At 69.2% G+C, this 57671-nt stretch carries 47 protein-coding genes and 1 pseudogene (2 of these 48 only partly in view); 23 read left to right on the top strand and 25 right to left on the bottom strand.

Features of this window, described 5'->3' with window-relative positions; translation table 11 throughout:
* From HUA78_RS19125 to HUA78_RS19115, 3 genes are all read right to left on the bottom strand, one after another.
* A protein-coding gene (locus HUA78_RS19125) for an MFS transporter (protein ID WP_174476857.1) crosses the window boundary here: on the bottom strand, positions 1-630 show its beginning. 1026 nt of this gene lie to the left of the window's left edge; 630 of the gene's 1656 nt are visible here — the first part of the coding sequence; it begins with the start codon at positions 628-630; its stop codon lies beyond the left edge, outside the window.
* Positions 620-2476, bottom strand: a complete 1857-nt coding sequence (locus HUA78_RS19120) for an amidohydrolase (RefSeq protein WP_174476856.1) — start codon at positions 2474-2476, stop codon at positions 620-622. The genes HUA78_RS19125 and HUA78_RS19120 overlap by 11 nt, the downstream gene beginning before the upstream one ends.
* A gap of 111 nt (positions 2477-2587) precedes the next feature.
* Positions 2588-3247 (bottom strand): hydrolase, encoded by a 660-nt coding sequence (locus tag HUA78_RS19115; RefSeq protein ID WP_174461755.1) that lies wholly within the window; start codon positions 3245-3247, stop codon positions 2588-2590.
* Positions 3248-3672: 425 nt separating this feature from the next.
* Here HUA78_RS19115 and HUA78_RS19110 point away from each other — a divergent pair, with 425 nt between their 5' ends.
* Together HUA78_RS19110 and HUA78_RS19105 are read left to right on the top strand one after the other, a co-directional pair.
* Complete coding sequence (locus tag HUA78_RS19110) at positions 3673-4305, top strand: response regulator transcription factor (RefSeq protein ID WP_141648899.1); 633 nt, start codon at positions 3673-3675, stop codon at positions 4303-4305.
* Positions 4306-4572: 267 nt separating this feature from the next.
* A complete protein-coding gene (locus HUA78_RS19105) occupies positions 4573-7023 on the top strand; it encodes a lectin-like protein (protein ID WP_174476855.1) in 2451 nt (816 codons plus the stop codon).
* Positions 7024-7082: 59 nt separating this feature from the next.
* On the opposite strand, the gene HUA78_RS19100 is transcribed toward HUA78_RS19105, so the two are convergent.
* Positions 7083-7577: a GNAT family N-acetyltransferase gene (locus HUA78_RS19100; RefSeq protein ID WP_174476854.1), complete on the bottom strand. Its 495-nt coding sequence runs from the start codon at positions 7575-7577 to the stop codon at positions 7083-7085.
* 379 nt (positions 7578-7956) lie between these two features.
* On the opposite strand from HUA78_RS19100, the gene HUA78_RS19095 reads away from it, so the two are divergent.
* The gene (locus HUA78_RS19095; protein WP_174476853.1) at positions 7957-9066 is read left to right on the top strand and encodes a hypothetical protein; all 1110 of its coding nucleotides are present in this window, start codon (positions 7957-7959) and stop codon (positions 9064-9066) included.
* Between the two features lie 27 nt (positions 9067-9093).
* Here the strand turns inward: HUA78_RS19095 and HUA78_RS19090 are convergent, their stop codons facing one another.
* Positions 9094-9591 (bottom strand): DUF3592 domain-containing protein, encoded by a 498-nt coding sequence (locus tag HUA78_RS19090; RefSeq protein ID WP_174457256.1) that lies wholly within the window; start codon positions 9589-9591, stop codon positions 9094-9096.
* Between the two features lie 226 nt (positions 9592-9817).
* Here HUA78_RS19090 and HUA78_RS19085 point away from each other — a divergent pair, with 226 nt between their 5' ends.
* Positions 9818-10651, top strand: a complete 834-nt coding sequence (locus HUA78_RS19085) for a 3'(2'),5'-bisphosphate nucleotidase CysQ (protein ID WP_141648904.1) — start codon at positions 9818-9820, stop codon at positions 10649-10651.
* Between the two features lie 7 nt (positions 10652-10658).
* Here the strand turns inward: HUA78_RS19085 and mug are convergent, their stop codons facing one another.
* Positions 10659-11216, bottom strand: coding sequence for a G/U mismatch-specific DNA glycosylase (gene mug / locus HUA78_RS19080; RefSeq protein ID WP_305794242.1), 558 nt, complete (start codon positions 11214-11216; stop codon positions 10659-10661).
* A 130-nt stretch (positions 11217-11346) separates the two neighbouring features.
* Here mug and HUA78_RS19075 point away from each other — a divergent pair, with 130 nt between their 5' ends.
* Both HUA78_RS19075 and HUA78_RS19070 read left to right on the top strand, forming a co-directional pair.
* Entirely contained in the window at positions 11347-12297 is a 951-nt protein-coding gene (locus HUA78_RS19075) for a 1-phosphofructokinase family hexose kinase (protein WP_174476852.1), read from the top strand.
* A 112-nt stretch (positions 12298-12409) separates the two neighbouring features.
* Positions 12410-13732, top strand: coding sequence for a glycosyltransferase family 87 protein (locus tag HUA78_RS19070; protein ID WP_174464700.1), 1323 nt, complete (start codon positions 12410-12412; stop codon positions 13730-13732).
* Here HUA78_RS19070 and HUA78_RS19065 read toward each other — a convergent pair.
* Complete coding sequence (locus HUA78_RS19065) at positions 13720-15000, bottom strand: amidohydrolase family protein (RefSeq protein WP_141646877.1); 1281 nt, start codon at positions 14998-15000, stop codon at positions 13720-13722. The two genes, HUA78_RS19070 and HUA78_RS19065, sit on opposite strands and share 13 nt — an antisense overlap.
* Positions 15001-15167: 167 nt before the next feature.
* Here HUA78_RS19065 and HUA78_RS19060 point away from each other — a divergent pair, with 167 nt between their 5' ends.
* Positions 15168-15476, top strand: coding sequence for a hypothetical protein (locus HUA78_RS19060; RefSeq protein WP_174476851.1), 309 nt, complete (start codon positions 15168-15170; stop codon positions 15474-15476).
* Between the two features lie 28 nt (positions 15477-15504).
* Here the strand turns inward: HUA78_RS19060 and HUA78_RS19055 are convergent, their stop codons facing one another.
* Complete coding sequence (locus tag HUA78_RS19055; RefSeq protein ID WP_174461765.1) at positions 15505-15879, bottom strand: DUF423 domain-containing protein; 375 nt, start codon at positions 15877-15879, stop codon at positions 15505-15507.
* Positions 15880-15973: 94 nt separating this feature from the next.
* On the opposite strand from HUA78_RS19055, the gene HUA78_RS19050 reads away from it, so the two are divergent.
* On the top strand, positions 15974-16582 hold the full coding sequence (locus tag HUA78_RS19050) for an SET domain-containing protein (RefSeq protein ID WP_174476850.1): 609 nt from the start codon (positions 15974-15976) through the stop codon (positions 16580-16582).
* Between the two features lie 512 nt (positions 16583-17094).
* On the top strand, positions 17095-18036 hold the full coding sequence (locus tag HUA78_RS19045) for an acyl-CoA dehydrogenase family protein (protein WP_174476849.1): 942 nt from the start codon (positions 17095-17097) through the stop codon (positions 18034-18036).
* Positions 18037-18224: 188 nt separating this feature from the next.
* On the opposite strand, the gene HUA78_RS19040 is transcribed toward HUA78_RS19045, so the two are convergent.
* Positions 18225-18950, bottom strand: coding sequence for a hypothetical protein (locus HUA78_RS19040; protein ID WP_174476848.1), 726 nt, complete (start codon positions 18948-18950; stop codon positions 18225-18227).
* A gap of 518 nt (positions 18951-19468) precedes the next feature.
* On the opposite strand from HUA78_RS19040, the gene HUA78_RS19035 reads away from it, so the two are divergent.
* The 3 genes from HUA78_RS19035 to HUA78_RS46525 are packed head-to-tail and all read left to right on the top strand — an operon-like array spanning position 19469 to position 22649.
* A complete protein-coding gene (locus HUA78_RS19035; protein WP_174461768.1) occupies positions 19469-20272 on the top strand; it encodes a hypothetical protein in 804 nt (267 codons plus the stop codon).
* Between the two features lie 45 nt (positions 20273-20317).
* Complete coding sequence (locus HUA78_RS19030) at positions 20318-21628, top strand: M18 family aminopeptidase (protein ID WP_174476847.1); 1311 nt, start codon at positions 20318-20320, stop codon at positions 21626-21628.
* Positions 21629-21674: 46 nt separating this feature from the next.
* A complete protein-coding gene (locus tag HUA78_RS46525; protein WP_174461770.1) occupies positions 21675-22649 on the top strand; it encodes a fused MFS/spermidine synthase in 975 nt (324 codons plus the stop codon).
* Between the two features lie 13 nt (positions 22650-22662).
* Here the strand turns inward: HUA78_RS46525 and mdoH are convergent, their stop codons facing one another.
* The 4 genes from mdoH to HUA78_RS19005 form a co-directional block, all read right to left on the bottom strand.
* Positions 22663-24687, bottom strand: a complete 2025-nt coding sequence (gene mdoH / locus HUA78_RS19020) for a glucans biosynthesis glucosyltransferase MdoH (RefSeq protein WP_174476846.1) — start codon at positions 24685-24687, stop codon at positions 22663-22665.
* Between the two features lie 25 nt (positions 24688-24712).
* Positions 24713-25207 carry a hypothetical protein gene (locus tag HUA78_RS19015; protein WP_254623789.1) on the bottom strand — a complete coding sequence of 165 codons (495 nt, stop codon included), beginning with the start codon at positions 25205-25207 and terminating at the stop codon, positions 24713-24715.
* Positions 25204-26796, bottom strand: a complete 1593-nt coding sequence (locus tag HUA78_RS19010) for a glucan biosynthesis protein (RefSeq protein ID WP_371745610.1) — start codon at positions 26794-26796, stop codon at positions 25204-25206. Before HUA78_RS19010 ends, HUA78_RS19015 begins: the two co-directional genes overlap by 4 nt.
* 330 nt (positions 26797-27126) lie before the next feature.
* The gene (locus tag HUA78_RS19005; protein WP_174464706.1) at positions 27127-29418 is read right to left on the bottom strand and encodes a PAS domain S-box protein; all 2292 of its coding nucleotides are present in this window, start codon (positions 29416-29418) and stop codon (positions 27127-27129) included.
* Positions 29419-29578: 160 nt separating this feature from the next.
* On the opposite strand from HUA78_RS19005, the gene HUA78_RS19000 reads away from it, so the two are divergent.
* Positions 29579-30172, top strand: a complete 594-nt coding sequence (locus HUA78_RS19000) for a DUF2378 family protein (RefSeq protein ID WP_174464707.1) — start codon at positions 29579-29581, stop codon at positions 30170-30172.
* Positions 30173-30181: 9 nt separating this feature from the next.
* Here the strand turns inward: HUA78_RS19000 and HUA78_RS18995 are convergent, their stop codons facing one another.
* Positions 30182-31192, bottom strand: coding sequence for a serine protease (locus HUA78_RS18995; RefSeq protein ID WP_174461774.1), 1011 nt, complete (start codon positions 31190-31192; stop codon positions 30182-30184).
* A 182-nt stretch (positions 31193-31374) separates the two neighbouring features.
* Between HUA78_RS18995 and uvrA the strand changes: the two genes are divergently transcribed.
* The 3 genes from uvrA (at position 31375) to HUA78_RS18980 (ending at position 38558) form a co-directional block, all read left to right on the top strand.
* The gene (gene uvrA / locus HUA78_RS18990; RefSeq protein WP_174476844.1) at positions 31375-36681 is read left to right on the top strand and encodes an excinuclease ABC subunit UvrA; all 5307 of its coding nucleotides are present in this window, start codon (positions 31375-31377) and stop codon (positions 36679-36681) included.
* 70 nt (positions 36682-36751) lie between these two features.
* Entirely contained in the window at positions 36752-37348 is a 597-nt protein-coding gene (locus tag HUA78_RS18985; RefSeq protein ID WP_174464709.1) for a glutathione peroxidase, read from the top strand.
* A gap of 199 nt (positions 37349-37547) precedes the next feature.
* Positions 37548-38558, top strand: coding sequence for a DUF5996 family protein (locus HUA78_RS18980; protein WP_141642570.1), 1011 nt, complete (start codon positions 37548-37550; stop codon positions 38556-38558).
* Positions 38559-38624: 66 nt separating this feature from the next.
* Here the strand turns inward: HUA78_RS18980 and HUA78_RS18975 are convergent, their stop codons facing one another.
* From HUA78_RS18975 to HUA78_RS18950, 6 genes are all read right to left on the bottom strand, one after another.
* Complete coding sequence (locus HUA78_RS18975) at positions 38625-39710, bottom strand: ADP-ribosylglycohydrolase family protein (RefSeq protein WP_174476843.1); 1086 nt, start codon at positions 39708-39710, stop codon at positions 38625-38627.
* 242 nt (positions 39711-39952) lie between these two features.
* Positions 39953-41095 (bottom strand): chemotaxis protein, encoded by a 1143-nt coding sequence (locus HUA78_RS18970; RefSeq protein WP_174476842.1) that lies wholly within the window; start codon positions 41093-41095, stop codon positions 39953-39955.
* A 115-nt stretch (positions 41096-41210) separates the two neighbouring features.
* Positions 41211-41801: a DUF4136 domain-containing protein gene (locus HUA78_RS18965; RefSeq protein ID WP_141642572.1), complete on the bottom strand. Its 591-nt coding sequence runs from the start codon at positions 41799-41801 to the stop codon at positions 41211-41213.
* 127 nt (positions 41802-41928) lie between these two features.
* Positions 41929-42444 carry a hypothetical protein gene (locus HUA78_RS18960; RefSeq protein ID WP_174457299.1) on the bottom strand — a complete coding sequence of 172 codons (516 nt, stop codon included), beginning with the start codon at positions 42442-42444 and terminating at the stop codon, positions 41929-41931.
* A 5-nt stretch (positions 42445-42449) separates the two neighbouring features.
* Positions 42450-42977, bottom strand: a complete 528-nt coding sequence (locus HUA78_RS18955; RefSeq protein ID WP_174457237.1) for a zf-HC2 domain-containing protein — start codon at positions 42975-42977, stop codon at positions 42450-42452.
* A complete protein-coding gene (locus HUA78_RS18950; protein WP_141642574.1) occupies positions 42977-43612 on the bottom strand; it encodes an RNA polymerase sigma factor in 636 nt (211 codons plus the stop codon). Before HUA78_RS18950 ends, HUA78_RS18955 begins: the two co-directional genes overlap by 1 nt.
* A 180-nt stretch (positions 43613-43792) precedes the next feature.
* On the opposite strand from HUA78_RS18950, the gene HUA78_RS18945 reads away from it, so the two are divergent.
* A complete protein-coding gene (locus HUA78_RS18945) occupies positions 43793-44371 on the top strand; it encodes a TIGR02265 family protein (protein ID WP_141642575.1) in 579 nt (192 codons plus the stop codon).
* A gap of 10 nt (positions 44372-44381) precedes the next feature.
* Here the strand turns inward: HUA78_RS18945 and HUA78_RS18940 are convergent, their stop codons facing one another.
* Positions 44382-44858: a peroxiredoxin gene (locus tag HUA78_RS18940; RefSeq protein ID WP_141642576.1), complete on the bottom strand. Its 477-nt coding sequence runs from the start codon at positions 44856-44858 to the stop codon at positions 44382-44384.
* A gap of 295 nt (positions 44859-45153) precedes the next feature.
* Complete coding sequence (locus HUA78_RS18935; protein WP_174476841.1) at positions 45154-46443, bottom strand: hypothetical protein; 1290 nt, start codon at positions 46441-46443, stop codon at positions 45154-45156.
* A gap of 402 nt (positions 46444-46845) precedes the next feature.
* Between HUA78_RS18935 and HUA78_RS18930 the strand changes: the two genes are divergently transcribed.
* From HUA78_RS18930 to HUA78_RS18915, 4 genes are all read left to right on the top strand, one after another.
* Positions 46846-47016: a hypothetical protein gene (locus tag HUA78_RS18930; RefSeq protein WP_174457234.1), complete on the top strand. Its 171-nt coding sequence runs from the start codon at positions 46846-46848 to the stop codon at positions 47014-47016.
* A gap of 166 nt (positions 47017-47182) precedes the next feature.
* Positions 47183-48349: an aminopeptidase gene (locus tag HUA78_RS18925; protein ID WP_174476840.1), complete on the top strand. Its 1167-nt coding sequence runs from the start codon at positions 47183-47185 to the stop codon at positions 48347-48349.
* On the top strand, positions 48346-49611 hold the full coding sequence (locus HUA78_RS18920; protein ID WP_141648383.1) for an MFS transporter: 1266 nt from the start codon (positions 48346-48348) through the stop codon (positions 49609-49611). Before HUA78_RS18925 ends, HUA78_RS18920 begins: the two co-directional genes overlap by 4 nt.
* Positions 49612-49615: 4 nt before the next feature.
* A complete protein-coding gene (locus tag HUA78_RS18915; protein ID WP_174476881.1) occupies positions 49616-52222 on the top strand; it encodes a pitrilysin family protein in 2607 nt (868 codons plus the stop codon).
* 30 nt (positions 52223-52252) lie between these two features.
* On the opposite strand, the gene HUA78_RS18910 is transcribed toward HUA78_RS18915, so the two are convergent.
* Entirely contained in the window at positions 52253-53464 is a 1212-nt protein-coding gene (locus tag HUA78_RS18910) for a hypothetical protein (protein ID WP_174476839.1), read from the bottom strand.
* A 326-nt stretch (positions 53465-53790) separates the two neighbouring features.
* Here HUA78_RS18910 and HUA78_RS18905 point away from each other — a divergent pair, with 326 nt between their 5' ends.
* Positions 53791-54255 carry a DoxX family membrane protein gene (locus HUA78_RS18905; RefSeq protein WP_174476838.1) on the top strand — a complete coding sequence of 155 codons (465 nt, stop codon included), beginning with the start codon at positions 53791-53793 and terminating at the stop codon, positions 54253-54255.
* Between the two features lie 122 nt (positions 54256-54377).
* On the opposite strand, the pseudogene HUA78_RS47720 reads toward HUA78_RS18905, so the two are convergent.
* Positions 54378-54545, bottom strand: a pseudogene (locus HUA78_RS47720) (SDR family oxidoreductase); the annotation flags it as partial.
* Between the two features lie 229 nt (positions 54546-54774).
* Entirely contained in the window at positions 54775-57012 is a 2238-nt protein-coding gene (locus HUA78_RS18895) for a M9 family metallopeptidase (RefSeq protein ID WP_174476837.1), read from the bottom strand.
* Positions 57013-57317: 305 nt separating this feature from the next.
* On the opposite strand from HUA78_RS18895, the gene HUA78_RS18890 reads away from it, so the two are divergent.
* Positions 57318-57671, top strand: partial view of an AHH domain-containing protein gene (locus HUA78_RS18890; protein ID WP_174461785.1) — the 5' portion only. Its footprint extends 414 nt past the window's final position; the window shows 354 of its 768 coding nt (coding positions 1-354); it begins with the start codon at positions 57318-57320; its stop codon lies off the right edge, out of view.

The following is a 57671-nucleotide window of genomic DNA, read 5'->3' as shown; positions in this document are numbered from 1 at the left end:
CTCCTCCCTCCGCCAGAGGAGCAGGGCCAGCAGCACGCCCAGGTAGGAGACCGCGTCCAGCGACAAGGCCCAGCCGACGCCGAAGCGCGCGACAATCAGCCCGCCCAGGGCTGGCCCCACCGAGCGCGCGATGTTCATCCCGATGGAGCTGAGCGCCACGGCGGGCGCCAGCAGGGGCCGTGGCACGAGCTCCGCGGTCGTCGCCGCCTGGGCAGGCATCGCCATGGCCGCGCCCGTCCCGAGCGCGAACGTCAGCCCCAGCAGCACCCACTCATTCATCCTGCCGGAGAGGGCGAACCAGGCGAGCGTCGTCGCCATGACCAGCATCCACACCTGCACGGCGATGAGGTAGCGCCGCCGGTCGACGATGTCCGCCAGCGTGCCCGCGACGAGGGCGAACACCACGACGGGCATCGTCGTCGCGGACTGCACCGCGGCGACCATCAACGGGGAGCCCGTCCGCTCGGACATGAACCACGCGGCGGCGACGTCATGGACCCACGTCCCGATGTGGCTGGCCAGGACCGCGAACCACATCGTCCGGAACGAGGAGTGGCGCAGCGGCGCCCACGGGCCGACCTCCGGCGCGGGCACCGCCGGGGCCGCCGCGACGTTCGCCTCAGAAGGCATAGCAGAGGCACCCGAGCGCGCCCCAGAACCCGGTGTCGTCGCTCGTGGGGACCTGGTGGCGCGAAGCGTGAGTCCTGCCATGGCCGTGCATGGCGCAGGAGTCTCCATGCGCGTGCGAGGCCCCCTGGAAGGCGGCCCGGGCCTGGGCGACGGTGCCGCCCTGGTAGCCGCCGAAGCGATTCACCGGAGACCAGTCCGGCATCGGCCGGGGCAGTTGGGGCGCGAGCGGACCGAAGTCGCCATCGCCATGCACCACCTTGCCGCCCACCACCGTGAGCACGCTGGTGATGTCCAGGATGGACGCCTCCGGCACCTGGAAGAAGTCCGACGACAACACGGTGAAGTCCGCGAAGTAGCCGGGCTTGAGCAGTCCCTTGCGCTCCTGCTCGTGGGAGAACCACGCGCTGCCGTGCGTCCACAGGCGGAGGGCCTCCTCGCGCTCCAGGACGTTGTCCTCGCCGTACATCGCCAGCCCGCCCAGCGTGCGGCCGGTGACGAGCCAGTACATCGCCACCCAGGGGTTGTAGCTGGCCACGCGCGTGGCATCCGTGCCGGCACCCACGGGCACGCCCAGCTCCAGCATCTTGCGCACCGGGGGCGTGCGGCGGACGGCGTCACGGCCGTAGCGCTCCGCGAAGTACTCGCCCTGGTAGGCCATGCGGTGCTGGATGGCGATGCCACCGCTGAGCGCGCGCACGCGCTCGATGTTGCGCTCGGAGATGGTCTCCGCGTGGTCGATGAGCCAGTGCAGACCGTCCAGCGGCACGTCCCGGTTCACCTTCTCGTACACGTCCAGCACCCGGCTGATGCTCTCGTCGTACGTGGCGTGGATGCGGAACGGCCAGCGCTTCTGGGCCAGGAGGCGCACCACCGACTCCAGCTCGCCTTCCATGCCCGCGGGCAGCTCCGGCCGGGGCATGCGGAAGTCCTCGAAGTCCGCGGCGGAGAACACGAGCATCTCGCCCGCGCCGTTGTGGCGCATCATGTCGTCGCCCTGGCGGGGGGTGAGCATGCCCGTCCAGCGCTCGAAGTCCGCCACCTCCGCGCCCTTCTTCTGGGTGAAGAGGTTGTAGGCGATGCGCACCGTCAGCTCGCCGTCGGCGTGCAGCTTCTGGATGATGTCGTAGTCCTCCGGGTAGTTCTGGAAGCCGCCGCCCGCGTCGATGACGGACGTGACACCCAGCCGGTTCAGCTCGCGCATGAAGTGGCGCGTGGAGTTGAGCTGGTACTCCGGGGGCAGCCGGGGCCCCATGGCGAGCGTCGCGTACAGGATGAGCGCGTTGGGGCTGGCCAGCAGCAGGCCCGTGGGATTGCCGCGCGCGTCGCGCTCGATGCGTCCGCCCGGCGGGTCCGGCGTCTCCTTGCCGTAGCCCACCGCGCGCAGGGCGGCGCGATTGAGCAGCGCCCTGTCGTACAGGTGGAGGATGAAGACGGGCGTCTCCGGCGCGGCCTCGTTGAGCTCCTCCAGCGTGGGCAGGCGCTTCTCGACGAACTGGTGCTCGCTGAAGCCTCCCACCACGCGGACCCACTGCGGCGCCGGAGTGCGAGCCACCTGCTCGCGCAAGAGCGCCATCGCGTCCGCCAGCGAGCGTACGCCGTCCCAGCGCAGCTCCAGGTTGTAGTTGAGCCCTCCGCGAATCAGGTGGATGTGGCTGTCATTGAGGCCGGGAACCAGCCGCCGCCCGCCCGCGTCGATGACCCGCGTCCCCGGTGTGGCGAGCGCCATGAGGGTGGCCTCGTCTCCCACGGCCTCCACGAGGCCTCCGGAGATGGCCAGGGCCTGGGCCTCCGGATGGTCCCGGTCCAGGGTGGTGATGCGGGCGTTGCGGACAATCAGGTCGGCCATGGGGGTGCTCGTGCGCGGAGGAGGGGGCGGACAACGACACGACGACGGACGCGGCCCGGGGGCTGGGGGGCGCGTGTCCATCGCCGGGGTGTGACGGAAAGCGGGACGGCGTCAGTGCTGGCCGCCCTCGGAGGCGTTGAACATGGACTTGGCGTACTGGACGCCCAGGCCGTAGCCCCCGCCGTTGCTGGTGGCGATGCCCGTGGTCAACGCGTAGGTGGCGCCGCGCGCCCAGTCCCGCTGGAGCTCCAGCAGGTACTGGAGGCTGGTCATCGGCATGGCGCCGGCCTGAACCATGCGCTGCACCGCGCGCTCGTGGGCCTCCTCGGAGATGTCCCCGCTGGCGTCGGTGATGACGTAGACCTTGAAGCCCTGGTCGATGGCGGACAGCACCGGCCCGACGATGCAGACGCCCGTCCACAGGCCGGCAATCACCAGCCGCTCCTTGTCGAAGCGGTTGACCTGCTCGGTGACCTGCGGGTCCTCCCAGGCGTTCATCGTGGTGCGGTCCACGACCCTGGCCTCGGGGAAGACCTCCTTGATTTCAGGGAACAGGGGCCCCGAGAAGCTCTTCTCCGCGACAGTGGTCAGGAGCGTGGGGACGCGAAAGCCCGCGGCTGCCTTGGCGATGAGCGCGGTGTTGTTGCGCAGCAGCGAGATGTCGATGGAACGCGTCGCGAAGGCCATCTGCGACTGATGGTCCACGAGGATGAGCGCGTGGTTGTCGGGGGTGAGCAGGTTCTTGCCGGGGGTGGGACTGGCGTTGGGCATGGGGCTCCTCGGGGGTGTTTGCACTTCATGGGGACGTGACTGCCGTCGACCTGGGTTTTACATAAAACACCCGGAAGTCCCGCGAGAGCATCCCCCGTTCGGGTGACGGCTCAGTCCCCGGTGGCGTTGAAGGGCAAGGCCCCCGTCACGGGCAATCGCAGCCACAGTCAGGCCATTCCCGGCGTCCCCTCGGGGATCATCGAGATGAGTCGTTGCACGACGAGAGGATAGCGATGCCAGACGTCTGGATGAAACCCCATGCCAGGGAGGATGTCCTCCCCATTTCGGGGGAGGGTGGGGGACTCGGCCTGTGTAGAGAGCGGCACGGGGCGTGAGGAATCCGCTGGCGTTGAGGGTGTATCAGTCCCGTTGTCGCGGTGATGGCCAGATTCCGGCATCCCTCCTGGAGTGGTATCCTTGACGTCATGAACGCGATGGACTCGAACATCCGAATCCTGGTGGCCGACGACCATCCGCTGTTGCGTGAAGGGCTCAGCGGGATGATTGCCGGACAGCCGGACATGAAGCTGGTCGCCGAGGCGGAGAACGGCGAGCAGGCGCTCCAGGCCTACCGGACCCACCAGCCCGACATCACCTTGATGGACGTGCAGATGCCCAAGATGAATGGCATCGACGCCATCACCGCGATTCGCTCGGAGTTCCCGGCGGCGCGCATCGTCGTGCTGACGACCTACAAGGGCGACGCGCAGGCCGTGCGGGCCATCAAGGCGGGCGCGTCCGGCTATCTGCTCAAGAGCATGCTGCGCAAGGACCTGGTGGAGACCATCCGCAGCGTGCATGCGGGGCGCCGCCGCATCTCCGCGGACATCGCGTCGGAGATGGCCGAGCACATGGCGGACGACGAGCTGACGACGCGCGAGCGGGACGTCCTGAGCCGGGTCGCCGCGGGAAACGCGAACAAGGAGGTCGCCGCGCAGATGGGAATCTCCGAGGAGACCGTCAAGACGCACATGAAGAACGTGCTGACGAAGCTCTCTGCCAGGGACCGCACGCACGCGGTGGTGGTGGCCGTACGGCGGGGCATCATCGACCTCTGAGCGGAATTCCCCGCGCTCCCTGCCCAGCTCCGCGATACAAGAATTGTTCAACAGGCCGATGTTCCGTGCTTGTCCCGCAACGTAGGTGGATGTAGAAGGCGCGCCCCCTTGGCCGAACCGGGCCTGGGGGACATCCAAGGACAGCACAATATGAAGTTGGCCAATGCTTGCCTGCTCATGGGCATGCTTGCTTGCGTTTCTTGCAACACCCCTCCGACTGAAGCTGAACCCACTCCTCCCCAGGAGTCAGGGGCTGTCTCCCAGGCGATGGAGCCTGGTGATTACTGGGCGGCGCACGCCGCCAGATTCCAGCAGACCGAGCTCCAGCGAGACATTCCGGTCCAGCGCTTCCAGCGACTTGGCGCGCACAATGCCCACGTCAGCAATGCCTATTCCCACGGCGGGCGTTGGTACATGCGCGTCAATCAGCACCGCTATGTCTACAACCAGCTCGCCATGGGCATGCGCGCGCTCTATGTGGACGTCTGGGACCATGGCTGTTTCTACAGCAAGGACGAGCCGAACGACCCCTACGGCAACGCACAGGCGCCGGGGTTGTGTTTCAGCCATGCCGTGGAGCCCTTCTCGACGCCGATCAATGGCATCCTGGGGGAAATCTCGACCTGGCTCCGTGAGCCCCAGAACCAGAATGAAGTCCTTCTGATTGGCATCGAGGACCTGGAGGTCAACTCGGCGGATTCCCGGACGCGAATGGTCAACCTGTTGCGCCATTTCTTCGACAAGTCCTATCCGAACGTCCCGGGGGATACACGGGGCAGTCTCATCTTCACCCCGCGGGACCTGCGAACCTACTTCTCGAACCCGTGGGCCATGGGGTCGGGCTCCCAGGCGCCCGGCGAGTATCGTCCCCAGCGCTGGCCGACGAACGAGGAGCTGGCCAGGATGGGCAAGCGGGTCATCATCTCCGTGAAGGACCGATTCGACTATTCATCCCTGCCCGATGGAAACGGCGGCTCGCTCAAGGACTGGGTCTTCTCCGAGAGTTCGGGGCACCATGAGGGCGGCTCGGCCGAGCCGGATCTGTGGGTCAACGCGCCCGGTTACCCCGCGAACGAGGCGCAGAAGTTCACCGGATATCCCTCCTGTCGCTCGCAGGACCTGCCCGGGGCGCTGGGCCTGTATTGGACGGAGTTCTCCGAGCTGCGCATCTGTGACCAGACTCTCCACTGTGGGCTGCCGTACTCCGGGTTCTCCCACTACCTGGACTACTGGGCTGCCACGCGCTGTGGCTTCAGCATCTCAATGGACCAGGTGGAGTCGAACCTCTCGTATTCACCGTATGGTGTCAGTATGGATGCGATGAAGGAGGCGCTCTGGTCCTTTGGCGAGGATGAGCCGAATGACGGGGATGACAATGAAGACTGTGCGGAGTTCCAGTCGGATACCGGTCAGTGGAACGACGTGGACTGTGCTTCGAGTCTGCGGCGCGCCTGTCAGAAGGTGGGCGCGACCTGTGACGCCTCCTACTGTCCGTCTGATTACTGGAAGTTGTCGACGGGGGCCTACGAGTGGGCGCCCCAGTACAACTTCTGCCCGGACGGATATGCATTCATTCCCCCCCAGAACGGCTACGAGAACCAGAAGCTGCAGGAACTCGTCGATGGCGGAGACAACGTCTGGGTCAACTTCTCCGACCGCCTGCTCGAGGGCAAATGGCAGTACGAGGGTTTCCAGTGGTGGGCTGACGGCGAGCCCAACAACTACGATGGTGTCGAGCATTGCGCTGAGTGGAAGGGGCTGTATGGCTACAACGACGCCCCCTGCGCCACGAACAAGGCCTATGCCTGCCTCCGGATTGCAACCGGCTCCTCCTCCGGCAATCCCTGGTTCATTACGGACGCCACGGGCCCCTGGAACCGGCCGCAGTGCCCCGCGGGCTATGAGTTCGTCCCGCCCAGGAACGCCTCGATGGGTTATCAGCTCCAGGAGCTTTCGTACCTCTCGGGCAAGAACGCCTGGGTCAACCTGACGGACCAGTTCGAGGCAGGTCGCTGGGAGGAGGTCCCCTTCCAGCCCTGGGGGACGGGCGAGCCGAACAACGCGGGAGGCGCCGAGAACTGCACGCTGGCCAACGTGACGGGCACCTGGAATGACGCGCCCTGCGATACCGCGGTGAAGCACGCCTGCCGGTGTACGAGCCAGGGCTGTGTGCTGAATGACTGGAAGCTGTCGGCCACGGCTGGCGCCTGGAGCGCGAGTGTCTGTGGCGATGGCTGGACGTTCTCGGCACCCAGAAACTCCATCGAGAACACGGCGCTCCAGCAGAAGCAGCAGGGAGCCATTGTCTGGGTCAACCTCACGGACCAGACGAAGGAGGGGCGGTGGGTTCACTGGGGCGGTGCCCCGGTGCCGTTTACGCAGTGGGCCGCGACCGAGCCGAACAACTACAATGGCAACGAGCACTGCGCCATGATTCTGGCCAATGGGACCTGGTACGACGCGAATTGCGCCGAAAGCCATCCGCATGCATGCCGGAAGTACGGGACAAGTTGCACTGCGACCGCGTGCCCGTCTGACTATTGGGCAATGGGTGGGACGGGGTCTTTCGACAACTTCCAGTGTCCCTCGGGGTATGGGGCGGGTGTCCCCAAGACCGCCGTCGAGAACGCCGCGCTGCTGACCAAGACGAACGGTCAGAACGCGTGGCTGAAGCTGACGGACCGAGGCCACGAAGCAGACTGGACCACCTGGGACTGAGCTGTGCCCGGTGACACGCCAGCCGCCATTCCGGGCGGCGTGTCGGAAGCCCTGAGTCCTCAGGGCTTCTTGGGCGTGTCGGGCGCCTCGCGGGTCATCTCCACCATGGTGGGGCGCCACCCGCGGCGCGCGAACATCCGCTGTGCGGGCTCGTTCTTGGCGGCGGCGTGCAGGACGACGCGCGGCACGCCCAGGGCCGTCAGTCGGCGCATCAGCTCCTCGGCGAGCAGGGGGCCTACGCCGGCGCGGCGGGCCTTCGCGTCCACCCACAAATCATGGAAGCCGCCGGAGCGGTCCAGCAGGGCGTTCCAGTCCACGTCCTCCACGCGGCCGTACGCATAGCCCACCACCTCACCGTCCAGCTCGGCGACGAGGACGACCGCGTCAGGCTTGCGGGCCTCTCGTCCCAGCCACCAGCGGTATCCAGACTCCACGTCGTCCGGAAGCATGAAGCGCTGAGGGTCAAGCTCGTGATGGAGCCGTGCGAGCGCCGCGCCCATCCGGCCCAGAGCGGGCTCGTCCGAGGGCTGGGCGGGGCGGAGGGTGACGGGCATGTGGGAGCTCCTTCAGGGAGGGCCGTCCAGATGGCACGGCGCGGGGGCGACAGCGTCACACAGGGGCTTCGGGTCCGCACGGCGTTCGTTTGGGGCGGATGTGGAGTGTCGGACGGGAGAGGTCTCCGTCCGTCCGCTTCCCGTCGCGACATCCGGCGTTCGGACGGGGCCGTCGGCAATCGATACCACGCGGAACGGGCTGCTTTGAGCCTCGCGCGACGCCCCGCGCAAGGAGCGCATCTGCGTGCCGTCCGGACGCCGAGGCGTGCCGGGTGGACGCGAGGTCCGGCGCTCCAGCAAGGGAGGTCCTTGTCTTTACTGGGCTTGCGCTCCGGGTACACAGCTTGCTCCCCGGGCACCGACCAACCCGGGAGTCTTCATGCTGTGCAGCTTCTGCAAGCGCGAGGAGATGGAAGTCCGCCTCGAATGTGACACGTGCGCCAAGAAGTTCTTCATCTGTCTCAAGTGCTGGAATGGCTGGCGCGGCAAGGTCACCCACTGCGGGAAGCTGCTCGACGTCAAGCGCTTCATCTCGCGCTCGGACGCGCATCCTCCGCTCGATGAGCTGCTCGGTCGCGCCGCCGCCGAGGGACGGAAGTTCCAGTCGCGGCTCTCGCTCTCCACCATCGAGATGTTCGTGTGCTCTCCGCTCTCCACCTATGGGAGCACGACGACGAGCGACCTGGAGGAGGTTGTCCGGGTCTTCGCCCTGAAGACCTCCGTGGCCACCCTGCGGTCCATGCTGTTCGCGGACTACGTGGAGTTCACCGCGAAGCACAACCTGGAGTCGGGCTCGTGCGGCGCCACGTCCTCCTGGATGGATGACGTCACGACGGTGGGAGGCGACGCGCCGGCCGTGGGGGACATCGGCGCGCCCGCGCTGCTGAGCCTGCTCGAGAACACGCCGGGCCCCTACTACTGTCGCATCTCGCGCAAGCCCCACTCGTTCATGGTCGAGCGCCTGGGCGACGAGGTCCGCGTGTACCAGAGCTATGCGAGCAAGTACTCCCTCGCCCACTGTCTGGAGGCGATGCGGCCCATGTCCCACGCGAAGTTCTGCGAGGACTTCACGCTCGCGCTGACGGAGCTGGGGACCGGCGAGGAGGTCCGCCAGGCCAAGAAGCGCCTGTTCCTCATCGACGTGCACTGGAGCCAGCCCCGCATCCAGTACCGGCTGAACGCCGCTCCCGCCAGAAGCTCCCTCGTGCTCCAGAACCTCCAGGCGCGCCTGCAGGCCTACCGGGGCGAGTGGGCGACCTGTCTGACGAAGACCATCGAGGAGCTGGCTCCCGACCCGGTGCCCCAGGTGTTCGCGACAGCGCCGCTGGGGCCCCTGGAGCTCGTCGACACCCGCCAGAAGCTCCTCGTCTACTTCGACGAGGACACGTTTCCGGATCCACTCCAGCTGGGCATGGACGTGGATGGTGACTTGGGGGGCTACAGAGTCGTCGCGCAGAATGGCGACGTCTTCACCTTGCGAAGACGCTGAGGCGGAAGCCCGCGCCCGCGACCATGGCTACCGCGCGAGCCGCTGCCCCTTGATGCGGCGCCGCTCGCGCACGTCGGAGCGCACCATGTCCACCATGCCCGCGCCCGCGAGCCCCGCGAAGGCCAGGCCGCCGAACATCACGACGTAGCTGGACATCCCCGCGTTGCCACACTCCACGCACGCGATGGCCGGGTCGCCCGGCTCGTAGTGCACGGGCAGCTTCGTGCCGGAGGCATACCGGTGCGTCAGGCGCTGGGCATCCGGCAGCGCGCCCGTGTCATTGCCTCCGAACGAAATGGTGTCCGCCGAGTAGGAATGGCCACCCACCGAGTACTCGTACTTCACCTCGGGGTGGAAGCGGGTGGTGCGCCGGTTGCGTACCGTCTCCACGCCCGAGGACACCACGGTGCCCTCCGTGGTGGGCCAGCGCTCGCTCGCATGGGCGCGGTACAGCATGCGCCCGCCCCCGAAGGCGAGCATCCCCCCGAACACCAGCATCAACCCCGCCAGTAGCACCTTCATCATCTCGGCATGTCCTCACTTCGCGTCGGGGGCTTGGGCGCGGGCCCGCTCCCCGAGCGCTCACGGTTCGCTTCATGCAGTGCAGGAGCCACGCCACCATCTTCCCTCGCGAGCGCGTCCGGCCGGGCGGGGCAATCCGCCCCGCGCGGGGCGGTTCGCCCCATGTTCAAGGTCCACACCGACGCGCGACCTCCCACCCAGGCCCCATTCGAGGGCAGACTGTCCGCCCATGCCATCCCTCGACACCGAGCTCGACACCGCCCGCCGCATCGCCCGTGAAGCGGGCGCCCTCTTGCTGGAGGTCTACGCCACCCCCTTCTCCGTCGAGGACAAGGCGGGCGGCCAGGGGCCCGTCACCGAGGCGGACACCCGAGCCAACGCCCTCATCGTGGAGGCGCTGCGCCGGGCCTTCCCCGGTGACGGTGTGGTGGCCGAGGAGTCCGACAACAGCGCCGCCGCCGGCCGCTTCGAGCGCTGCTGGTTCGTGGACCCGCTCGACGGCACGCAGGAGTTCGTCAACCGCAACGGCGAGTTCGCCATCCACATCGGCCTGGCCATTGGCACCGAGGCCGTGCTGGGCGTGGTGTACCGGCCGGTGGGCGACACGCTCTATTCGGGCGTGGTGGGGCAGGGGGGCTTCGTGGAGAAGGCGGGCGCGCGCCGGGCCCTGCGCGTGTCGGACGTGGCGGAGCCCGCGTCGCTGCGACTGGTGGTGTCGCGCTCGCATCGCTCCAAGCTGACCAACCAGGTCGTGGCCCGGCTGGGCATCACCCGCGAGCAGGAGTCCGGCTCGGTGGGCGTCAAGTGCGGCCTGCTCGCGGAGTCCCAGGCGGACCTCTACCTCCACGTCAGCGACAAGAGCTATCGCTGGGACAACTGTGCGCCGGAGGCCGTGCTGCGTTCGGCCGGGGGCATCCTCACGGACCTGGGCGGCACGCCGTATCGCTATGACGGCTCCGAGCTGCAGAACCTGCGCGGCCTGCTGGCCTGCAACGCCGCCGCGTTCCCCCACGTGCAGCCCGTCGTCACCCGCTTCGCGCGCGAGGCGGGGCTCATCACCTGAAGCGCCGTCAGCCCGCGTCCGCGGCGAGTCGCAGCTGCGCGTAGAGCCGGGCCAGGTCCGGGAGCTGGTAGTGGGCATTGAGCCCGCTGGGATTGGGCAGCACCCACAGCCGGGTGGTGCCCAAGGTCTCCTCCTGAAGCCCGAGCTGGGCCTTGGGCCGCGCGAAGGCGGTGCGGTAGGCCCCCATGCCCAGCACCGCGAGGAAGCGCGGGTGGTAGCGGCGCACCTTGGCTTCGAGCGAGCGGGCGCCCTCGGTCAGCTCCGACTTGTCGAGCAGGTCCGCGGTGGCGGTGGCGCGGTCGACGACGTTGGTGATGCCCAGGCCCTGCTCGCGCAGCTCGCCCTGCTCCGAGGGGCTCAACTGTCGCGTCGTGAAGCCCGACAGGTGCAGCGTGGGCCAGAAGCGGTTGCCGGGGCGCGCGAAGTGGTGGCCCATCACCACGGAATAGAGGCTGGGGTTGATGCCGCAGAAGAGCACGCGCAGGCCGGGCGCGATGATGTCCGGCATGTGGCGGCCGGTGGCTGCGTCGAGCTCGTCCCGCGTGGGGCCTCGTGGCGAGGGCATGTCACGCATCTCGCATCAGCCGCGCGGGGATGGCAACGGCCGGGCTGGCGGGGACGTGCCCGGTGGGGCACTCTCTGCGCGCTTGCGTTCCGAGAGGGACGACCTCTTCCCATCGCTGGAGACCTGGCACATGGCGCACATCGTGACGCTGACGCTCAACCCCGCCATCGACGTCGCGACGTCGGTGCCGGAGGTCACCCCGGAGCACAAGCTGCGGTGCGGCTCGGTGCGCAGGGACCCGGGCGGTGGCGGCATCAACGTGGCGCGCGTGGTGCGGGAGCTGGGCGGGGAGTCCATCGCCGTCTACACGCGGGGCGGTGCCACGGGGCTCATGCTGGAGGAGCTGTTGGAGGAGAAGGGCCTGCTGCGCCGCTCCATCCCCGTGGAGGGCTCCACGCGCGAGAGCTTCACCGTGGCCGAGGGCGCCAGCGCCCGGGAGTACCGCTTCATCCTCCCCGGGCCGGTGCTCTCCGAGTTCGAGTGGCAGCGCTGCCTGAGCGCGGTGGGGGAGGTCGCCACGGGCGCCGCGTTCATCGTGGCCAGCGGAAGCCTGCCCCAGGGCGTGCCCGACGACTTCTACGCGCGTGTCGCGCGGCTGGCGAAGCGGCTGGGGGTGCGCGTGGTGGTGGACACCAGCGGGACGCCGCTCTCGGCGGCGCTGGAGGAAGGGGTGTTCCTGGCCAAGCCCAACCGCCGCGAGCTGCGCGAGCTGACGGGCCTGAAGGCGGAGGACCTGGCGACCCAGGCCGAGGCGGCGCGGGAGCTGGTGGCGAGGGGCCGGGCGGAGGTCCTGGCCGTGTCCATGGGGGCCGACGGCGCGCTCCTGACGACGCGTGACGCGCAGCTTCGCGCCTCGCCTCCTCCTGTGGAGACGCACAGCTCGGTGGGCGCGGGGGACAGCTTCGTCGCGGGGCTGACGCTGGCGCTCGCTCGGGGCCAGTCCCATGAGGAGGCCCTGCGCTGGGGCATCGCCTCCGGCACGGCGGCCCTGCTCTCCCAGGGCACGGACCTGTGCGGCCGAGCGGACGTCGAGCGCCTCTTCGCGCAGGTGAAGGCCGAGCCCCTGGCCCGCACTCCGTAGCGCCGACCCGGGTAGACTCCGCCTCCTCGGGTGGCGCCCGACCAGGGGAGGGGGCGGCGTGTCTCTCTTTCCCCGCGACAAAAGCAGCCAGGATTGGACAGAGTGCGCTCGCGTGTCCGCCTCCACCCCTCCTTCTCCCGCAGCTTCCCCTTCCGCCCGTCTCGGGCCCTGGCACTGGGTCGCGTTCCTCGTCGGCGTGACGCCGCTCGTGGTGTACGCGTTTTCGCCGCGTATCGGCGACCTGGACCTGTACTTCAAGACGGCGCGAGCCTTCCTCGCCGGCGCCACGCCCAACCAGGACTTCCGCTTCGAGTACCCGCCCTACGCGCTGTTGTGGTTCGTCCCCGCCGCGTGGGTGCGCCATACGCAGTGGGAGTTCATCCCGCTGTTCGGCCTCCAACTGGCGGTGATGGATGGGTTCATCAAGTGGGTGCTGCTGACCGAGGGGGCCCGCAAGTGGGGCAGGGCGTGGCGCTCGGTGGTTCCGTGTCTGGCGTACTCGGTGACGTCGTGGATGGCGGCGCTCTACTACCTCAAGCGCTATGACCTCATCCCCGCGGCGCTGACGATGGCGGCCCTCTTCGCGTTGGCGCGCCGCCGCGAGACGGTGGCGGGCCTGGCGCTCTCGGTGGGCGTGGTGACGAAGCTGTACCCGGTGGTGCTGGTGCCGCTCGCGTTGGCCGTGTGCTGGAAGCGCGGCACGCTGGGCAAGCTGGTGGTGGGCCTGACGCTGGGCGTGGCGCCGCTGTTGCCGCTGAGTGCGGTGTGGCCCTGGTGGGGCTTCGCGTCGTTCCATGTCGACCGGGGGCTCCAGGTGGAGTCGCTCGGGGCCTCGCTGCTGTGGGCCGCGCATCACCTGGGCCTGGTCCAGGGCGTGCTCTGGATTCACGCCCCCGCGGCGTTCGAGCTGCATGGCGCGGCCGCCGAGGGCGTGAGGGCGGTGAGCCGGTGGCTGTGGGTGGTGGGCTCGTTGGGCATGGCCGCGGTGGGCATGTGGTCCGTGCGTCGCCGGCTCCCCGAGCGGATGGATGACCTGGCGCGGCTGGCGCTGGGGCCGCTGGTGGCCTTCATCATCCTCAACCCGGTGCTCAGTCCGCAGTTCCTCACGTGGGTCATGGGCGCGGCGGCGCTGGCGCTCTTGTCCGGCTCGCGCACGGTGCCCGTGCTCATCCTCGTGGCCGCCATCCTGTCGCGCGGTGTCTTCGTGGGGCCCTCGTACAAGTACGGGCTGGGCATTCCCCAGACGCTGCTGCTGCTGGCGCGCAACGGGATGTTGTTCGTCGCGGGCTATCTGCTGCTGCGGGACGCGTGGCGCCGGGTGGCCTCGGAAGACGCGGCGCCCAAGGCGTCGTCGGCGCTGGACTACCTGCCCGCGTCGGTGGAGGCGGGCTGCGCGGAGCCCGCGGGCATCGGGCTGGCGAGTCAGCGCCGGTAGGGCGTTCCGTTCTTCATCACCCAGCGGACCTTGCGCACGGCGGAGATGTCCCGCGTGGGGTCTCCGTCCACGGCGACGAGGTCCGCGAGCAGGCCGGCCTTCACCTGGCCGAGCCGGTCCTCGCGGTGCAGCATCCGCGCGTTGCCGGACGTGGCCGCCTGGAGCACCTGCACGGGCGTCATGCCGTACTCCACCATCAGCTCCATTTCGCGCCCGTTCTCCCCGTGGGTGAAGACGCCCGAGTCTCCACCCACGCACATGGGCACGCCCGCGGTGAGCGCCGCGCGGAAGCTGGCGCGCTTCTCCTGGATGGGGGCGGGCTCCGGACCCACGCCCTTCTTCCAGCCGTGGTAGCGGAACAGCGCGTCGCCCGCGGCGAGCGTGGGGCAGAGGAAGACTCCGCGCTGCGCCATGAGGCGGAAGACCTCCGGTGTTCCCCCATCGCCGTGTTCGATGGTCTCCGCGCCGGCGAGCACGGCGCGGCGCATGCCTTCGGGCGTGCTGGCGTGGACGGAGACGGGGCGGCCGCCGTCGCGCGCCGTCTCGACGATGAGCTTCATCTCCTCGAGTGAGTAGGTGGGGCGCGCCTCGCCCGAGGGGCCCCAGCGATAGTCGCCGTAGACCTTCACCCAGTCGGCTCCCCGGCCCATCTGTCCGCGCACCGCGCGCACCAGGTCATCGACGCCGTCGGCTTCCTCGGCGCCCTGGGGGACGTGCCACTCGGGGGCGAAGCCCTTGGGGGCATAGGTGCCAGTGGCCACCAGGGCCCGGGTCGCCACGAGGAGACGAGGTCCGGGGATGATTCCCTGCTGGATGGCTTGCTTGAGTCCGACGTCGGCGTCGCCCGCGCCCTCGGTGCCCAGGTCACGCGCGGTGGTGAAGCCCGCGAGCAGCGTCTCTCGCGCGTGCTGGGTGGCTCGGGCCACGCGCAGGGACAGCGGCTCCTTCAGCACCTGGTCGTTCCAGCTCGTCTCGTTGTACGGGTGGAGGAACAGGTGGGAGTGGCCCTCGATGAGCCCGGGCAGGAGCGTGGTGCCGGCGAGGTCGACGACTTCCGTGCCCTCGGGCGCCTTCACCTGCGAGGCGGGGCCAGCGGCGACGATGCGCTCTCCGGTGACGAGCACCACCCAGCCCGCATGGGGCTTGGGGGTGACGCCGTCGAAGACGCTCGTGGGGCGCAGCAGGTAGGACCTTGGAGCAGGGGCCGAGGCTCCAGACTGCTGGGCCGAGGCCGTGGTGACGACGAGGGCCAGGAGGAAGGCGCGCATGGCGGTTCCGGGGAGTGGGTGTGGGGGAGGGGATGATGACGCGGCGCCAGGAAGGCAGCCACTTCGCCGCTCCCTGTCCTGGAGGGCAAGCTGGACTGAGAGGGCGCTTCAGGTGCGCTCATCCCCCGTGCTGCGAGCGCCAGCGGGGGGTGGTTAAACCCAAGGGCATGGCCCGAGAACAGAGCGTCAACGCGTTGTTGCCGGTGGAGGCCGAGTTCCAGAAGGAGAAGGCCTCCGCGCTCAAGCGCACCGGCGAGAAGCTGGAGAAGGCCCTGTCAGCGCTGGAGGGCGCCGAGCGCGAGCTCTTGATGTCCCGGGGCCCCACGCGGGCGGTGCGCCTGGAGCGCTATCGCGAGGTGCGCAAGGAGGCGGAGCTGCAGCGTTGGTACCTGATGGTGCAGCGCGAGGCGTGTGGCATCCGCAACAACCGGGACCTGGACCTGATGTACCCGATGCCTCCGCTGGTTCGGGAGTGACACCGGGGTCCGGACCTCGGTGGGGTGGCTAGGGCGTCGCGCGCCAGGCGGCGATGGCGAAGAGAGCCCAGCCGGCGAGGAAGCCCAGGCCGCCCAGGGGTGTCACCGCGCCCAGGACGCGGACGCCGGAGAGTGCGAGCGCGTAGAGGCTGCCAGAGAACAGGACGATGCCCACGAGCATGGCCCAGCCCGCGCCGTTCAGGAGCGATGAGGGGCGCAGCAGGGACAGCAGTCCCACCGCGAGCAGCCCGAGCGCGTGGTACATGTGGTAGCGCGCGCCCGTCTCGAAGATGACGAGGAGGTCGGGAGGGAGCCGGGCCTTGAGCGCATGAGCGCCGAAGGCTCCCGCCGACACGGACAGGAAAGCGTTCACCGCACCGAGCACGAGCCACCACCGCATCATCGAACGCCTTTCATCGAGAGTCCGTCTGGTGCACGCTACACCGCCGCTGATGGAGCGTCCTGGCCGACGTGAACTCCGGGCCACTCATACCCGCATGACATCCCCCACTTTCACTCCTTCTTCCAAGCCCATCCCCTTCGAGCTGCGTCCGTCGTCCATCCAGGGCACGGGCGCCTTCGCCACCCGCCGCATCCGCAAGGGCGAGCGCATCATCGAGTACGTCGGTGAGCGCATCACCCAGGCGGACGCGGACCGTCGCTACGACGACGAGGCCATGGGGCGGCACCACACCTTCTTGTTCAACCTGGACAGCAAGACGGTGCTCGACGCGGGCACCCTGCACAACGAGGCGCGCTACATCAACCACTCGTGTGCCCCCAACTGCGAGGCGCTCATCGACAAGGGGCGCATCTACATCTTCGCCCTGCGCGCGCTCGAGGTAGGGGAGGAGCTGGTCTACGACTACGCCTACGAGCGCACCGAGGACATGGGGTCCGAGTCCGAAGCCCTCTACGTGTGCCGCTGTGGCGCGCCCCAGTGCAGGGGCACCATCCTGGCGCCGGAGAAGAAGGCCCCCGCCCGGAAGAAGGCCTCGAAGAAGAAGTCCGTGTCCAAGTCCCGCTCCGCGAAGAAGCCCGTGAAGGGGAATAAGACGACGAAGGGCAAGAAGTCCGCGGGTGGCCGCAAGCGCCTGGCGGGGTGAGGTTGTTTGCCCGGGCCTGACGCGCTGTCGTCGGGCCTCGTGGCGAAGTGAGTGCGAGGGCCAGCGACGCCGGCCGGGAGTTGTCGCCCTGGGGCCCGCGAAGGTCGCGTGCTGGTGCGGGCGAATCCCAGTTCCCTGGCACGCCGACTGAGCGCATTCCGGGACACCTCAGCCGCGCCCCTGAGCATCCAGGTCGCCAGCGCATTCGTGGACGCAGCGAGTGACTCCTGCCACGTTCACGACTCCCGCGAGCTGGATGCTCGGGCTGCGATTGATGAGGTTGTAGATGGAGGCGCGTGGGATGTAACGCCGAGCGCTGGACTCTGTCTGCTCATCATGGGGGGCTGGTGCAGCGCATCCTGTACACAGTCATGCCTTGGGTGTTGTTTTTGAGAGGGTAAAGGCATGTTGGGTCTGGCGCCGCTGGCTGACTTCAGTCAGGCCGGTGGGCCGCCTCTGGTTTGGATTGTTCCGGGAACGCCGCTTGCGTCTGGCTGTCGTATAGTGGCCCTGTGAACGACGTCCTCTCCTTCCTGCTCACTGAGTCCCCCGAGCCCGTCACACTCGACTCCGTCGAGACGTGGTGGCGCCGTCATGTGGAACTGGTGCCGCGGTTCCAGTCGCCCGCGGACCTCGCGCTCGCGGGAGGCTTTCGCGCGGACCGGCTCGGATTTGCATTCGCCTCCGGGTACCACGCCGCCCACCGCTTCCTGTTCCCCATGCTCCCCGCTGACCAGCCCGTCGCGCTCTGCGCCACGGAGTCGATGGGTGGGCACCCCGCCGCCATCCAGACGCGTCTTGCGCCAACGGCCACGGGCTGGACACTCACAGGGGAGAAAGCCTTCGTCACGCTGGGCTCCAGCGCGAAGCTGCTACTCATCGTCGCCTCCGAAGGACAGGACGAGCAGGGCCGCAACCGGCTCAGGTTGGTGTCCGTGGACGCCAGGCGCGCGGGCATCATCGCCACTGAATTGCCCGAGCTCCCCTTCGTGCCCGAGGTCCCTCACGCGGAGCTGCGGCTCGAAGACGTGGCGGTATCACCGGAAGAAGTACTCCCGGGCGATGGCTACACGCGCTACCTCAAGCCCTTCCGCACCGTGGAGGACTGTCATGTCCATCTCGCACTCCTCGGTTGGCTTCTCCAGCTCGGCCGACGCAGCGGCTGGCCTGACCCCATCCGCGAGGAGTTGCTCGCGCTCGCGGTGATGATGCGCGGGCTTGCCCAGGCGGACCCGTCATCCGTGGCGACGCATGTGGCGCTCGCTGGCGCGCTGGCTCAGGTGAAGCGCACGCTCGTCGAGAGTGAGCCGCTGTGGGCCCAGGTCGACGCTGTGACCCGTGAGCGCTGGGCGCGCGACCGCCGACTGCTTGACGTTGCTGGAAAGGTGCGCGCCAGGCGGCTGGAGGCTGCTCGCGCGAAGCTCGCGGGTCCGGTACCGGAACAAGGCGACTGACCTCAGGACGCGCGTACAGGCAACTGCTCGCGCGAGCCGTCGTCGTTGCGCCGGAACAAGGTGATTGCCGCGCACGTGCCAGGGCAGGGGACGCCGCTCGCTCGAAGCTCGTCCCTTGAAAGACGAAGGGCCGCGCCCCTGTACGGGACACGGCCCTGACACGCCTCACGGCGTGAACCCCGGACTTCTCAGTACCGTCCGCCGCCCACGATGGAGACGAGGGCGGACAGGATGCGGTTCTCCACGCCCCACACGGCCTTGTTCAGGCCCTTGATGCCCGCTCCGCGCAGGTAGTCCGTGAAGTCGTGCAGCGCGGTGGAGCGCTGCGTGCTCTGCCCCTCCGCCGCATACAGCAGCGGCGTGCCCGGCGCGCCCGTCAGGCCCAGGTCGGGACAGGCCTCGGACAGCTTCTTCGGATCAATTCCCGTCGCCGCCGACAGCATCGCCACCGTGAACTTGTGCACCGGCAGCTCGCGCGCGTTCGGCACCTTCTTCAGGACCTTCTCCCGGTCCTTCGGATCCGTCGCGAGCTGATCCAACGTCACCTTCGACATCGCGATGATCTGCTCGTTCGACACCTTCTTGCCGTCCAGGATGGCGCGGCCGAGCAGCGACGCCGGCGTGTCTCCCTTGATGGTGACATCCGCCCCCGGCATGTTCTGCATCCGGTCCCAGATGGCCTGCACCGCCTTGCCCACCTCGGTGTCCGGCCCGCCGCGCCACGCGCCCGGCGTCGGCTGCGCCGCCACAGCCTGCACCGGCGCCGCCAGCTTCGCCTCGAAGGTACTCAACTGCGCATGACCCACCGCGTTGGCCCTCGCCGGGGCCGCCGTCTGCTGCGCCTCCCGCTGCGGCTGGAGCGACGTGGACGGGTTTGACGTGACGACGCGGGCACGGTTGCGGATGGGATCCATGCTTGGGGGACTCTCCAGAATTCGACGAATCAGCAGGTTATCGCAGGCGGCCGGTAAAGGTTGCCGCCGAGCGGAAACACACCCATCAGGGAGCCAAGAACGGCGCCCAATGCCTGACGCATGACGTCATGAGGTCCCTGGACACCCAGATCGTGCTGAAGCCTGTAACCGGTATTTCCTCTCCGACCTATCCCTCATGTGCGCACGAGGTGCGACAACTCCCAGGAGACGAACATGCCCATTCATATCAACCCCCATCGTCCCAGGCCCACACCAAGGCCGCCCCCCAAGGCGCCCTCGAAGACCGAGTCACGGCCTCCGAGCAAGAAGCCCGACCCCAACCGGGACAGGGACCGCTTCGAGCCTCCTCGGCATCAGCGGCCCACACATCGGACGTGACAGGCCCCTCGCGGGCCGTGCTTTCCGGGACATGAAGCACGGCCCGTGGCACCGAGCGAACACGGATGCGGCGCGCATTCCGCAGGACAACCGGCCCGTGAAGCCGTATTCGGGGCCGCATGAAGCGTTTCCCCTCCGAGTTCGCCGACCTCCTCACTCCCAAGGGCCGCCGCATCCTGGAGGGCCGGGACACGTCAGTCTCGGGCGCGTTGCTGGACCCCGCGCGCCGCTTCGTCTCCCTCCAGGGTGTGGTGGACGCGACGCGTGCCGCCGCCTGTCGCAACGCGCTCGACGCGGCGCTCAACGACACCCTGGTGCGCATGGAGGACCCCATCCCCGTGGACTCCATCTCCGGGATGACGATGAACTACATGGAGCTGCTGCCCAAGACGGTCCGCGTGCGCACCGCGCTGCTGGAGAACCGGCGCTCCCGCTCCTGGCGCGCGGCGGAAGCGGTGGGGCTCACCACCATGCTTCGCTCGGACACCTTCGCCGCCTTCGCCGCCTCCGTCAGTGGCCGCGTGCTGCGGCGCAACTGGGGCATCCAGGTGCTCTGCTACGGGCCCGGCGACTACTCCGGCCCTCACAATGACCACCACCCCGAGGAGGCCGAGGCCCGCGACGGCTACGTGGACATGCACGTGAGCCTCACCATGCCGGGCGTGGACCACCAGTACCTCGTCTACGAGAAGGACGGGCACCTGTCCGAGATGACGCGGGTGAGCACCGTGGGCGGCATCACCGTGTACCGGCTGCCCTTCTGGCACTACACGACGCCGCTGCTCGCCAAGCGCGGCAAGGAGGACCAGTCCCGCCGGTGGGTGCTGCTGGGGACCTTCCTCGACGCCGCCCCCCAGGCCCGGCCGTCCTCCACCGTGCCGCCGCCGGGGACAGGGGCCCGTCCGCCCGCTCGGGGGACGTGATTCGGACGTGGCGAGACGCCCGGTAGCGGTTAGCTTCGGGCCGACATGAGCCCCACCGACACCGATGCCCTGGCCGATGACCTGCTCGCGTACATCGATGCCTCGCCCACGCCGTACCACGCGGTGCGGGAGACGGCCCGCCGCCTGGAGCAAGCGGGCTACCGCGCCCTGGACGAGCGCGAGTCCTGGACGCTGAAGCCCGGTGAGCGCGTCTACGTCACCCGGGGCGACACCAGCATCGCCGCCTTCCACCTGGGCACCGCGCCAGTGGACCGGGCGGGCTTCCGGCTGGTCGGCTCCCACACCGACTCGCCCAATCTGCGACTCAAGCCCAACGCCCAGGTCGCCAAGAACGGCTACCAGCAGCTCGGCGTCGAAATCTACGGCGGGGTGCTGCTGCACACCTGGACCGACCGAGACCTGTCGCTCGCCGGCCGCGTGGTGCTGCTCGAGGGCGGAAAGCCCCGGGGCCACCTGGTGGACTTCCGCAAGCCGCTGTTGCGAGTGCCCAACCTGGCCATCCACCTCAACCGAGGGGTGAACACCGAGGGCCTCAAGCTCAACCCGCAGGAGCAGATGGTGCCCGTGCTGGGCCTGGAGAGCGCGGGCGCGGTGGACCTGCGCGCCATGCTGGTGAAGGAGCTGTCGAAGGGCGGCGTGAAGGCGGAGGCGGCCGACATCCTGGGCTACGACTTGTGCCTCTACGACTTGCAGCCGTCCACGCGCTCGGGGGCGCACGAGGAGTTCCTCCATGCGCCGCGCCTGGACAACCTCGCGAGCTGCCATTCGAGCCTGACGGCGCTGCTCACCGGCCCGGCCTCGCGCGAGGCCACCAGCGGCGTCATCCTGTTCGACCACGAGGAGGTGGGAAGCCGCAGCGCGCAGGGCGCCGCGTCCCCCTTCCTGCGCACGCTCCTGGAGCGCCTCACACTGGGGCTCTCGGACGGAAAGCCCGATGCGTTCCACCGCGCCATGGCCCAGTCCTTCCTGGTCAGCGCGGACATGGCGCACGCGGTCCACCCCAACTACGCCTCGCTGCACGAGCCCAAGCACCAGCCGCAGATGGGCGCCGGGCCCGTCATCAAGTCGAACGTGAATCAGTCCTACGCCACCGATGGCGAGTCCTGGGCGTACTTCGCCGCGCTGTGTCGCGAAGCAGGGGTGACGCCGCAGCACTTCGTCACGCGCACGGACCTGGGGTGTGGCAGCACCATTGGCCCGATTACGGCGGGACAGCTGGGCATCCGCACCGTCGACGTGGGCAACCCCATGCTGTCCATGCACTCCATCCGGGAGATGGCGTGCGCGTCCGACGTGGCGGCGATGGTGGCCGTGCTCCGTCGCCTCTTCGCGTGACGCAGGGCTGTCAAAAGCGGGCCGGGGAGGTGATAGACCTTTGTGCGTGACTTGGCCGCGCGCGGGAGGTCCCTGGTGGTGCGAGGCGCCCTGGAAGCGGGTTCTCCCCCGCCAGGGCGCACCGCTCGGCCTCTCTCTTCCCGGAGGCAAGGTCGAGCGCTCCCGGCGCTACCTCGCGCGAGTCTTCCGCTGGCTCTCCCAGCCGCGCACCGTGCTGCACGTGGGGCTCGCCGGCTCGCATCGCTGCATCGTCAGCCAGGACGACGAGGGCCGGCGCTACCTCCAGTTCGGCTGGGACAGCGCCTACCAGAGCGTGGTGGGGCAGGGCTTCCCGCTGCGGCTGGAGCTCGAATACACGCAAGGCATGATTGGCGGCGTGGCCTTCGTGGCCAATCCCCAGCGCATCCTGATGGTGGGTGTGGGGGGCGGCTCGCTGCCCATGTTCCTGCGCGCCGCGCTGCCCCAGACGCGCATCGACGCGGTGGACAGTGACGGGGAGGTGCTCGAGGTCGCCCGGCGCTACTTCGGCTTCCGCGAGGATGCGCTGCTGCACGCGCACGTGGCGGACGGGCGCCGCTTCATCGAGACGCCGGGGCCCGCCTACGACGTCATCCTCCTGGATGCCTATGGCCCCCGAGGCATGCCCAAGGCCCTGGCGACGTGGGAGTTCCTCCAGGCAGCCAAGGCCCGGCTCACACCCGACGGCGCGGTGGTGAGCAACGTGCATCGCTCGCCCAATCCGCTGTACCCGGCGATGCTCCAGACGTGGCAGGCGAGCTTCGCGCAGTTGCACGCCTTCGACTCGCAGACCACGGCCAACCGCGTCTTCGTGGGGCTGACGTCCACGCAAAAGGTCTCTCGTGGCGCGCTGAAGGCTCGCGCAGGTCGGCTGGCCCGCGCCGCGCGCTTCAACCTGCGCGCGCTGATGTCGCGTCGATTCGAGGACCGCGAGGTCCGCCGCGCCTCCTCGGAGGGCCGAGCGCTCGACTCGCTGGACCTCGTGCTGCACGACGAGGACTGACCGCTCCGCCGCGTCAGGACAGCGCGCGCGTGAGGCGCTGCTCGCGCGCCTCGCTCAGCGTGCCCACGTCCAGCAGGGCCGCGACCTTCTCCTGCGCGGAGAGGGGCTCGGCGCCGCCGCCCAGCAGCTTGCGTCGTGCGGACTCCAGGGCCGCGGGCGAGGTGTGTTCGGCGAGTCCCGGCTGCGACTCCAGCAGCGCCAGGTGCAGCGCGTGCATCTTGGCGTCGCCGAGCACCCGCTCGATGGCGTCCGGCACCGGCTCCACCGCGTGCTCCTCTGTGATGGCCTGGGCCCGCTCCACCACCTCGGGAGGCTCCGTCTCCTCCGGCAGGAGCAACAGCCCCCGTCGCGCGGCCCACATCCCCAGCGAGGAGCGTGCCGTCAGCACCGTGAGGGGGACGGCGAGCAGCAGCCCCACCGCCACTGGCAGCAGCCACGCCACCAGCGCCGGGGACACCAGCGCGGCCACGGCCAGCATCCCCACGCCCACCGCCATGTGCACGGCGTGACGCCGCGCCGCTTCGGACCACGGCAGGTCCGCGTCCTCGCGCTGCTGGCTGGACCAGTTCACCCGGTACCCCAGGAGCGTGCCGAAGACGAAGTGTGACTGGAACAGCATCATCACCGGCGCCAGGAGCGAGGCCAGCACGCTCTCCACGAGCACGCTGAGCACCAGCTTCACGCGCCCCCCCATCCTCGCCGCCTCGCCCCGCTTGAAGAGCGCGAGCATCAGCCCCAGGACCTTGGGCGCGAACAGCATGCCCATGGACACCGCGAACAGGCGCAGCGCGCCGGGTGCGTCGAACGCGAGCACGGGCGACTCCAGCGCGTGCGCGTCCAGGAAGAAGCGGTCATGCAGCGCGGCGACGAGCCCCGACACCAGGAACAGGAGCCACAGCGGCGAGGCGACATAGGACATGACGCCCATCAGGAAGTGGCCCCGGCTGAACGGATGCAGGCCGCCCGCCATGACGAGGCTCAGGTGCTGCAGGTTGCCCTGGCACCAGCGCCTGTCGCGCTGCGCATACGCGAGCAGGTTCGGCGGCGGCTGCTCGTAGCTTCCGCCCAGCTCCGGCACCAGCCACACCGTGTAGCCCGCGCGCCGCATCAGCGCCGCCTCGACGAAGTCGTGGCTGAGGATGTGTCCACCGAAGGGCTGCTTGCCCGGGAGCACCGGCAACCCACAGTGGTTGATGAACGCCTCCGTGCGGATGATGGCGTTGTGGCCCCAGTAGTTGGACTCGCCCAGCTGCCACGCCGCCGCGCCCGCGGCCACGACGGGCCCGTACACCCGGCCCGCGAACTGCTGGAGGCGCGCGAAGAGCGTCGTGCGGCCCACGTTCAACGGCGGCGCCTGGAGGATGCCCGCGCGCGGGTTGAGCTCCATCAGCCGCGCCATCTTCACCAGCGTGCGGCCGTCCATGAGGCTGTCGGCGTCCAGCACCACCGTGAAGTCGTAGCGGCGGCCCCACCGCTCGCAGAAGTCGCCGAGGTTGCCCGCCTTCTTGCCCGTGTTGTCCGTGCGCCGCCGGTAGAAGATGCGCCCCTGGCCGCCCACCCGGCGGCACAACTCCGACCACGCCAGCTCCTCCGCCACCCACGCCTCCGCGCGCGTGGAGTCGCTCAGCACGTAGAAGTCGAAGGCGTCCAGATGCCCGGTGGCGGCCACGGACTCGTACGTCGCCTGCACGTTGGCGAAGACGGAGGCCGGGTCCTCGTTGTGGATGGGCATCACCACCGACGTGCGCGACGCCAGGGGCTGTCCCTCCTCGTCCGGCGTCGGGTAGCGCAGCCCGGGAAGCCGGGGGCCCAGGGCCAGTTGGAGGAAGCCCGCGATGGCCGTCCAGAAGGACAGCGCAATCCAGCCGAAGCACAGCGCGAAGAGCCCCACCAGCACCACTTCGGGCACCGAGGTGCCGTGGGCGCTCAACAGGCGGTGCATCTCCAGCGTCCCCACGAGGGTGGTGATGGCCGCCAGGCCCAGGACTCCGACGCGCCGGAAAGCGGCGCTCTCGGGCGAAAACGAGTGGGCTTCCATCGCGAGGCTCCGGTGCAACCCCCGCTCAGCGGGAGATGGAGACGTCCGGCGACGCCCCGCGCCACCAGCGGCGCAGCAGCTCACCGAACGGCCACAGCACGAGCTGCTGCTCGGGCATCACCGCGCTGACCTGCGCGGGCGCCGGCACCGGCACCGCCGCGCGCGCCGCCTTCACGAAGTCCTCCGGCGCCGAAGCCCGGGTGAGCAGCCGCGCGCCCCGGCTCGCGCCGTCGCACAGGACGAAGGCCGCGCGGCCTCGCGCCAGCAGGCCCGGGCCCGCGTGCTCCATTCCCAGGACGCTCGCGAACCACGTCTCCATGCGCGCGCGCGCCAGCGCCACGGCCGCGGGGGGCTGGGCACCCTGGGCGCCGTAGCCGTCCAGCACCCACGCCGCCAGCGCGGACAGGTCCGCCTCGGTGGTGAAGCCGAAGCCGCGGAAGAAGGTGTCGAGCGCCGCGCGAGAACGCGGGACGGCCCAGACGGTGGACGGGACGGAGGGGCAGGCAGTCAGCGTCGTCACGGAATCCACAGGTAGCTCCAGGTCTCGGTGAGAGTCTCCGGGCCGCGCTTGAGGTACGCGCGCAGCTCGGTGGGGACGGCAGGGGAGGCGGGGTGCAGCTCGAAGGTGGCGCGCCAGCCACCCGAGGGCGTGTGGCGGTTGGCGATGGGGCGCAGGACCTTGCCCGAGCCGGCGCTGACGACGAGCTCCACGGGCGTGGTGCTCTCCTTCAGGTCCGGCACAGGGGAGAAGTCGATGACGAAGCGGCGCATGGGGCGCGCGTCCTTCAGCCTCGCGCCCTTCCAGGAGTCGCCCGCGTCCAGGCGCGTGCTGACGACGGTGGCGCCCGTCACGGGCCACGGCGAGCGCGAGCCCCAGTGCAGCTTGTACGCGACGCGCAGCGAATCGCCGGCCGCCAGCGGCTTCTGGGGCACCCAGAAGGCGACGATGTTGTCGTTCGTCTCGTCCGGCGTCGGCAGCTCCACCAGGCGCACCACGCCCGGGCCCCACTCGCCCACCGGCTCCACCCACGCGCTGGGCCGGCGCTCGTAGTGCGCCTCCAGGTCCTCGTAGTGGGCGAACGCCGTGTCGCGCTGCAGGACGCCGAAGGCGCGCGGGCTGTCCACCTGGAAGCTGGAGACGTTGATGCGCTCGGGGTTCTGCAGCGGCCGCCAGAGCTGCTCGCCCGTGCGCGTCCAGACGAAGAGGCCGTCCGAGTCGTGAACCTCCGGCCGGAAGTCGTCGTAGTCGCCCCGGTCGTTCTCCCCGAAGAGGTACATGCTCGTCAGCGGCGCCACGCCGAGCTGCTCCACCGGCTTGCGAGCGAAAATCGTGGCCTCCACCTCCATCACCGTGTTCGCCCCGGGGATGACGGTGAAGCGATACGCGCCGGTGACGCTGGGGCTGTCCATCAGCGCGTGCACGACGACGCGGTCCGCGCCGGGAGCGGGCTTCTCCAGCCACAGCTCACGGAAGGCGGGGAACTCCTCGGGGCGCGACGTCGCCGTGTCGAGCGCGAGCCCGCGCGCGGACAGGCCATACAGGTTGCCCTGGCCCAGCGCCCGGAAGTAGCTGGCGCCCAGGAACACCACCAGTTCGTCGAAGAGGTCCGAGCGGTTCAGCGGATGCGACAGCCGCATGCCCGCGTAGCCATCCGCCTTCTTCAGCGGGCCGGGCTTCACCAGCGGGCCGTAGGTGAACAGCTCCGGCGAGAAGCGCAGCGGCGCCGACTTGCCGCCGGTCACCTCGTACATCGCCACCGGGAACTGGAAGAAGAAGCCGGGGTGGAAGAACTGCGCCTGGAAGGGCAGCCCCGCGTCACGCCACTGCGCCTTCTCCGGACGGAAGCGGATGTCCCGGTACGCGTCGTAGTCCAGCGTCTTGTAGGACTCCGGCAACGTCGACACGGGCTCCACGTACGCCTGCGCCGCCTTCGCCCTCGCCCGCTCTACCACCGTCTCCGACGTGAAGCTCGAGCCGCCCCGAGACTGCGACGTGGACGGGGCGGGGGCCGCCGCGCACGCGGTTCCGGCCGTGGCCACCAGCGCCACGCCCAGCCACCGCACGCACGCCGCGCGCGTCCCACCGTGCTTGTTCCTGTCCGCCGTCACGCCTGATGCCTCCGGGAAAACCGAGGGGGCGAGCGGCTCCTGGTGACTCCCGGACCTCGCTCGACTCCGCCGCCCGCATGGCCTCCACGGTGCGGCGCGTCAGCCCAGAGCAACCCCCGTACCAGCCCATGACGCGGTCGTTCATCCCTGGAATATCTTCAGGAATCGCGCACGCTTACTCGGAGGATTTAGTTTGAGGTCAATGAAGCTGCGGGCTTGCGGGGGCGTCGTGTGACGCAGCCTGGGCAGGGCCGTGGAATCGCTGGGGAATTGAAGGACAGCCGGCGCGTGAGTCTGTCCGATTCTTCCACAGGTGGACTGTGACCCGGATCAGGCGCGGGCCAATCGTTCCTGCACCAAGGACAGCAGCTCGCGGCCCGCGAAGGGCTTCTCGAGATGCGGGCTGGTGACGGTTTCAAGGAAGGCGCGGGCCTGGGGTGTCACCGCACCGCCGGTGAGGAAGACGACGCGGCGGGCCTGGTCCGGATAGCGCTTCATCAGCGTGGAGTAGAAGTCCATGCCGCTCATGCCGGGCATCATCAAGTCGCAGAAGACGACGTCGTAGTGCTCGCCGGCTTCGATTCGCTCCAGCGCGTCCTGCGCGCGCGTGGCGAGCGTGACGTCGTGGTGGGGGCGCAGCGTGCGGCCGAGCGCCGTGCAGACCAGGGGTTCGTCATCCACCACGAGCAGCCGTCCGCGCTTCTCCGCGGAGGCGGGCGCCTCCAGTGGCGGCGGTGGTGGCAGCGCGCGCGGGCGCTCGGACGGAGGCAGCAGCACCTGGAAGGTGGAGCCTCGGTTGGGGGCGCTGCGCACGCGAATCTCGCCGCCCAGCGCCGTCACCAGGTTGTGGCAGATGGACAGGCCCAGGCCGGTGCCCACGCCGGGAGCCTTGGTGGTGAAGAAGGGGTCGAACAGGCGCGGCAGGTGCTCCGCGGCGATGCCCACGCCCGTGTCCGACACCTCCACCAGCACGCGGCCTCCATCACCCATGCGCGCGGCGACGCGAATCTCGTGGCGGTCCGGCGAGCCCTCCGGAATGGCCTGCGCGGCGTTGACCAGGAGATTCAGGAACACCTGGCCCAGCCGCGACTCGTTGGCGCGCACGGGCGTGACGTCCTCGAAGAGCTTCACCAGCCGGGCGCGGTGGCGGATCTCCGTGGTCGCCAGGTTCAGCGTGGAGTCGAGCACCTGGCGCACGTCGACGACGGAGTCCTCGAGCGAATCCACCCGACTGAAGGTCTTCAGGTCGCGGACGATGGTTCGCACGCGCTCGGCGCCCTGCTGGGCCTCGGCGAGCGCGGATTGCGCGTCCGCCAGGGACTCGGTCACCGTGGCGTCCATGCCGGGCGCGCCGGGGCCGGGCAGGTTGGACAGCTCCTCGCGCGCGAAGGCGAGGTTGGCGGTGAGGTAGGCCAGCGGGTTGTTGATTTCATGCGCCACGCCCGCGGCGAGCGTACCCACGGAGGCCATGCGCTCGGCGAGCATCAGTCGCGCCTGCATCTGGTGGCGCTCCGTCAGGTCATGCGCCACGGAGACAATGGAGTCCTCGCCGTCGAAGTGCAGTGGGAAGGTGGTGGACTCCACGTGGAGGATGCCGCCGTCGCGCCGCACCATGCGCCTTTCTGAAAGGGCGTTGCGCCCGGTGCGCAGGGCCTCGTGCATGCGCGCGTCCGCCGAGGCCAGGTCCTCGGGGGGAATCATGTCGGAGATGTGCTTGCCGATGAGCTCGCGCACGTCCGAGTAGCCCAGCGCGCGGGCGACCTTCAGGTTGGCGTAGCGCACGCGCGCGTCACGGTCGAAGACGGCCACCAGGTCCGGCAGGCTCTGGATGAGCGTGCGGAAGCTCACCTCCGAGCGGCGCACCTCCTCCTCCGCCTGCTTCAGCGGGGTGATGTCCGGGAAGAAGGAGATGACGTGCGGCTCGCCCGCATAGGGCACCAGCCCCATGAACAACAGCGTGTGGCGCACTTCGCCGGTGCTGGTGTGGTACTGCGCGTCCACGCCCCGCACCGAGCCGTGCTGCCGCAGCCGCTCCATGACGTGGGCGCGGTCGAACGGGCGCTCCCACAGGCGCAGCTCCACCGTCGTCTTGCCCAGCATGTCCTCGCGCGAGTAGCCGAACGCCCGGAAGTAGGCGTCATTGGCCGCCACGACGCGGCCTTCGCCCAGCGTGGTGATGGAGGTGGGCACCGGGCTGACGGAGAGCATGGTGTCGCGCAGTTCGTCGCCGAACGGCACCCCGACGCGCGACTCGCGGCGGGCGGAGCGGCGCTCGGCCATGTCCAGCCGCAGTCGCAGCTCCTCCGCGTCCATGGGCCAGGCCAGCACTTCATCCGCGCCGTCCTCCAGCGCGGGCTCCAGCAGGTGGAGCGCGCCGCGTCGCCCCACCAACATCACCACCGCCGCGGCGCCACCCGGCAGGCTGCGCAGGGCCCGCACGAGGGGCATTCGCGAGCCCGGCTCGCGCGCATCCAGCACCACCAGGGGACAGGGCTCGGCGCGCCAGGCCGCCGGTACTTCCACGTCACGAGCGACGTGGACCACCGTGTTCCCCCTGGCTTCCAGCAGGGTTTCCAGTGGCGACAGGTCCGCCCCTCCCTGAGCGACTATCAGGACCCGCATGGGACTCCTTGCATGCAAACGACCATCGTTGCACGAGCCCTCGTGTTGTAAAAGTGTGCTGAGGCGCTAGTTTTCCAGGGCAACGAAAGCCGCGCGGACAGCGGGCTGTTAGAGTGGTTCCGGGCCGGTGCGGACCGGCGGATTCGGAGGGGGGAACGCCATGGAGCGGCGGGGCTCGAAGGACGCGGCGGTGGGGGCTCGGAAGGCGCCCTACGTGCCAGTGCAGGTGCCACGGCGCAACTTCGAGGGGCTGTTCGTCCATGCGCTGAAGCCCTCCGGCGCGTTCGCCCAGTCTCTGCGAGACATCGGCTACGACACGGACACGGACGCATCGCAGGAGTACTACCCCCTCACCGTGTGGCGCGCGGCGCTGGGTGTGGCGCGGCGCTTCGCGTGCGCGGGACAACCTCCTGAGGAGGCAAACCGGGCGCTGGGGCACCGCTACGTGGAGGGCTTCGCGCAGACGTTGGTGGGGCGCATCTTCGCCACCGCGGCGCCACTGTTGGGTACCGAGCGTTGTCTGACGCGGCTGCCCACGTACCTGAAGGCGGGGCGCGAGGACATGAAGATGGTCCTGGAGCCGGTGCAGGAGCGGGAGTGGCGCGTGCGGGTGGTGGACGGGGACCCGTTGCCGGACTTCGTGGCGGGCGTGGTGGAAGGCGTGCTGCGGCGCACCCGGGTGCGGCCGCTCGTGGACGTGCTGGACCGGCAGCCGGCCGGCTACGCGCTGCGCGTTCGCTGGGAGGATGCGTGAGGCGGCGCGTCAGTTGAGGTAGTTCTTGGGCGGCGGCGCCGAGTGCCTGGCGATGCGGGCGGCTTCTGGACGGATTTTCTGGAGCCAGCGGCCGATGACGTCCAGCAATCCATCGAAGGTGTCGCGCAGGGCCCAGGCCCGGTCGTCGGAGTCCGGCAAATCATCGCAGCGCGTGAGTCCGTCGCGCAGCGCGCGCTGGGCGCCAGGGAAGGCCTTGCACGAGTCGATGAGTCGCTCGGCGGTGCGGGCATAGAGGCGGTAGCAGCCGTCCACGTCGCCCCGGTTGTACGCGGGGGCGCCCGCGTTGATGGCGTGGCCCAGCGTGGTGGCGATGGACTCCAGCGCATCCGTCGTCGCGCCTTCCAGCACGCTCAACGGATGTTGCGGCACCCTTCTCACGCGTCCGGCCCTGCGGCGAGGCGCCTCCAGCGCGGACAGGGGCGAGGCGGCCGAGCCCCGCAGGAGCGGCGCGATGTAGCGCGTGGGGATGACGAGGCCCAGGGAGCGGCCGTTGGCCAGCGCCGCGGTGGCCACGCCGACCACCGCGCCGCGCATGTCCAGCACCGGCCCGCCGGAGGACTCCTCCGGAAGCGTGCGCGTCAGCTCCAGCAAGGTGAGCCAGTCGCCGAGCACCTGGACCGCCCGCACTTGCTGGGAGCGAACCTCCGGTGCGGGGCCGGCGCCGGCTCGCAGGACGTAGACGGTGTCTCCCTCGGCGGGCAGGGGTGCGGGCGCCAGACCGAGCGGAGGCGCCAGGTCCGTCACCGGTAAACGGAGGATGGCCAAATCACGGCGGTCATCCATCGCCGCCACCTGGTCCACCTCCGCGCGCGTCCCATCCGCCATCACCGCGTGGATGAGGCGTGCTCCCGCCACGGCATGCAGGCTGGTGACGAGGTGTCCCTGTCCGGTGGCGACGAAGGCAGAGGCCGTGTGGCCATCGACTTCCAGCAACACCAGGGAGGGCGAGGCTTGGACCAGCGCGTCACGGGGGGGAGAACTGTTGCTTCCCTCGGCCATGGAGAGCCTCCTGCATCGCGGGGCATCTGGGCACCTGGGCCGGGCGCCGCCCCCGCGCGCTCATTGTACCCCAGTTGTAGCAAGCCGCTCGCCCTTCACCCAACCAGGGGGGGCATTCGTTGACGCGTTGGTTCACTTGTCTGTGGCGTTGAAGTGTCAGGTCGTTAAACCTCCGACCCGAAATGCACAAGACCCACCTCGTAGGCGCCCGAACGCACAACCTGAAGGACCTCTCCGTGGACCTCGCGGAAGGGGAGCTGGTCTGCATCACCGGAGTCTCGGGGGCGGGCAAGTCGAGTCTGGCGCTCGACACGCTGTATGCCGAGGGTCAGCGGCGCTTCGTGGAGAGCTTCAGCCCGTATGCCCGGCAGTTCCTGGAGCGGCTGGAGCGGCCGCCCATGGAGGCGCTGGAGCCGGTGGCCGCGGGTGTGGCGGTGGACCGGCGCGCGCCGGTGAAGAGCTCGCGCTCGACGGTGGCGACGCTGGCGGACGTGGAGCCGTATCTGTCCGCGCTCTTCACGCGCGAGGCGATGCCGGTGTGCCCGGACTGCGGCGTGGAGGCGGTGCGCACGGATGCGCGCGTCGCGGCGTCGGCCCTGCTGCGCGAGTCGCCGGAGGCCCAGGCCCTCATCGCCTTCCCGCTGCGCATCGCGGACACGGCCTCGTTCCTGGACGTGCGCGCCCGGTTGCTGAAGGACGGCTACCACCGGCTGGTGGTGCAGGGCGAGGTGCGGGAGCTGGAGTCGCTCAAGCCCTCGGAGGCGACGGACTCCGCGGGCGTGGCGCGGGTGCTGGTGGACCGGGTGAAGCTGTCTGCCTCGCAGCTGTCGCGCGTGACGCAGGCGATGGAGGACGCGTGGGCTCGCTCGGAGGGCGAGGCGGTGGTGCTGGTGGCCGGCGCCGAGCCGAAGCGGGTGCGCAGGGGGCTGGTGTGTCCGAAGTGCGCGCGTGAGTTCGAGGCCGCGCGGCCGGGCCTGTTCAGCTACCAGTCGCCGGTGGGCGCGTGCGCGCCGTGTCGAGGCTTCGGGCGCACCATCGGCATCGACTGGGACAAGGTGATTCCCAACCCGGCGCTGAGTCTTTCAGAGGGGGCCATCCGTCCGTGGTCCGGCGCGTCGACGGAGTGGGAGCGGGGCATGCTCCAGCGCTGGTGCCGCGCGAAGGGGATTCCCATGGACGCGCCCTGGGCGTCGCTGACGCCGGCGCAGCGGGAGTCGGTGCTGGAGGGTGCGGGTGACTACGACGAAGGGCGCGCCTATCCGGGCGTGCGCGCGTGGTTCCGGTGGATGGAGGGGCGCACGTACAAGATGCACGTGCGCGTGCTGCTGGCGCGCTACCGCGCGTATTCGCTGTGCCAGAGCTGTCGCGGCGCGCGGCTCAATGAGCAGGCGCGCGCGTACCGCGTGGGCGGGTTGGACCTGCCGGGCTGGCACGGGCTGGAGCTGACGGAGGCGCTGGCTCGGCTGGAGGCGCTGGGCACGACGACGGGGCAGGGCGAACTGGCGCGGCGTGAGCTGTCCGGGCGCCTGAGCTACCTGCGGCGCGTGGGGTTGGGCTACCTGACGTTGGACCGCCAGGCGCGCACGCTGTCCGGAGGCGAGGCGCAGCGCGTGTCGCTGACGGCGGCGCTGGGGACGTCACTCACCGGCTCGCTGTTCGTCCTGGACGAGCCCACGGTGGGACTGCATCCCGGGGACGTGCCTCCGTTGACGGAGGCCATCGCGGAGCTGGCGGAGCGGGGCAACATCGCGCTCGTGATTGAGCATGACCCGCTGGTCATCCGCTCCGCGCATCGCGTGCTGGAGCTGGGCCCCGGCGCGGGCCGCGAAGGTGGACGGCTGTGCTTCGATGGTCCGCCGGAGGCGCTGGCGAAGCGCAAGGACCTGCCCACCGGTCGACTCCTCGCGGGGAGCGATGAGGCGCCGAGGACGCCTCGCGTGAAGACGGGCTCCATCGAGGTGCGGGGCGCGCGGGAGCACAACCTGAAGGCGCTGTCGGTGAGCGTGCCGCTGGGCGTGCTGTGCGCGGTGACGGGGCCGAGCGGCTCCGGAAAGAGCACGCTGGTGGACGAGGTGCTCTACCGGCACCTGGCCCGGCGGCTGGGCGTGAAGGACGTGGAGGCCCCGGGGGTGGTGGACGCGCTGGAGGGTGCCGAGGCGGTGAAGGCCATCACCTTCGTGGACCAGTCTCCGCTGGGGCGCACGTCGCGTGGCAATGCCGCCACGTACACCAAGGCGTGGGACAGGCTGCGAGAGCGCTTCGCCGCGGAGCCCGACGCGCAGGTGCGCGGACTGACGCCGGCCCACTTCTCCTTCAACGTGGACAAGGGGCGCTGCGAGGCGTGCTCGGGCGAGGGCTACGAGACGGTGGAGATGCAGTTCCTCGCGGACGTGGCCCTGCTGTGCGCGGTGTGCCGGGGCCGGCGCTTCAAGGAGGAGGTGCTCGCCGTCCGCCACCAGGGCTTCAGCGTGGCGCAGGTGCTGGAGATGACGGTGTCCGAGGTGCTCCAGCACTTCGGGAGCGACGCGGCCCTCCAGCGCACGCTGGGGCCGGTGGCGCGGCTGGGCCTGGGCTACCTGCCCCTGGGGCAGCCCCTGTCCACGTTGTCGGGCGGAGAGGCGCAGCGGCTGAAGCTGGCGCGTGCGCTGGCCACCGAGTCGAAGGGCTCGCTGTTCCTCATCGACGAGCCGAGCGCGGGCCTGCACGCGGAGGACGTGCGTCACGTCATCGACGCGCTTCATGCGCTGGTGGACCGTGGCGCCAGCGTCATCGTCGTGGACCACGACGTGTCGGTGATGAAGGCGTCGGACTGGGTCATCGACCTGGGGCCGGTGGGCGGCAAGGACGGCGGCCGGCTGGTGGCTGAAGGCACGCCCGCGGACGTGGCGCGTGGCGAGGGCGCGACGGCGGAGGCGCTGCGAGGTGAGCGCAAGCCGTTGGGCCGTTCGGTGAAGCTGCGCAAGCCGGGCAAGGACGTCGCTCCGGCCATCGAGGTGGAGCACGCGCGCGAGCACAACCTGCAGGACGTGTCGTGCAAGATTCCGCTCGGGAAGATGACCGTCGTCACCGGGCCGAGCGGCTCGGGCAAGAGCTCGCTGGCCTTCGACGTGGTGTTCGCGGAGGGACAGCGGCGCTTCCTGGAGACGCTCAGCCCCTACGCGCGGCAGTTCCTGCCCACCATGCCCCGGCCGGACGTGGAGCGCGTCAGCTCCATTCCGCCCACCGTGGCGCTGGAGCAACGCACCTCTCGCGCGGGTGGCACGAGCACCGTGGCCACCGTCACCGAGGTGGCCCACTACCTGCGCCTGCTGTTCGCCAAGCTGGGGGAGCCGCACTGCCCTCGCGACGACACGGCCATCACCTCCATCTCTCCGGAGCTCCTGTTCGCGCAGCTCTCCGCGATGAAGGGCGAGGCGACGGTGCTGGCGCCCGCGGTGCGCTCGCGCAAGGGCACGTACCTGGATGTCTTCACGGCGGCGGCGCGCGGGGGCATCACCACCGCCATCGTCGACGGGCAGCTCGCCTCCACGGATGACCCGCCGCGACTGGCGAAGACGCGCGAGCACGACATCGACCTCGTCATGTACGAGGGCAAGGTCTCCAAGCTGCCGCGCGACGTGTTCGACAAGGCGCTGGGCTGGGGACAGGGCGCGCTGAAGCTGCGCACCTCGAAGGGTGAGACGCTGCTGTCCACCGAGCGCACCTGTCCCCAGTGCGGCACCGCCGTGCCGGAGCTGGACCCGCGCTGGTTCTCCTTCAACACGAAGCAGGGGCGCTGCGACTCGTGCGAGGGCACGGGTGTGCAGGGCGGACCCACGGCGCAGGCCGAGGGCGAGACGGCGCCGTGCCGCGCGTGCGGTGGCAGTCGGTTGGACCCCATCCCTCGCGGCGTGCGGCTGGAAGGGGCGCGCTACCACGAGGTGGTGAAGCAGTCCGTGGCCTCGGCGCTGGAGCGCGTGAAGGGCTGGAAGTTCAAGGGGGACCGCGCGCTCCTGGGCGAGCCGTCCCGACAGGAGCTTCTGCGGCGCATGGAGTTCCTGGAGCGTGTGGGCCTGGGCTACCTGTCCCTGGACCGCAACGCGGCCACGTTGTCGGGCGGAGAGATGCAGCGACTGCGCTTGTCCGCGCAGCTCGGCGCGGGCCTCACCGGGGCGATGTACGTGCTGGATGAGCCCACCATCGGCCTGCATCCGCGTGACACCCACCGCCTGCTCGACAACCTGCGCGCGCTGGTGAACACGGGCTCCACGGTGCTGGTGGTGGAGCACGACTCGGACACCATCCGCGCGGCGGACCATCTGCTCGACCTGGGACCCACCGGTGGCCGTGGCGGCGGACGCATCCTCGCGGAAGGCCCGCCGGACGTGGTGCTGCAGAGCGACTCTCCCACGGCCGTCGCGCTGCGCGAGGCTCAGGTGCGGCCTCCTTCAGGACGCGGAGAGCCAAAGCACTGGCTGGAGCTGAAGGGCGCGCGCGCCAACAACCTGAAGCGCGTGGACCTGCGGCTGCCCGTGGGCCGGCTCAACGTCGTCAGTGGCGTGTCCGGCTCCGGCAAGAGCACGCTGATTCGCCAGGTGCTCTACCCGGCGCTGCGCGAGGCGCTGGAGCTGGTCTCCTCGAAGCCGGGCCCCTTCGATTCGCTGAAGGGCGTGGACCCGGTGAAGCGGGTGATGTCGGTGGACCAGTCGCCCATCGGTCGCACGCCGCGCTCGGTGCCGGCGACGTTCCTGGGCATCTGGGACGAGCTGCGCCGGGCCTTCGCCGCCACGCCCGAGGCGAAGATTCGGGGCTTCTCCGCCGCGCGCTTCTCCTTCAACACCGCCGCCGGTGGACGGTGCACCGCGTGCGAGGGGCAGGGCTCCATCTCCCATGAGATGTCCTTCCTCCCGGACGTGGTGACGCCGTGCGAGGCCTGCGGCGGCGCGCGCTTCGACGCGGCCACGCTGGAGATTCGCTACCACGGCCTGTCCATCGGCGACGTGCTGCGGCTGTCCGCCGACGAGGCGAAGGACGTCTTCCGCTCCATTCCCAAGGTGGCCGCGCCGCTGCAATGCCTGTCGGATTTGGGCGTGGGCTACCTCCAGCTCGGGCAGGGCTCCAACACCCTGTCCGGCGGCGAGGCGCAGCGGCTCAAGCTGGCGTCCGAGCTGACGGCCTCCTCACGGCACGAGCCCACGCTGTACGTGCTCGACGAGCCGACGACGGGCCTGCACCTGGGCGACGTGGAGAAGCTCATCACCTTCCTGGGGCGACTGGTGGACCGGGGCGACACGCTGGTGGTCATCGAGCACCACCCGTCCGTCATCGGCGCGGCGGACCACGTCGTGGAGCTGGGGCCGGAGGGCGGCGATGACGGCGGCCTCATCGTCGCGGAGGGCACGCCTCGCGAGGTGGCGAAGGTGAAGACGGCCACCGGGCGGGTGCTCAAGTCCCTCTTCTCCGGCGAGGACCGTCACGCATCGCGTCGCGGCGCGACGGGGAGCCGGTGAGGGTGGGATGTCGAAGACAGGACAGAAGGTCGTGAAACGGGGGCGGGGCTTCGGCATTCTTGGCGGCCCCATGAGAACCCTCCATGTACTGACCGTCGCCACGGCGCTCATCGTCACCCCGGCACTCGCCGGGGATTCGGCGACGAAGCCCACCACTCCCGCGAAGTCCCAGCCCCCGAGCGAGAAGAAGCCCATGTCCCTGCATGACCTGTCCGCGAACCGTCTCGATGGCAAGGCCGAGAAGCTCTCCGATTTCCAGGGCAAGGTCCTGGTCGTGGTGAACACCGCGTCGGAGTGTGGCTACACGCCGCAGTACGCGGGCCTGGAGAAGCTCTTCCAGGACTACAAGGACAAGGGCGTCGTCGTGCTGGGCTTCCCGTCCAATGACTTCGGCGGGCAGGAGCCGGGCAGCTCGGAGGACATCAAGAAGTTCTGCGAGCTGCGCTTCAAGGTCAGCTTCCCCATGTTCGAGAAGGTGAAGACGAAGGGCGACGGCCAGTCCCCGGTCTACGCCTTCCTCGCGAAGAACCACGACGCGCCGAAGTGGAACTTCCACAAGTACGTCGTGGGCAAGGACGGCCAGGTGAAGGCGGGCTTCCCCAGCAAGGTGACGCCGGAGAGCGACGAGCTGCGCAAGGCCGTCGACGCCGCGCTCGCCCAGCCGTAGTGGACGGCTGAGCTCTCGCCGGCCCGGAGCGAGCATCCGCCCGGGCCGGTGCCGGGTCGTCCGTCGGGAGCCCGAGGGCTCGCGAGGACTGACGCTCCGTCCTCCGTCCTCCCTGCATGCGGCCCGTGAGGCCACCGTGGCATGTGGGCCATGAGGGGCCCACCGTGGTGGTGGACGTGGCCCTTGAGGAGGGAGCCGCATGGCCATCGCGTCGATACCCGGACTGGGAACGAAGGAGGAGGCGTGGCCGGCGCTTCCATTCGCGGAGTGGAAGGACACCTATGCCACGCTGCACCGGTACACCCAGGTGCTCGGCAAGGTGCGGCTGACGCTGACGCCACCGGAGAACCACTGGTGGAATGTGTCGTTCCGCGTGACGGCGCGGGGTCTGACGACAGGGCTCATCCCCTATGGGAATGGCGGCTTCGAGGTGGACTTCGACTTCCTCGCCAGCGAGCTGCGCTTCCTGACGAGTCAGGGGGACGTGCGCGTCATGGAGCTGACGTCCCGACCGGTGGCGGAGTTCTACCGGGATGTCATGGCCACGCTGCGCTCGCTGGGCATCGAGACCCGCATCTGGGAGCAGCCGGTGGAGATACCGGACGACACCACGCCGTTCAGTCAGGACCGGCACCACGAAACCTATGTGGCCGAGCACGCGCAGCACTGGTGGCGGGCGCTGCTCCAGGCGGACCTCATCCTGAAGGAGTTCCGGGCCCGCTTCACCGGCAAGTGCAGCCCGGTGCAGTTCTTCTGGGGGAGCTTCGACCTGGCGGTGACGCGCTTCGGTGGCCGGCCCGCGCCGGTGCGTGAAGGCGCGGACGCGGTGACGGCCGAGGCCTACTGCGAGGAGGTCTGCAGCGCGGGCTTCTGGCCCGGCAGCGAGGCCCTGGGCGGCGCGGCGTTCTATTGCTACGCGGCACCGGAGCCGACGGGCTTCGCCGCCGCGCGCGTGGAGCCGGCGGAGGCGGGATACGACCCGGGCCTCAAGGAGTTCCTGCTGCCCTACGAGTCGGTGCGCCACGCGAAGGACCCCAAGGCGTTCCTGCTCGACTTTTTCCAGACGAGCTACGACGCCTGCGCGAACCTGGGGAAGTGGGACCGGGACCGGCTGGAGCGGCCGCTCATCATTCCCGACAGCTTGAAGGCGGCTCGCGGCTCCGTCAGTGCCACGGAGGCCGAGCAGCCCACCGCCGACAGTCACTCGTGAGGGCGTGGCTCCGTGGCCGTTGCGTGATGCACCCGTGCGCGCCAGGGCGGAGATGCGCCGTGGCGTTCAGTACGGTGGCAGCAAGCGGCGGAAGCCGTGTGCGAGCACGATGGCGAGGACTCCCAGGTTGCGCGGGAGCAGTCCGGGCCAGAAGAGGGCGAGCGGGCCCGTCCTCTCGGCAGGGGGTTCGCCTGAGGGGAACTGCCGCGCCAGGCGTTCAGCGAGCGTCCGCATCCACTGCGTTGAGCGAGGCCACTCGGCGACGCCGTCCAGCCATGCCTGGGGAATGCCGCCCGCGCCGACGGTGGCTCCGAGCATGCCTCCCACGATGGCGCCCACCGTGTCCGTGTCTCCGCCGAGCAGGATGACTTCCTCCACCGCGCGGGGGAGGTCGTCCGGGTGGCGCAGCCACGCATAGAGGGCCACGGGCACGGTGTGCATGACGTAGCCCGTGACTCCACGTCCCAACCCGAGGACCTCGGCGAGCTCCGTCAGGGAGGCACCGCGCGCCAGTTGGGCGCTCAGCGTGTCGAGGACCGCGTGAAAGTCAGGGGTGGTGGTGGCTTCGCGCAGCATGCGCAGCGCGGCCTCCGAGTCCTTCACGCCCTCGGGCCCATGCAGGGCGCCGTACGCGGCGGCTCGTGCGACGAGGCGCGCTCCGTCCTCGGCCCGGGGATCTCGATGGGTCAGCCGTGTGGAGGCCCGCACGAAGGCATCGAGCCGCTCTGGCTGCGCGGCGAGACAGGCTCCCAATAGAGGCGCCCGCATCGCCGGGCCGTTGCCCGCGGAGACGACGCCGCTGTGCTCGGGCGGGAAGCCGCACCACAACTTCATGATGGCGCGCACGGTCGCCCAGCCGATGCCCGCGGGCAGGGCGAGGAACCACCCGCGTAGTCGCCACCCGAGGTTGCGAGCGAAGCGCGGCGCGTCCTCGGGTTGCGCGAGCAGGGCCTGTCCCGTCATGCACGCGTGCTCCGTGTCATCGCTGGCGAAGCCCCGGCCCAGCACCAGCCGGTGTCGCAGCGGCGCGCCTCCGAACATGCGGTGCGCCCGTCGAGGGCCGAGCCCTTCCCGGGGCAGACCCAGGGCGTCTCCCACGAGGGTTCCGAGCAGTGCACCGGTGATGAGGTCCTGACGTGAGCGCGAGTCCATGTCCGGGACGAATGCAATCACGGAGCCCGCCCCGCGCCGAGAGTGTTCACAGTCTCGGCGCGAAGGGCGCCTGACAGATTGGCAAGGCTCGTCGGGAGGCGGCGTCAGGATGTCGGGGCCGCACGCGAGTCGATGCCGCCGCCATGCTCAGCCCATGCTCCGTCGCAATGCTGGCAGGGCGCGTCGAGAGGTGATCTCAATGAGTTGGTGCGTGCGCGCGAGTCGCATCCACCGCGCCATGCTCAGCCCATCCGTCGACGCCACGCACGCGTGAGCAGGAGCGCGACGGCGACCACACCCACCACGCCCAGCAGCGTCAACCCGAGCAGCCACAGGAAGATGCGGTCCACCAGCATGGCGGCGCGCTGGAAGGCGTGGTCCACCAATCCGTAGCCGATCTGCTCGCCCTGCTGGAGTGTCTCCACGCGTTCGGTGTGAAGCGCCGCGAGAATCGCCTGCCGCTCGCCTCGCACGTCCCCCATGAGTGCCTGTCGCTCCGACTCGATGAACCGCTGGAGGGCCTCCCTGCCCGCGTCGAGCGCGCTCAGCACCGCGGTCCTCTCTCGGGCCACCATCGCGGGAGTCCCCGCCGCCAGCGCGCCCAACTGGTCCAGCGTGTCCACCACGCGGTCCAGGTCCCGCATCGCCTCCTTCGCGGGCAGCGTCCTCAGGACCTCCTGCGCCATCGACTCCACCTGCCAGCGGGCCTGTCGGGGGAGGGACGCGGCGTAGAGGTCCACGCGCGCGGTGATGTCGCGCACGTCTTCGACGAGTGCCCCCGCCGTCCCCCTCGCCCCCATCCCGGACAGAGACGTCACGTCCGCCAGCAACCCCACGGTGGACACCCGCGCGACGAGCGAGCCCACCAGCGGGTTCTTCGCGGCCCACTCATGGACGAGGCGGTGCGCGGGCGACACGTCCGCATGGCCGGACACGTCCTTCCACAGCGCCTCCACTTCGGCCTCCTGCTCGCGCAACATGCGCTCGGCCTTGGCTGTCACCTCGGGTGACGCACCCGCGGAGACGGCCCACTGCGGAAGCGCGAGCTCGAGCTGCGCGAGCAGGGCCCACGCATCCACCAGGGCCGCCACGGGGTCGGGCTGGAGCAACGCGGCCTGCATCGCCGGCACGGAGTTGATCTTGAAAGTGGTCATCGCCTCGCGCACGGAGGCCGAGCCCGAGCGCGCGGCGATTTCATCCGAAGAGACCTCCAGCAACCCGGAGAAGCGGCGCGCCATGTCCCGCACCCGCGTACGCAACGCCCCGACGGACAGGTCCGAGCGGCCCACGCGGCGCACCAACTCCGAGCGCGGCGCCGAGACGGTGCAACCGCCAAGGCAGGCGAGCAGCAAGACGCAGCCAGCGAGTCGGCGGACGCGAGACATGGAGCGCAGGCAACCTGGGCATGTCCGCCCGCGCCGACGAGTGTTCCCGAGGACACGCCCGTGTCCGACGCCTGACGCTCCCATACCTCAATGGCGTCGGACACGGGCCCGCACGTCACTTCTTCCCGGGCTTGGGCGGGAAGCGCTCCAGGATTTCCTTCACGGACTTGTCGATGTTCGACTGCCGCTTCTCCGCCTTGGCGTTGTCGTCAATCTCCGCCTGCGCCTGCCCGCGCCAGACGAGCTTCTTGGACTCGGCGTCCACGATGTCCAGCAGGAGGGTGCCCTGCTCGTACTCGCGCACATACGTCTCGGGCGCGGACATGGCGACGGTCCCACCGCCGTAGAACGGGTCCCACATCGAGTTGTACGGATAGCCGTAGTAGGAGTTGACGGTGTCCGCTTCAATCTTGTTGTCGATGGCCCCATGCCAGCCGATGAGGAAGTTGGGGTTCGCCCCCGCATCCACCTTCTGGTAGCCGTGCGACTGCAGATACGCGTCGGCCGCGTGCTGCACCTGGCCACCGACGATGGGATTGTAGACGCGCTTGTCGGTCCCCTCTGGCTGCGGGAGCCACGCGTAGGTCTTGTATCCGTCGATCTGCTGGACGGCGCTGGGGTCGTAGTTGCTGCTCACGTCGATGCTCGCGCAGGCCGTGAAGGCCAGGCCCAGCAGCAGGGGTGCGAGTCGGGGCAGTAGACGCATGGAAGCCTCCTCGGTGGCGGCGCGACACGCGCCGTTGGCTCCCTGACGGTAGGCACGGGCGCTCATCGCCCCCGGGGACGGATGCCCGTCCGTCCCCGACTCCAGTCTCATTCCCGAGGGAAGGGCCTCAGTCTTCGCCCCGAGAGTCCCCCGGCAGCTCGTTCTTCCAAAATCGCTTGGTCTTCACGCCGCCGCCGCGCGCGAGGGCGAGCGCCAGCTTCGCCCGCTTCTCCGGAGCAAGCTCCTTGGCCAGCGCCTGGTACATCTCCCGGTCCAGCGCGGCGATGCGCTCGCGCGCCTCGAACGCACGCTGCGCGGCGGCGTCCACCTGGGCCAGCGCCGCGCTGTCGCCCCGCGCCGCCTGATGCAGCGTGCGAGCCGCGTCGCGAACCTGCTCCCGCAGAGGCCGCCGCTTCTCGTCGAAGCGGCGCAACGTCTCTTCCATCTTCAGCGCCTGCGCGTTGTCCAGCTCCAGCGCGTCCGACAGCGTCAGCACCTGCCGCAGCCGCATCCGCTTCTCCGCGCGCTCCATCCGCTCGGCCTCGCGAGGCTGCTGCTCCGCGCCCTCCCTGTTGCCGGGCCGGGCCAGCGCCAGCCAGGGCACCAGCACCACCGTCACCGCCACCCACGACTTGCGAGTCATCGTCTTCACAGCGTCTCCCCCAGCAGCGCTTCCTCGTCCCAGCTCTCGACGTCGTCGAGCGCTTCCTCGTCTTCCCACTCGGAGCTGGCCTCCAGCGGCTCCAGCCCCGCCCAGGCCTCGAAGTCCGCCAGCGCCCGCGCTTCCACCGCGCGCTCCTCGGACGGCATCTCCTGGGGCTCCGGCGGGGTGTTCCAGTCCCAGGGGCGCGGGATGCCTGGCACCAGGACCATCACCGCCACCGCCGCGGCCGCCGCCACCAACGAGCCCACGGTGCGTCGTCGCAGCGCCTGGCTCATGCGCTCCCGCTTCCATGTGTCCAGCGCGCGCTGGGGCAGCGCTTCCTGCGCGTGCTTCTCCGCCGCCGTCGGCGCGGGCAACGTCAAGAGCGACAGGACCTCCACCGACGCGGCGAAGGCCTCGCGGCACCCCGCGCACGACTCCAGATGTTGGAGCAGGGCCACGGTCTCCGACGCCTCCAGAGCCCCCGCGGCGTGGAGATCCACCCGCGCTTCCTGGTCAGGGCATGCAGCCATCAACGCATCTCCTCGGGCTCGCCCACCCGCGCCTTCAGGCGCTTCACCGCATGGTGGAACTGCACCTTCGCATTGTTCTCGGTGATGCCGAGCGTCTCGGCGATGTCCTTGAACGCCAACCCGGCGTCCACGCGCAGCGTCAACACCTCGCGCTGACGTCTCGGCAGCGTCAGCACCGCCTCGCGCACCTCGCGTGCTCTCTCCGCCCGCTCCAGGCCGTCCTGCGCGGACTCGCCAGGGGCCTCCGCCACCTCGTCGTTCGCGGCCTCCACCAGCACCGGCCGCCACCGCTGGCCGTGCCGCGCGTGGTTCTTCGCCAGGTTGAGGGCGATGCGCACCAGCCACGCGCGGAACGGCGCCGGGCCCACGGGCGTGAAGCGCGCGAACACCCGGCGAGAGGCCTCCAGCGCGCGCAGGAAGGCGGCCTGCGTCAGGTCCGCCGCGTCCTCGGGCCGGGTCGTGTAGCGGCGCACCAGCGAGAAGACGAGCGCCCGGTGCCGCGTCACCAGCACCTCGAAGGCCGCCTCCTCGCCGTCCAGGAAGACACGACAGAGCACCTCGTCCGGCGCCCGCTCCAGGGCCAGCCGGCGAGACGGCATCGCCACCACCCGGCCGCCTGTCTCCCTGATGCTCACGACGCCTTCAACCCCCGAGCCGCCCCCAGGTTATTTTTCGACGCGTTTCCGCCATCGCATCAATTCAGGAATCTCAGGAAATGACAGCGATTTGGCCGACACTCGGTTGTGACGTCGGGTTGCCCTGTTCGCTCGGCCGCTGTCAGAATGGCTGCGGTTGGTGCAACCCACGGACTTCTCATGGTTCTGGAAGGCTCGGGCTCTCGCATCAAGGGGGGCGTGCTCATATCCCGCTTGAACATGCTGCGCCGGCACGGCGGGCAGGTTCGGGTGGACGAGGTCCTCGGGCGGCTGCCCCCGTTGGACCAGGCATTGCTTCGCAAGTCGATATTGCCGGTGGCCTGGTATCCGCTGGAGCTGAACCTGCGGCTGGACTCGGCCATCGCGGAGGTGCTGTCGCCGGATGACGAGGGCCGGGCCTTCATCGACATGGGCCGCGCGTCCGCGGACGAGTCGCTCCACGGTCCGCAGCATGCCTTCGTGAGGGCGGGGGACCCACACTTCCTGTTGAGCCAGGCGGCGCGCATCTACCGGTTCTATTACGCGGTGGGCTCGCGCACGTACGACTGGACGGGGCCCCGGTCCGCGGTGCTGCGCACCTTCAGCGCGGAGAACGTCACGGAGGCCGACTGCCTCACCATCATCGGCTGGCACGAGCGAGCCATCGAGCTGTCGGGCGGTCAGTCGCCGCGAATCACCCACCCGATGTGCCGCGCCCGGGGCGCATCCCATTGCGAGTACTACTGCCTCTGGGACTGAAGCCCGGGGTTCAGGCTGCCGTGTCGTAGGCGACGGAGAGCGGGGTGGACTCGAGGTAGCGCAGGACGTCATCCAGGTGGCGGTACACGCGCACCTCGTGGCGGATGATGTCCTCGATGCGGCCGTCGGGGCCGATGATGAACGTGACGCGGCGGTCCACCCGGAGCACCGGCCAGAGCACGTCATAGGCCCGGCTGATGACCCGGTCCGGGTCTCCGAGCAGGGAGAAGTGGATGTCTTCCTTCTCCGCGAAGGCGCACTGGGTGCGCTGGGTGTCCACGGAGACGCCCACCAGCTCCGCGCCCAGCTCCTGGAGGCGGTGGTGGTTGTCTCTGAACGCCCGGTTCTCGATGGTGCAGCCGAGCGTGAAGGCCTTGGGAAAGAAGAACAGGACGACCCTGCGGCCCCGGAGCGCGGACAGGCTCAGGGGCGCGCCATGGCAGTCCGTGGCGGAGAAGTCCGGCGCGAGGTCTCCAATGGCGAGCATTCCGACGGCTCCCTTTCTGGTGGCCGCGACGGTCCACCGGTACCACGTTTTCCGCGCGAGTCCGGGGACGTATTCCCCACCGGACGCCACCCGTTCTCCCCTCGACTGCGGGACTGTGTCCTTCCCAAGTCCCGGGGAGGGGCGCGTCCTGCATCGCATGGTTGGAGTCACCGGGGTGTTAAGTAATGTTGAGCGCCGCGCCAGGGGGTGGAGCCGTCAACGCACCCGGCGACACCCGGTGCGGCGCTCACACCCCCCTCACTCCCGCGGAACGTAAGCCAGGCCGTCAGGGGCTTCAGCGAAACCCATGGGGGTTGAACAGGGGCTGTCTGTTCTGCTGGCAGTCGATGGTCTGCTGGATGAGGTTCGGATGGCGGAACGGGAGCAGGTTCATGCCCGGCGCGGCGAGTCCATCCGCCTCCAATTTGCTCTGGAGGAACTCGAGGCTCTCCTTGGGGGTGACTTGCGACTGGCAGGACTCGTCCAGGTAGACCTTGGGGTCGGGAAGGTAGTGGCCGGAGGCGGAGTCCGCCTGGGTGACCTGGCCTCCTTTCGCCAGCAGCATGCCCGCCGCATACACGTCGCCCCCTGACGCCAGATAGCTGTGGGGCACGGCGTTGTTCGTGGTGGCATCCGTCCCCGTGTAGGAGATGGCCACCCGCCCATCCTTCGCGCGGTGGGAATAGGCGTAGTAGCCGTCCTGGGCCAGGTCGTTCGGGCCCGACAGGAAGCTCACCCCGGGAATCTCGGTCGGGTCTTCGGGATAGCTCCACCTCCCCGTGGCGAATGCATTCAGCCAATCCTTCCAGACGCCATGATTGGACCAGGTCTTCGGCGCAACGGGGGCGTCGGCCATATCGCACGTGGGAAGAGGCATGGGCAGGAAGCTGTCCATGAGGCCGGGGACCTTGCACACGTCCTGCCGCAGGCCGGTCATGTTCGTCAGCGCGTTCGGCGGGCCACTGGGGCCCATGGGGAGCGACATCGCATTCGCCTTGGGCAGGATGTTCTCCACCGCGCTCTGGGCCGCGAGGAACATGGTGCCGTACTTCAACACCTTCCACGCGAGCCCACCCCAGCCTCCCGAGTCCTGCTGCGTGTCCTCGTCATCAAGGTCCTCCTGCGGCCCCACCGGGTAGTCCGTCCCCTCCCGGGCATTCAGCTGCTGGGTCAGCAGGTCCGCGGCGTCTTCGTAGTACTCGAACTCCTGGTCCTCCCCCATGGCCGCGAGCTGCTGCTTCATCTCGGGCCAGTAGCGGTCGGGAATGCCTTTGTCCCAGAGGAACTCCTCCACCGTCTTCCAGGCCTCGTCGACGCTCTCCGTGATGTCACCACTGGTGATGCGCATGCGCTGGACGACGGGGGCCCGTGGTGGGCCGCGCTGCAGCGCCGCCACCCTGGGGCTCGTGTTCAGCAATTGCTGGTAGCCGGACACGCGCTGGACCGGAGGGCTCTGATTGGCGCGTTGCTGGCATTGCGCGAGCCCCCGCTCCGCGCTCGTGTGGACTCCCTCCCCGCTCACGGTGCGCGAGGGATGGGCCATGCCGTGCATCTCAGAGGGGGCTGCATAGGCCGTCGCGCGCATGGGCTCAGCTCCTGTGGGCTGTCCCAAGAATAGACGCGGGGCTCGCCTCGGAAACAGTTGCTGGCGAGTCCTCCCACTCGAAGGGACTCCCCGCGTCGGGCCCCCTACCCGTGGAGTCGAGAGAGATGGGGATGGATGTGATGCGGAAAGCCCTGTCATGGAAAGCCGCTACAGCGCGGGCGCGCGCCGCGTGGATGGGATTTGAGGCGCTGTCCGGGGATGTCGGGTCGTCAACGGTGCAGCCACGCCATGTCACTGGGTTGAGAGGATATGGTGCTCAAGGGTTGTCTGGAATTCGTGATGGGATTGCCCTGGATGGCGGTGTGTCTGTTTTGTGGAGTGCGTTGTGATAGTCCTTGGGCGCGCCAATCCAGGCGTGACCGGCGTACCGGGAGGTTGCACATGGAACATTCGAACCGTGATGAAATCCTTGCGCAGACCCTGATGGAGATGCAGAGCGCGGAGCCCGAGGGCTTCGAGAGCTCCGGACTGAACCCCTGCAACCTGAGCGACTCCAACGCCGAGCACACCATCGGCATGTGGTCGATCTGGACCACCGAGCAGAACAACTAGTCGCACCGCGCGACTTCGCGGGTACCTGCCCCAGGCGCTGGTGGTGGCCTGGGGCAGGCGTAAAGGCCGGGCGGGACGTCTGGCGCGGTGTTCATGCGCAAGGCCCCGAGCTTCAAACCATGGGCAATCTCAACCTGCTGCCGCAGCACATCCGGGGAGTCGCGAGATGAGCAAAGTGGACGAGCGAGTCTGGGCCGGCATCGATGTCCTGCTTGATGATTACGCGCGCCTCATGCCGGAGGACCAGGTCCTGGTGGCCTACACGCCCGAGAGTCGCGAGTCCGCCGCGTGGATTGCCACCGTCTTGCGGATGCGTGGGATGGAGGCGGCCTTGTTGGGGATGCGGCCCAAGCCCTTCCCCGACGAGACCTTCCCTCAGCGCCTGGACGCGGCGTTGCCGCCTCCGGAGAGCCTCAAGGGCAAGCTGGTCATCATCACCGTCGAGCGCGACTCGATGTCGCACATGATGACCTTCCGCAACGCCCTGGCGCGCTACGATTTGGACAAGTGGCTGGCGGTGCGAATCATCAACGCCTCCCAGGACTTCTTCCTCAAGGCGCTGAACGTCAGGTCCGGGATGTTGTCGGAGCTCAACGCGGGCTTGCTGGACCGGTTCATGAAGGCGCGCGAGCTGAAGGTGAAGACTCCATCGGGAACGGACCTGCGTATCGGGCTCGACTCGGAGCGGTACCGGTGGATCAGCAACCGGGGCGTGTGGCGTCCTGGGAGCTTCGTCATCCTGCCTGCGGGAGAGGTGGCCACCTTTCCGGGCACCGTGGACGGTGTCCTGGTCGCCGACGGGGCCTTCAACATCAATGCCTTGACGCAGGTTGATGCGCGTCTGGCGAAGAATCCCATCCGCATCCGGATTCAGGACGGCCATGCCGTCGATTACGAGTGTGACAGTCCCGAAGTGAGCCGCCTGGTGGAGGCGGTCTTCGCCCAGCCCAACTCCAGACGGGTGGGGGAGGTGGGGTTCGGGACGAACGGAGGGCTGGGGGAGTTCATCTCCATGAACTCTCACATCAACGAACGTCATCCGGGCGTGCACCTGGGTTTTGGCCAGCACAACCAGAGCATCCATGTCCTGGACTACTACTCGCCCATCCACATGGACCTCATCTCCCCGGGAGGGCAGGTGTGGGTGGATGACGACCAGGTGCCGTTGGACCTGCTGAATCTCAAACCCTCGCAGGTGCCTCACCCCAAGCTGGTCTTCAACGAGGACATCGACGGGAACTGCTGCGGGTTGACCGGCGACGAGGAGATGCGGGAGGTGTGCCCGCTGCCGGATCGCCTGAAGGCCTCCACGCGGACCCAGCGGGCGGGATGAGCCCGGGCCCTCCGCCCGGTCTCTGGCGCAACGCCACCTTCCTGCGGCTGTGGGCGGCGCAGACCGTCACGTTGACGGGCTCGGCGGTGACCAAGGTGGCGCTGCCGCTCGTCGCGGTGACCATCCTGAACCTCACGCCCCAGCAGATGGGGTTGCTGATGGCCGTGGAGATTGCGCCGACCCTGCTGCTGCGGCTCCCCGCCGCGGCGTGGGCCGATGCGAGCTCGCGTCAGGTGCCCGTCCTGGTGGCGTGCAGCCTGACGAGCAGCCTGCTCATCGCCTCCATTCCGTTGCTCTGGTGGATGGGCCTGTTGAGCTTCGGGTTGCTCCTGGGGATGGCTTTCTGTCTGACCTCGGTGAGCGCCATTGGCGGGATGTTCGCCGCGCCCATCCTCCCCGCGGTGGTGGGGGATGGGCAGTTGGTGGAGGCCAATGGCCGGTTCAGCGTGACGCGCAACCTGGCGGACGTCTCGGGGCGCAGCCTGGGGGGCCTGCTCGTCTCCGTGCTCTCGGCGCCCGTGGCGCTGCTCGTGGACGCGGCCTCCTTCGCGGTGGCCGCGCTGCTGACGGTGGCAGTGCGGGTCCCCCGCAAGCCGCAGCATGTCCCGGCGAGGAACACGGCAAGCCTGAAGGGGCTCACCCTGGGCTTCTCGCTGCTGCTCCAGCGGCCCTTCCTGGGCCTGGGGCTCGTCATCGTCGGGTATCTCTGTCTGGCCAATGGCGTGGTCTCCGCGCTGCTGGTCCTCTTCATGTCCGGGGACCTGGGCATGTCGCCGTCGCTCATCGGTCCCATCGTCGGGGTGGGCTCCGTGGGGGGCATCGTCGCCAGCCTTCTCGTGGGGACCTTCCACCGGCGCCTGGGAGCGCAGTGGACCGTGGCGGTGGCAGTGGCCCTGCTCACCGGCTCGTTCGCGTTGCTGCCGCTGGCCCGGCCCGGGGCGCTGGGACTGGTGGCGTGCCTGAACTACGAGTTGATGGGCAGCTTCGGCGCCTCGCTCCTGCTCATCACGCTCTTCGCGGAGGTCCCCCGGCAGGTGCCCTCCAACGCGCTCGCCCGGGTCATGGCCGTCATCAGCCTGATGCCCGAGGTCTCGACGATGCTGGGCGCGCTCCTGGGCGGAACGCTGGGGACTTCGCTGGGCATCCCCCGGGCCTTCGCGGTGAGCTTCGCCTTTGCCCTGCTGTCGGGGACCGCGCTGGCGCTGGGGCTCGCGTGGCGCCGTCGCCTGTTGCTCAAGCGCCAGGCCATGGTGGGAGGTTAGGACCCTGACGGCTCAAGCGTACACGCTGGACAATGGGCTCACCGTCGTCTTCGAGCGACGAGACACCGCACGTGCTGTCGCCTTCCAGGTCTGGGTCCGGGCCGGCAGCGCGGATGAGCGGCCCGACCAGCTGGGCCTGGCCCACCTGCATGAGCACATGCTCTTCAAGGGGACATCGCGTCGGGCACCCGGGGATATCGCTCGCACGGTGGAAGCCCATGGTGGGCAGATCAACGCCTGGACGAGCTACGACCAGACCGTCTTCCATGTCGTCATCGCCAGTCGGTTCGCCCGGCTGGGGCTGGACATCCTCGCGGACGCGGTGCGTGGCTCCTCGTTCGACGCGGGAGAACTGGCGCGAGAAATCGAGGTGGTGTGCGAGGAGATCAAACGCAACGAGGACCTCCCCGCGCGACGGGCCTCGCGACAGTTGTTCGCCGCCGCCTACCCCCAGCATCCCTACGGACGCCCCGTGATTGGCACGGCCGCGAGCGTGCGCGACTTCACCCGGGAGCGGGTGCTCGAGTTCTACGCGCGGCACTACACCCCGCGAAACCTGGTGCTCAGTCTCGCGGGCGACTTCGACGAGTCGCGGCTGCGCGCATGGGTGGACGAACTCCTTGGCGGTGACTGGGGGCAGCACCACTCGGGGCCGCTGCGGCGTCCCGCCGAGCCGGAGCGCACCGCGCCGCGGATATGTCTGCGAGAAGATGGCGCGAAGGAGGCATGGCTGCATCTGGGCTTCTCCATCCCGGACGTCGCGCATCCGGACGTGCCGGCGCTGGACGTGCTGGCGCTGCTGACGGGGCAGGGGGAGCGCTCGCGGGTCATCCGGGAGTGCAAACGCAAACAGGGCCTCGTCAGGGCGCTGGAGTCCTCGTCCTATACGCCCTTGGACCCCGGGCTCTTCTCCCTCCGGTTCACGCTCGCGCCGAACCAGGTCGCGGAGGCGGTGGAGGAGGAGCTGCGGGTGCTGGCCCGGCTGCGCGCGGAGCCGGTGCCCGCCGAGGAGCTGGCGATGTTGCAGGCCCACTTCGAGGCGCGGGCCGTGCAACAGCGCGAGGAGGTGCAGGAGCTGGCGCGGCGGCTGGGCTATTACCAGTTCATGCTGGGCGGCCTGGAGGCGGAGGCGCGCTACCACGAGGCCATCGCTCGGCTCACCCCGGAGCGATTGCATGAGGTGGCGGAGCGCTACCTGCGCTTCGACCGGGCTGTCCTCACGGGGCTGCTCCCCCAGGGCTGCGACTTCTCCACCGAGAGGGCGGAGGTGATGTTGATGCACGCCGCGCACGACGGTGCGTCACGGGGGCGCGCGCCAGCCTCGGTGCGTGGAGGGCCAGCGCCGCTGCCTCGGCTCGTGAGGCGCAAGACGACCGAGACGGCTCAAGGGCTGGTGGAGTCGCGACTGCCTTCGGGGGCACGGGTGTTGGTGCTGGAGTCGCGCGCGGTGCCGCTCGTCGCGATGCGAGCCTGCTTCGCGGGCGGCGTGCGTTACGAGACCGCGGAGACCAACGGGCTCACCACGTTGCTTGGTCGCTGCCTCACGCGTGGCACGGCCACTCGCGATGCACAGGAGGTTGCGCGGCAGGTCACCGCCATGGCGGGCTCGCTCCAGGGGGCCCATGGGCGCAACCTGGTGGAGCTTCGCGGCGAGTTCCTGTCACGCCACTTCCAGCCCGCGTTTCGTCTCTTCGCGGACTGCCTGCGCGCCCCGCTGTTCTCCGAGGGTGAGGTGGCTCGCGAACGCGGGAACTTGTCCAGGGAGCTGGGCACTCGCGATGGCAAGCCCGAGGGCCGGGTGTTCGATGTCCTCGCGAGCACGCTCTACCGCACGCATCCCTACCGGTTGCCGGTGTCAGGGGAGAGCAGCGCGGTGGCGCGACTGGGCCCCGAGTCGCTGCGTGCCTGGCATGCGGCCTACATGAACCCAGCGCAGATGGTGCTGAGCGTGGTGGGGGACGTGCGCGCGGAGGAGGTGCTGGCGCGAGCGCATGAGCTGTTCGGCGACGCCTCGGGCGCGCTGGCCGCACCGCCCCCCGTGGCGCCAGAGCCGCTTCCGGAGTCGCCGCGCGAGCACAGGCAGGTGCTCGCGCGCTCCTTGACCCATCTGGCGCTGGGCTTCATGGGGGCACGGGTGACCGATTCGTGGCGCCACGCCTTGAAGGTGCTCAGCACGCTGCTCGCGGGGCAGGGCGGGCGATTGTTCCGCGAGCTGCGTGACAAACGCGCCATGGCCTACAGCGTGAACAGCTACAGCATGGAAGGCGTGGACCCTGGCTACCTCGCCATCTACATGGGGACGAGCCCGGAGAAGGTGACAGCGGCGCTGGTGGCCATCCGCTCCGAGCTGGAGCGGGTGAGGGATGAACGGGTGAGCGAAGAGGAACTGGAGCGGGCGCGCCAGCACCTCATCGGCACGCATGAGCTGGGGCTGCAGCGCAACGCCGCTCGTGCGGCGATGCTGGCGATGGATGGGTGTCTCGGGGTCGGACAGGAGAACTTCCAGCACTACGCGCAGCGGGTCTCCGAGGTGACGGCCGACCACGTGCGTGACGTGGCCCGGCGGGTCATCGACTTCGAACGCAGCGCCCTGGCGGTCGTCGGTCCCTGACGGGGGAAGGCCCTCGCGGCTCCGTCTCCATCATTGCGTGAGCATGAGCAGCGTGGCGCCGGCTTCCACCCGCGCCCACGGCTGGACGTTCTGCTCCACGGTGGGAAAGGGGCGCCCCGGCTCGGCGACGAAGAGCACCTTGGGGAAGACATTCACCAGCGTCTCCTGACCCTTCCCGTCTCCATCGGAGAAGAACACCGAGAACCAGGGCATATAGGTCATTGGATCGTAATAGGTGCGCTTCGCGGGCGGCGGCATGAACCAGTCCAGGGGCAGCTCCACCTCGATGGCCTCCGGGGAGGTCCACCGAATCGTCGGTGGTGGCGTGTCCTTTTTCTTGGGAGGCTTGAACCACGTGGCCACGGGCACCCCCAACGCGTTGCGCGCGACCCCCAGCTCCACCGGTCGATTCTCCATGCGCTTTGTGGTGCCCCACTCCGACCATCGCAGCTCGAGGTGGTCCGCCGCGAGGATGGCCTTGGGACTGGCATCTGCGGCAACGACTGTCTTGTCATCCTTCAGCCGGACACTGACCACCATCAGGTCGCCCCGGCGACGCAGGCTCACCGTCAGGTCCGCATCCTCGAGTCCCTTCCAGTTCTTCTGGCCCCAGGTGACCTTTCCCGGAGTCGGAAGCACCGTCGACTCCAGGTCCGTCACCACCTGCGCCGGGCCTTCCCACCGGGTCTCATTCCCCTCGGGGTCCTGTTCCTCCGAGGTCGGCGCCGTGTAGTTGTAGGTCTGGGCGCGCTGGGTCAGCAGGTCCATGCGGTTCGAACTGGAATATGTCGTCACGTGGCTCGCCACGAGCAACGGGCCATTCCGGTCGAAGCGCAGCGACACCGATGACGAACTTCTCATCCCGGTTCGTGGCAGCAGTAGGACCGGTTTGCCCGTGTTTGACGCTTCCGGGGTGGGGGACGGGCAGCCCAGTTCGACGTCCAATCCCACGCCTGTGTTCATCGCGAAGCGCTCTCCGCTGGCCAGCCCCACCAGCGTGACCGGGGCTCCATCCCCGCGCCTCGTTTCGTCGCTTTTCACCAGGGAATAGCAGACCACCTCGTCCTCGCGCCCATCACCGTCGAGGTCCACCTGGTATCGCGTCAGGACCTTTGGCTGCTCCTCCTTCGCTCGCGCGTCGAACCAGCTCGAGAAGGCGGCAGGCGCAGGCTCGGCGCGTGCGGCGGCGGGTGGCACGGAGTGAAGGGTGACAAGCACGGGCAGCCACGGGGCGAAGGCCATGCCCCCTCACTGAACCCCGGGAGATACATGCACGCAAGGGCAGACCTCGACGCGGAGCGAGTCCACTCCGAGGAGACGACGAGTCCCATCCCCTCTGCGCACGGAGCCCGAGCCGAAACTGGACGTGGCGCTCGCTCTCCATCGGCATCGGGGGGACAGCCACCAGGCCCCTTGTTATTCCGAGGACTTGCCGAGGGCACCTGGATGAAATCGTCGCCGTGTCGATCTCCCGGAAGGCCGTTCGTCGCGAGGGTAGAGGCAGCGCCCCCGGGACGGTCCAGGAGCCTTGCCACCAGACCTGAAGTGACACCGAGGAGGAGTACGCCATGGGAACGGGAACGACGCTGAACGCAGAGGTCACCGGAGCGGGCCAGGACACGAAGTCGTTTGCTCGCCACCTTCCAACCGTTGCGAGGGTCCTGTTGGGGCTCCTCTTCTTCGTCTTCGGGCTGAACGGCTTCCTGAACTTCATCCCGCCGCCTTCCGAGCCCATTCCCGAAGGCGCCATGGCGCTCAGCATGGCGTTCATGAAGTCGGGTTACATGATGCCGCTCATCAAGGGCACCGAGGTGCTCGTGGGCTTGCTGCTGCTGACGAACCGCTTCGTGCCGCTGGCGCTGGCCCTCCTCGCGCCCGTCGTCGTCAACATCGTCGCATTCCATGCCTTCCTCGCCCCGACCGGCATCGTGATGACCGTCGTCGTCCTGGCCCTCCACCTCTATCTGGCCTGGGCATACCGGGCGACCTACCGCTCCATGCTCGTCGCGCGGGCGGTGCCCGGCGCGAAGTGAGCGTTGCGGCGCGGGGAGCCACTCGCCCCTATGCCGCGGAGACGTTGGTGTAACCACCATCCACGGTGAGCACGCTCCCCATCATGTAGCGAGAGGACTCCGAGGCGAGCAGCAACAGGGGCTCATCCAGCTCCTCGAGGTGGCTGGTCCACCATGGCCCGGCCCTCCGCGGTGGCGAGGAACTCCCGGTTGATATTCGTCTCGAAGTAGCCGGGCGCCAGCGCGTTGACCCGGATGCCGTGGGGCGCCAGGTCGATGGCGAGTGCACAGGTCAGGTGATTGACGCCCGCCTTCGAGGCGCACTACGCGGGCAGTCCTCCCTGCACCACGCTGCCGAGGATGGATGAGACATTGATGAAGGAGCCCCCTCGTCCGTGCCAGATGAGATGGCGAGCCGTCTCCTGCGCCATCGTCCTCGCGCACCTTTTACGCCTCGGTGACTTCCCGCGCCCAGGCGTGCTGCGGCTGGAGGGACTCCCAGGTGGCTTCACGCCCACCCGGGAGTCTGTCCTTTCCTCGTCAGGGCGCCCTGTCGAAGTGGGCCTCCAACTTCACGTCTGCGTAGGCCGGGCGGGCCACGAGCATGAGGTAGTAATAGCCTCCGGTCGCGGGGGAGGCGATCTCCACCGTCTCGTCATTGCCCGGGAGGTAGGGCCGGTAGTCGTACACCGTCGTCGTGGGCCACGTGCCGGCGCGGGCGTACAGGTCCGCGTTGCCGGTGCCGCCGCTTGCCTTGAGGCGCAGGTTGCTCGCTCCGGGGGGCACGTAGAGATAGAAGTAGTGCACGCTGCCGGTGGAGGCGAGCGGGCCCCGATAGCAGCCGTTGTCCAGTCCCATGGGGTTGGAAGCCGTGCAGGGCGGAGTGGGGCCGGGTCCGGAGCCGGGTGGGATGCAGATGCTCGGGTCCGTGGCCGTCGCGACGCAGTCGATCCACTGGTGGAACTCCACGTCGTTCGCCGTGCCCAATGCGTCCAGGGACTGGCGATAGGTGCTGTAGTTGCCCGCGCGGAACTGTTCGACGAAGGTGTCCACCTGGTCTGAGTGTCGCTCGAACATGAAGCGCGTCGCCAGATAGCCCCACGAGTACACGCGGTCGGTGCTGCTGTTGTAGTCATTGCGCAGGATCTGGCTGAGCTGGAAGGTCTTGCCCCGGCCCAGGGCCACCGCGCTGGCGTTGTCGTTTTTCTTTGAGATGTACTCAGCCAGGCCCTCGATCCACCAGACGGTGGGCTGGCTGATGCTCGTGGTGAAGTCTCCCTTCATGTTGAAGCGGCCGTCCAGGTAGTGGATGTACTCGTGCCGCAGGTTCCAGATTTCAAAGGCGGGCCGCAGCCACTCCGCCTCGTAGGCGATGAAGCGGGCCTGATTGCCGGAGGCGGCGGGGTTTCCCTCCAGGTACATGCCGCCATTGTTGGTGTTGATGCCGAACAACACGCCGCCGTACGTCTGGTAGTCGAACCTGCTGTCGAAGACGACCATCTCCAGGGACGTGTTGTTGTCGCTCGCCACGGGCACACGGTTTGTCTTCAGCGTATCGTGGAAGGAGGTCTCCTGCGTGGCGACCTGGTCACAGCTCTGCGTGAGCTGTGGGGCCGTCATGTCCTGCACGCGCATGCGCAGCGTGGGGCCACACGTATGGGTGATGCCGAGCACCGTCTGCTCCAGCGTCCGCCGGAAGTCGCAGACACCGTAGTAGGCGCAGTTGGCTCCATCGTAGAACTCGACCATCTCCGCCGAGCCCACCCAGAGGCCCGCGGTGGGGCCCGTCATCGAGTGGTTGTCGATGACCGCCTTCACCAGGGGGCGCGTCTTGTTCTGGAGGGTTCCGGAGTGCTGGACGAAGCGAGCCATCTCTCGCGCCGCGTTGACGGTGAGGTACTGGTTGGACGTGGCCAGCAGGTGCTCGGTGCGGGTGATGAAGGAGTCGAGCGAGTCGATGAGGGACATGTCCGCCCGCACGGCCGCGACGAAGTCCGTGTTGAATTGCCCCCGGTAGATGCCGTTGAAGACGCTGTTGGTGGCGCCGCGCATGTATGTGGAGGCCACGGTGGTGTCATTGAAGCGGTCCAGCAGGCCCCGGAGGGTGCCCATGTGCCAGGCGGTCTCTCCCGCGCTGTCGATGAGGGTGACGAACTCCTGCAGCACCGCGCCGTGCGCGTCGTTGTTGTCCGTGAAGTGGCTGTTGGCGACGAAGGCCGCGAGCGCCGGGCGGATGGCGTTGCGCAGCGTGGTGCCGTAGCTGCCCACCGAGCCCGACTGGTAGAACTGCACGTAGTAGCCGGCGCGCAGGAACAGGATGAGCTGGAGCATCTGGGCGGTGTTGTTGCCCACGTACTGTTGGGCGTTGACCGTGAGCGCATTGGCGACGGTGACCATCTTGCTCTCGGCGAAGACCTGGCCGGCCTGCGTTCCCGTGACACCGAACAGCGTGTTGAGACACTCCGCCGTGGAGCCCTTCACCAGCGTGACGAGCCCGGTGCCACTGGCCGATGCGAAGGCCGCCGTGTCACAGGCGACCAGCAGGGCCCGCGAAAGTGCGACAGGAATATGCTCCCGGTGCAGTTCCTCGGGGGAGACATCCGGCTCACGCTGGTCGGGCCGGATGCGTTGATGGGTGTGTTCCAGCCCGTGGGACTTCCAGGAAGACTCGGCGGGCGGGGGACTCCTCGGGCGGGCGAGTGCCCCCGTCGAGAAGAGGGTGAGCGTGACAGCGAAGGCGATGGGACTGCGATACCAATCCGTGACAGGACAGCGCATGGACTCATGCTCCTGGGTGATAGGGCCTGCTGCGCGGAGTAAGCCGTTCCGGCCGACTCGGGTCGTGCTGGTGAAGTCGCGATAAAGTAGTATTAGCAGTCAGGCCTGACAGTGGGGCGGGCTGCCGCGGGCCGGGTCCGGGAGGGCGCGCTCCGATGGGCGCCCACGCTGGTCCCAGGGCGCGGAACCGAGGACGCCGTCCTCTCCAGGGGCTACTTCACTGAGAGTCCAGGTCGACCTTGTCGTTTCCCTGAGCTTTCGCGATGATGGATGCAGGGAAAGCCTGATTTCGTGGAGGGTGCGTCATGTCCGAGGAAAGACACACACGAGATATCGAAAACAAGCTCGACCACCACACCGCGGGTGGCACGGAAGGCGGGAAGTGTCTGAATCGACACGAGTCCCGCAAGCCGAACAACTCCTGCAGCCACATCTGGCAGGCCACGAAGAAGGCCCAGAGTGACGACGGGCTGTATAACTGGCCTCGCTACAAGGACATGCCGGGCACAATCCAGGTCTTCTTCCAGGGGCGCGAGGCGGAAGCCGGCAAGCCCCAGAAGGGAGATTGGGACGTCAAGGCCGGGAACTTCGACACCCACTGCGACGTGCCCTACTTCCACGAGGCGCATCACGTCATCCCGAATTCGACCCTGAGCACC

This window comes from Myxococcus sp. CA033, assembly GCF_013336625.1.
Lineage (GTDB): Bacteria > Myxococcota > Myxococcia > Myxococcales > Myxococcaceae > Myxococcus > Myxococcus llanfairpwllgwyngyllgogerychwyrndrobwllllantysiliogogogochensis.
This window is presented reverse-complemented; position numbering and strand designations above follow the sequence as displayed.

Bases quoted from the DNA above. Each gene is read 5' to 3' on its own strand.
- HUA78_RS19120 (WP_174476856.1), bottom strand. From the start codon at position 2,476: ATGGCCGACCTGATTGTCCGCAACGCCCGCATCACCACCCTGGACCGG.
- HUA78_RS19115 (WP_174461755.1), bottom strand. From the start codon at position 3,247: ATGCCCAACGCCAGTCCCACCCCCGGCAAGAACCTGCTCACCCCCGAC.
- HUA78_RS19110 (WP_141648899.1), top strand. From the start codon at position 3,673: ATGAACGCGATGGACTCGAACATCCGAATCCTGGTGGCCGACGACCAT.
- HUA78_RS19105 (WP_174476855.1), top strand. From the start codon at position 4,573: ATGGAGCCTGGTGATTACTGGGCGGCGCACGCCGCCAGATTCCAGCAG.
- HUA78_RS19100 (WP_174476854.1), bottom strand. From the start codon at position 7,577: ATGCCCGTCACCCTCCGCCCCGCCCAGCCCTCGGACGAGCCCGCTCTG.
- HUA78_RS19095 (WP_174476853.1), top strand. From the start codon at position 7,957: ATGCTGTGCAGCTTCTGCAAGCGCGAGGAGATGGAAGTCCGCCTCGAA.
- HUA78_RS19090 (WP_174457256.1), bottom strand. From the start codon at position 9,591: ATGATGAAGGTGCTACTGGCGGGGTTGATGCTGGTGTTCGGGGGGATG.
- HUA78_RS19085 (WP_141648904.1), top strand. From the start codon at position 9,818: ATGCCATCCCTCGACACCGAGCTCGACACCGCCCGCCGCATCGCCCGT.
- mug (WP_305794242.1), bottom strand. From the start codon at position 11,216: ATGCCCTCGCCACGAGGCCCCACGCGGGACGAGCTCGACGCAGCCACC.
- HUA78_RS19075 (WP_174476852.1), top strand. From the start codon at position 11,347: ATGGCGCACATCGTGACGCTGACGCTCAACCCCGCCATCGACGTCGCG.
- HUA78_RS19065 (WP_141646877.1), bottom strand. From the start codon at position 15,000: ATGCGCGCCTTCCTCCTGGCCCTCGTCGTCACCACGGCCTCGGCCCAG.
- HUA78_RS19060 (WP_174476851.1), top strand. From the start codon at position 15,168: ATGGCCCGAGAACAGAGCGTCAACGCGTTGTTGCCGGTGGAGGCCGAG.
- HUA78_RS19055 (WP_174461765.1), bottom strand. From the start codon at position 15,879: ATGATGCGGTGGTGGCTCGTGCTCGGTGCGGTGAACGCTTTCCTGTCC.
- HUA78_RS19050 (WP_174476850.1), top strand. From the start codon at position 15,974: ATGACATCCCCCACTTTCACTCCTTCTTCCAAGCCCATCCCCTTCGAG.
- HUA78_RS19040 (WP_174476848.1), bottom strand. From the start codon at position 18,950: ATGGATCCCATCCGCAACCGTGCCCGCGTCGTCACGTCAAACCCGTCC.
- HUA78_RS19035 (WP_174461768.1), top strand. From the start codon at position 19,469: ATGAAGCGTTTCCCCTCCGAGTTCGCCGACCTCCTCACTCCCAAGGGC.
- HUA78_RS19030 (WP_174476847.1), top strand. From the start codon at position 20,318: ATGAGCCCCACCGACACCGATGCCCTGGCCGATGACCTGCTCGCGTAC.
- mdoH (WP_174476846.1), bottom strand. From the start codon at position 24,687: ATGGAAGCCCACTCGTTTTCGCCCGAGAGCGCCGCTTTCCGGCGCGTC.
- HUA78_RS19005 (WP_174464706.1), bottom strand. From the start codon at position 29,418: ATGCGGGTCCTGATAGTCGCTCAGGGAGGGGCGGACCTGTCGCCACTG.
- HUA78_RS19000 (WP_174464707.1), top strand. From the start codon at position 29,579: ATGGAGCGGCGGGGCTCGAAGGACGCGGCGGTGGGGGCTCGGAAGGCG.
- HUA78_RS18995 (WP_174461774.1), bottom strand. From the start codon at position 31,192: ATGGCCGAGGGAAGCAACAGTTCTCCCCCCCGTGACGCGCTGGTCCAA.
- uvrA (WP_174476844.1), top strand. From the start codon at position 31,375: ATGCACAAGACCCACCTCGTAGGCGCCCGAACGCACAACCTGAAGGAC.
- HUA78_RS18985 (WP_174464709.1), top strand. From the start codon at position 36,752: ATGAGAACCCTCCATGTACTGACCGTCGCCACGGCGCTCATCGTCACC.
- HUA78_RS18980 (WP_141642570.1), top strand. From the start codon at position 37,548: ATGGCCATCGCGTCGATACCCGGACTGGGAACGAAGGAGGAGGCGTGG.
- HUA78_RS18975 (WP_174476843.1), bottom strand. From the start codon at position 39,710: ATGGACTCGCGCTCACGTCAGGACCTCATCACCGGTGCACTGCTCGGA.
- HUA78_RS18970 (WP_174476842.1), bottom strand. From the start codon at position 41,095: ATGTCTCGCGTCCGCCGACTCGCTGGCTGCGTCTTGCTGCTCGCCTGC.
- HUA78_RS18965 (WP_141642572.1), bottom strand. From the start codon at position 41,801: ATGCGTCTACTGCCCCGACTCGCACCCCTGCTGCTGGGCCTGGCCTTC.
- HUA78_RS18960 (WP_174457299.1), bottom strand. From the start codon at position 42,444: ATGACTCGCAAGTCGTGGGTGGCGGTGACGGTGGTGCTGGTGCCCTGG.
- HUA78_RS18955 (WP_174457237.1), bottom strand. From the start codon at position 42,977: ATGGCTGCATGCCCTGACCAGGAAGCGCGGGTGGATCTCCACGCCGCG.
- HUA78_RS18945 (WP_141642575.1), top strand. From the start codon at position 43,793: ATGGTTCTGGAAGGCTCGGGCTCTCGCATCAAGGGGGGCGTGCTCATA.
- HUA78_RS18940 (WP_141642576.1), bottom strand. From the start codon at position 44,858: ATGCTCGCCATTGGAGACCTCGCGCCGGACTTCTCCGCCACGGACTGC.
- HUA78_RS18935 (WP_174476841.1), bottom strand. From the start codon at position 46,443: ATGCGCGCGACGGCCTATGCAGCCCCCTCTGAGATGCACGGCATGGCC.
- HUA78_RS18930 (WP_174457234.1), top strand. From the start codon at position 46,846: ATGGAACATTCGAACCGTGATGAAATCCTTGCGCAGACCCTGATGGAG.
- HUA78_RS18925 (WP_174476840.1), top strand. From the start codon at position 47,183: ATGAGCAAAGTGGACGAGCGAGTCTGGGCCGGCATCGATGTCCTGCTT.
- HUA78_RS18920 (WP_141648383.1), top strand. From the start codon at position 48,346: ATGAGCCCGGGCCCTCCGCCCGGTCTCTGGCGCAACGCCACCTTCCTG.
- HUA78_RS18910 (WP_174476839.1), bottom strand. From the start codon at position 53,464: ATGGCCTTCGCCCCGTGGCTGCCCGTGCTTGTCACCCTTCACTCCGTG.
- HUA78_RS18905 (WP_174476838.1), top strand. From the start codon at position 53,791: ATGGGAACGGGAACGACGCTGAACGCAGAGGTCACCGGAGCGGGCCAG.
- HUA78_RS18895 (WP_174476837.1), bottom strand. From the start codon at position 57,012: ATGCGCTGTCCTGTCACGGATTGGTATCGCAGTCCCATCGCCTTCGCT.